This is a genomic window from Alkalibacillus salilacus (assembly GCF_030812915.1).
Classification (GTDB): domain Bacteria; phylum Bacillota; class Bacilli; order Bacillales; family Alkalibacillaceae; genus Alkalibacillus; species Alkalibacillus salilacus.
Window position 1 is genome coordinate 115,343 of the sequence record NZ_JAUSTQ010000005.1, and the last position, 57,671, is coordinate 173,013.

Annotated in this window: 57 protein-coding genes and 1 riboswitch (2 of these 58 running past the window's edge); of the genes, 3 read left to right on the top strand and 54 right to left on the bottom strand. The window is 39.6% G+C overall.

Annotated features, from left to right (window positions below; genetic code table 11):
* The 49 genes from J2S77_RS07930 to J2S77_RS08170 form a co-directional block, all read right to left on the bottom strand.
* On the bottom strand, positions 1-178 hold the 5' end (the start) of the coding sequence (locus tag J2S77_RS07930) for a tetratricopeptide repeat protein (RefSeq protein WP_306976238.1). The gene continues 836 nt to the left of window position 1, outside the view; the window shows 178 of its 1,014 coding nt (coding positions 1-178); its start codon is at positions 176-178; its stop codon lies beyond the left edge, outside the window.
* A 251-nt stretch (positions 179-429) separates the two neighbouring features.
* Positions 430-2,073, bottom strand: coding sequence for a glycerol-3-phosphate dehydrogenase/oxidase (locus tag J2S77_RS07935; protein WP_306976241.1), 1,644 nt, complete (start codon positions 2,071-2,073; stop codon positions 430-432).
* Positions 2,074-2,099: 26 nt separating this feature from the next.
* Complete coding sequence (gene glpK, locus J2S77_RS07940) at positions 2,100-3,593, bottom strand: glycerol kinase GlpK (RefSeq protein ID WP_306976243.1); 1,494 nt, start codon at positions 3,591-3,593, stop codon at positions 2,100-2,102.
* Between the two features lie 131 nt (positions 3,594-3,724).
* Positions 3,725-4,234, bottom strand: a complete 510-nt coding sequence (locus J2S77_RS07945) for an acyltransferase (protein ID WP_306976245.1) — start codon at positions 4,232-4,234, stop codon at positions 3,725-3,727.
* Positions 4,235-4,239: 5 nt separating this feature from the next.
* Positions 4,240-4,878, bottom strand: coding sequence for a pyrophosphatase PpaX (gene ppaX / locus J2S77_RS07950; RefSeq protein WP_306976247.1), 639 nt, complete (start codon positions 4,876-4,878; stop codon positions 4,240-4,242).
* The gene (locus tag J2S77_RS07955) at positions 4,875-5,828 is read right to left on the bottom strand and encodes a nucleoside recognition domain-containing protein (RefSeq protein WP_306976249.1); all 954 of its coding nucleotides are present in this window, start codon (positions 5,826-5,828) and stop codon (positions 4,875-4,877) included. The genes ppaX and J2S77_RS07955 overlap by 4 nt, the downstream gene beginning before the upstream one ends.
* 18 nt (positions 5,829-5,846) lie before the next feature.
* Positions 5,847-6,749, bottom strand: a complete 903-nt coding sequence (gene lgt, locus J2S77_RS07960; RefSeq protein WP_306976250.1) for a prolipoprotein diacylglyceryl transferase — start codon at positions 6,747-6,749, stop codon at positions 5,847-5,849.
* Between the two features lie 13 nt (positions 6,750-6,762).
* On the bottom strand, positions 6,763-7,695 hold the full coding sequence (gene hprK, locus J2S77_RS07965; RefSeq protein ID WP_370871804.1) for an HPr(Ser) kinase/phosphatase: 933 nt from the start codon (positions 7,693-7,695) through the stop codon (positions 6,763-6,765).
* A gap of 256 nt (positions 7,696-7,951) precedes the next feature.
* Positions 7,952-8,308: a phage holin family protein gene (locus J2S77_RS07970; RefSeq protein ID WP_167262629.1), complete on the bottom strand. Its 357-nt coding sequence runs from the start codon at positions 8,306-8,308 to the stop codon at positions 7,952-7,954.
* A gap of 13 nt (positions 8,309-8,321) precedes the next feature.
* The gene (locus J2S77_RS07975) at positions 8,322-9,377 is read right to left on the bottom strand and encodes a DUF4097 family beta strand repeat-containing protein (protein WP_306976253.1); all 1,056 of its coding nucleotides are present in this window, start codon (positions 9,375-9,377) and stop codon (positions 8,322-8,324) included.
* Positions 9,378-9,447: 70 nt separating this feature from the next.
* A complete protein-coding gene (bshB2, locus tag J2S77_RS07980; protein ID WP_306976254.1) occupies positions 9,448-10,140 on the bottom strand; it encodes a bacillithiol biosynthesis deacetylase BshB2 in 693 nt (230 codons plus the stop codon).
* 12 nt (positions 10,141-10,152) lie between these two features.
* Complete coding sequence (locus tag J2S77_RS07985) at positions 10,153-10,503, bottom strand: YojF family protein (protein ID WP_306976257.1); 351 nt, start codon at positions 10,501-10,503, stop codon at positions 10,153-10,155.
* A 12-nt stretch (positions 10,504-10,515) separates the two neighbouring features.
* The gene (gene uvrA, locus J2S77_RS07990; protein WP_306976259.1) at positions 10,516-13,368 is read right to left on the bottom strand and encodes an excinuclease ABC subunit UvrA; all 2,853 of its coding nucleotides are present in this window, start codon (positions 13,366-13,368) and stop codon (positions 10,516-10,518) included.
* 5 nt (positions 13,369-13,373) lie between these two features.
* Positions 13,374-15,356, bottom strand: coding sequence for an excinuclease ABC subunit UvrB (gene uvrB, locus J2S77_RS07995; RefSeq protein ID WP_306976261.1), 1,983 nt, complete (start codon positions 15,354-15,356; stop codon positions 13,374-13,376).
* 412 nt (positions 15,357-15,768) lie between these two features.
* The gene (locus J2S77_RS08000) at positions 15,769-16,980 is read right to left on the bottom strand and encodes a hypothetical protein (RefSeq protein WP_306976264.1); all 1,212 of its coding nucleotides are present in this window, start codon (positions 16,978-16,980) and stop codon (positions 15,769-15,771) included.
* A 143-nt stretch (positions 16,981-17,123) separates the two neighbouring features.
* Positions 17,124-18,635, bottom strand: a complete 1,512-nt coding sequence (locus J2S77_RS08005) for a S41 family peptidase (RefSeq protein ID WP_306976265.1) — start codon at positions 18,633-18,635, stop codon at positions 17,124-17,126.
* 158 nt (positions 18,636-18,793) lie between these two features.
* Positions 18,794-20,185: a murein hydrolase activator EnvC family protein gene (locus J2S77_RS08010; RefSeq protein ID WP_306976266.1), complete on the bottom strand. Its 1,392-nt coding sequence runs from the start codon at positions 20,183-20,185 to the stop codon at positions 18,794-18,796.
* Positions 20,186-20,230: 45 nt separating this feature from the next.
* Positions 20,231-21,124, bottom strand: coding sequence for a permease-like cell division protein FtsX (ftsX, locus tag J2S77_RS08015; RefSeq protein WP_306976269.1), 894 nt, complete (start codon positions 21,122-21,124; stop codon positions 20,231-20,233).
* A complete protein-coding gene (gene ftsE / locus J2S77_RS08020) occupies positions 21,114-21,800 on the bottom strand; it encodes a cell division ATP-binding protein FtsE (protein ID WP_306976270.1) in 687 nt (228 codons plus the stop codon). The genes ftsX and ftsE overlap by 11 nt, the downstream gene beginning before the upstream one ends.
* Positions 21,801-22,296: 496 nt before the next feature.
* On the bottom strand, positions 22,297-22,623 hold the full coding sequence (locus J2S77_RS08025; protein WP_306976271.1) for a c-type cytochrome: 327 nt from the start codon (positions 22,621-22,623) through the stop codon (positions 22,297-22,299).
* A gap of 50 nt (positions 22,624-22,673) precedes the next feature.
* Positions 22,674-23,778, bottom strand: a protein-coding gene (gene prfB, locus J2S77_RS08030) for a peptide chain release factor 2 (protein WP_306976273.1) whose coding sequence is annotated in 2 segments (ribosomal slippage) — positions 22,674-23,705 and positions 23,707-23,778 — 1,104 coding nt in all. Because the reading frame shifts where the segments join, the coding sequence is not laid out codon by codon here.
* 260 nt (positions 23,779-24,038) lie between these two features.
* Positions 24,039-26,549, bottom strand: coding sequence for a preprotein translocase subunit SecA (gene secA / locus J2S77_RS08035; protein WP_306976275.1), 2,511 nt, complete (start codon positions 26,547-26,549; stop codon positions 24,039-24,041).
* A gap of 174 nt (positions 26,550-26,723) precedes the next feature.
* Positions 26,724-26,918 carry a hypothetical protein gene (locus J2S77_RS08040; protein ID WP_167262615.1) on the bottom strand — a complete coding sequence of 65 codons (195 nt, stop codon included), beginning with the start codon at positions 26,916-26,918 and terminating at the stop codon, positions 26,724-26,726.
* 170 nt (positions 26,919-27,088) lie between these two features.
* Positions 27,089-28,513, bottom strand: a complete 1,425-nt coding sequence (locus J2S77_RS08045) for an anti-sigma-I factor RsgI family protein (protein WP_306976279.1) — start codon at positions 28,511-28,513, stop codon at positions 27,089-27,091.
* On the bottom strand, positions 28,482-29,237 hold the full coding sequence (sigI, locus tag J2S77_RS08050) for an RNA polymerase sigma-I factor (protein ID WP_306976280.1): 756 nt from the start codon (positions 29,235-29,237) through the stop codon (positions 28,482-28,484). The genes J2S77_RS08045 and sigI overlap by 32 nt, the downstream gene beginning before the upstream one ends.
* 131 nt (positions 29,238-29,368) lie before the next feature.
* Positions 29,369-30,334 carry a DUF5667 domain-containing protein gene (locus tag J2S77_RS08055; RefSeq protein ID WP_306976282.1) on the bottom strand — a complete coding sequence of 322 codons (966 nt, stop codon included), beginning with the start codon at positions 30,332-30,334 and terminating at the stop codon, positions 29,369-29,371.
* An 18-nt stretch (positions 30,335-30,352) separates the two neighbouring features.
* Positions 30,353-30,874 (bottom strand): hypothetical protein, encoded by a 522-nt coding sequence (locus tag J2S77_RS08060; protein WP_306976284.1) that lies wholly within the window; start codon positions 30,872-30,874, stop codon positions 30,353-30,355.
* A gap of 193 nt (positions 30,875-31,067) precedes the next feature.
* Positions 31,068-31,628: a ribosome hibernation-promoting factor, HPF/YfiA family gene (gene hpf / locus J2S77_RS08065; RefSeq protein ID WP_306976285.1), complete on the bottom strand. Its 561-nt coding sequence runs from the start codon at positions 31,626-31,628 to the stop codon at positions 31,068-31,070.
* Positions 31,629-31,799: 171 nt separating this feature from the next.
* A complete protein-coding gene (gene fliT / locus J2S77_RS08070; protein ID WP_306976286.1) occupies positions 31,800-32,150 on the bottom strand; it encodes a flagellar protein FliT in 351 nt (116 codons plus the stop codon).
* Entirely contained in the window at positions 32,150-32,551 is a 402-nt protein-coding gene (gene fliS / locus J2S77_RS08075; RefSeq protein ID WP_306976288.1) for a flagellar export chaperone FliS, read from the bottom strand. Before fliS ends, fliT begins: the two co-directional genes overlap by 1 nt.
* Positions 32,552-32,569: 18 nt before the next feature.
* A complete protein-coding gene (gene fliD, locus J2S77_RS08080; RefSeq protein ID WP_306976289.1) occupies positions 32,570-34,099 on the bottom strand; it encodes a flagellar filament capping protein FliD in 1,530 nt (509 codons plus the stop codon).
* Positions 34,100-34,114: 15 nt separating this feature from the next.
* The gene (flaG, locus tag J2S77_RS08085) at positions 34,115-34,489 is read right to left on the bottom strand and encodes a flagellar protein FlaG (protein ID WP_306976292.1); all 375 of its coding nucleotides are present in this window, start codon (positions 34,487-34,489) and stop codon (positions 34,115-34,117) included.
* Positions 34,490-34,779: 290 nt separating this feature from the next.
* Positions 34,780-35,373 carry a DUF8042 domain-containing protein gene (locus tag J2S77_RS08090; RefSeq protein WP_306976293.1) on the bottom strand — a complete coding sequence of 198 codons (594 nt, stop codon included), beginning with the start codon at positions 35,371-35,373 and terminating at the stop codon, positions 34,780-34,782.
* On the bottom strand, positions 35,374-36,798 hold the full coding sequence (locus J2S77_RS08095; RefSeq protein WP_306976294.1) for a sugar-transfer associated ATP-grasp domain-containing protein: 1,425 nt from the start codon (positions 36,796-36,798) through the stop codon (positions 35,374-35,376).
* Positions 36,799-36,867: 69 nt separating this feature from the next.
* Positions 36,868-38,019 (bottom strand): flagellin N-terminal helical domain-containing protein, encoded by a 1,152-nt coding sequence (locus J2S77_RS08100; protein WP_306976295.1) that lies wholly within the window; start codon positions 38,017-38,019, stop codon positions 36,868-36,870.
* Between the two features lie 128 nt (positions 38,020-38,147).
* Positions 38,148-38,375: a carbon storage regulator CsrA gene (gene csrA, locus J2S77_RS08105; protein ID WP_306976297.1), complete on the bottom strand. Its 228-nt coding sequence runs from the start codon at positions 38,373-38,375 to the stop codon at positions 38,148-38,150.
* Positions 38,356-38,805: a flagellar assembly protein FliW gene (gene fliW / locus J2S77_RS08110; protein WP_306976298.1), complete on the bottom strand. Its 450-nt coding sequence runs from the start codon at positions 38,803-38,805 to the stop codon at positions 38,356-38,358. Before fliW ends, csrA begins: the two co-directional genes overlap by 20 nt.
* A gap of 21 nt (positions 38,806-38,826) precedes the next feature.
* Positions 38,827-39,420, bottom strand: a complete 594-nt coding sequence (locus J2S77_RS08115; RefSeq protein ID WP_306976299.1) for a DUF6470 family protein — start codon at positions 39,418-39,420, stop codon at positions 38,827-38,829.
* 60 nt (positions 39,421-39,480) lie between these two features.
* Positions 39,481-40,572, bottom strand: a complete 1,092-nt coding sequence (gene flgL / locus J2S77_RS08120) for a flagellar hook-associated protein FlgL (RefSeq protein ID WP_306976301.1) — start codon at positions 40,570-40,572, stop codon at positions 39,481-39,483.
* 10 nt (positions 40,573-40,582) lie between these two features.
* Positions 40,583-42,196, bottom strand: a complete 1,614-nt coding sequence (gene flgK, locus J2S77_RS08125) for a flagellar hook-associated protein FlgK (protein WP_306976302.1) — start codon at positions 42,194-42,196, stop codon at positions 40,583-40,585.
* 19 nt (positions 42,197-42,215) lie between these two features.
* On the bottom strand, positions 42,216-42,707 hold the full coding sequence (locus J2S77_RS08130) for a flagellar protein FlgN (protein ID WP_306976304.1): 492 nt from the start codon (positions 42,705-42,707) through the stop codon (positions 42,216-42,218).
* 12 nt (positions 42,708-42,719) lie between these two features.
* Entirely contained in the window at positions 42,720-42,974 is a 255-nt protein-coding gene (gene flgM, locus J2S77_RS08135) for a flagellar biosynthesis anti-sigma factor FlgM (protein WP_306976306.1), read from the bottom strand.
* Positions 42,975-43,083: 109 nt separating this feature from the next.
* Entirely contained in the window at positions 43,084-43,512 is a 429-nt protein-coding gene (locus tag J2S77_RS08140; protein ID WP_306976308.1) for a TIGR03826 family flagellar region protein, read from the bottom strand.
* 66 nt (positions 43,513-43,578) lie between these two features.
* Positions 43,579-44,115 carry a ComF family protein gene (locus J2S77_RS08145; protein ID WP_306976310.1) on the bottom strand — a complete coding sequence of 179 codons (537 nt, stop codon included), beginning with the start codon at positions 44,113-44,115 and terminating at the stop codon, positions 43,579-43,581.
* Positions 44,116-44,249: 134 nt separating this feature from the next.
* Positions 44,250-45,608: an ATP-dependent helicase ComFA gene (locus tag J2S77_RS08150; protein ID WP_306976311.1), complete on the bottom strand. Its 1,359-nt coding sequence runs from the start codon at positions 45,606-45,608 to the stop codon at positions 44,250-44,252.
* A 179-nt stretch (positions 45,609-45,787) separates the two neighbouring features.
* Positions 45,788-46,726, bottom strand: a complete 939-nt coding sequence (locus tag J2S77_RS08155) for a nuclease-related domain-containing protein (RefSeq protein WP_306976312.1) — start codon at positions 46,724-46,726, stop codon at positions 45,788-45,790.
* Positions 46,727-47,012: 286 nt separating this feature from the next.
* Positions 47,013-47,858, bottom strand: coding sequence for a DegV family protein (locus tag J2S77_RS08160; RefSeq protein ID WP_306976314.1), 846 nt, complete (start codon positions 47,856-47,858; stop codon positions 47,013-47,015).
* Positions 47,859-48,183: 325 nt separating this feature from the next.
* Positions 48,184-48,870: a response regulator gene (locus J2S77_RS08165; RefSeq protein ID WP_306976315.1), complete on the bottom strand. Its 687-nt coding sequence runs from the start codon at positions 48,868-48,870 to the stop codon at positions 48,184-48,186.
* Positions 48,871-49,040: 170 nt separating this feature from the next.
* Positions 49,041-50,192 (bottom strand): sensor histidine kinase, encoded by a 1,152-nt coding sequence (locus tag J2S77_RS08170; RefSeq protein WP_306976317.1) that lies wholly within the window; start codon positions 50,190-50,192, stop codon positions 49,041-49,043.
* Between the two features lie 210 nt (positions 50,193-50,402).
* On the opposite strand from J2S77_RS08170, the gene J2S77_RS08175 reads away from it, so the two are divergent.
* Entirely contained in the window at positions 50,403-51,041 is a 639-nt protein-coding gene (locus J2S77_RS08175) for a YigZ family protein (protein WP_306976318.1), read from the top strand.
* A gap of 463 nt (positions 51,042-51,504) precedes the next feature.
* Here J2S77_RS08175 and J2S77_RS08180 read toward each other — a convergent pair whose 3' ends face one another.
* The 4 genes from J2S77_RS08180 to J2S77_RS08195 all read right to left on the bottom strand — a co-directional run bounded on the left by J2S77_RS08180 (position 51,505) and on the right by J2S77_RS08195 (position 56,425).
* Positions 51,505-51,984 (bottom strand): GtrA family protein, encoded by a 480-nt coding sequence (locus tag J2S77_RS08180; protein ID WP_306976320.1) that lies wholly within the window; start codon positions 51,982-51,984, stop codon positions 51,505-51,507.
* On the bottom strand, positions 51,981-53,105 hold the full coding sequence (locus J2S77_RS08185) for a glycosyltransferase family 4 protein (RefSeq protein ID WP_306976322.1): 1,125 nt from the start codon (positions 53,103-53,105) through the stop codon (positions 51,981-51,983). The genes J2S77_RS08180 and J2S77_RS08185 overlap by 4 nt, the downstream gene beginning before the upstream one ends.
* Before the next feature lie 30 nt (positions 53,106-53,135).
* A complete protein-coding gene (locus tag J2S77_RS08190) occupies positions 53,136-54,284 on the bottom strand; it encodes an NAD-dependent epimerase/dehydratase family protein (RefSeq protein ID WP_306976324.1) in 1,149 nt (382 codons plus the stop codon).
* Positions 54,285-54,928: 644 nt separating this feature from the next.
* Entirely contained in the window at positions 54,929-56,425 is a 1,497-nt protein-coding gene (locus J2S77_RS08195; protein WP_306976325.1) for an APC family permease, read from the bottom strand.
* Positions 56,426-56,667: 242 nt separating this feature from the next.
* On the opposite strand from J2S77_RS08195, the gene J2S77_RS08200 reads away from it, so the two are divergent.
* Positions 56,668-57,207 carry a hypothetical protein gene (locus tag J2S77_RS08200; protein ID WP_306976327.1) on the top strand — a complete coding sequence of 180 codons (540 nt, stop codon included), beginning with the start codon at positions 56,668-56,670 and terminating at the stop codon, positions 57,205-57,207.
* A 111-nt stretch (positions 57,208-57,318) separates the two neighbouring features.
* Positions 57,319-57,401, top strand: a riboswitch (cyclic di-GMP riboswitch).
* 20 nt (positions 57,402-57,421) lie between these two features.
* Positions 57,422-57,550 (top strand): anti-repressor SinI family protein, encoded by a 129-nt coding sequence (locus tag J2S77_RS08205; RefSeq protein ID WP_306976329.1) that lies wholly within the window; start codon positions 57,422-57,424, stop codon positions 57,548-57,550.
* A 29-nt stretch (positions 57,551-57,579) separates the two neighbouring features.
* On the opposite strand, the gene J2S77_RS08210 is transcribed toward J2S77_RS08205, so the two are convergent.
* On the bottom strand, positions 57,580-57,671 hold the end of the coding sequence (locus J2S77_RS08210; RefSeq protein ID WP_306976331.1) for an IDEAL domain-containing protein. It continues 343 nt past the right edge of the window; the window shows 92 of its 435 coding nt (coding positions 344-435); its start codon lies off the right edge, out of view; the stop codon is at positions 57,580-57,582.

The window sequence follows — 57,671 nt, forward strand, 5'->3', positions numbered from 1 at the left end:
GGCACAAGTACAGTGGATTCGTTGGATCTGTTTCCAATGCTTTTTGAAACCATTTTTCCGCTTTAGTAAAATCTTTTCGTTTGAATGCTTTAACGCCATATGAAAAATAAAAATCGCCATCATGTCGAAACGTTGCGACCTTATTTGGTATATCCGTCTTCCGAAACATCGTTTGCATAAAGGCCTCCTAGTCATGCTTGTCCATACCAAAGTATAACATAACACCCTTCGACAAGCGATGACTTCTGGAAAATAAATAACAGCGCGCGCTGATATATATCAGCGAACGCCGTTATTTTTGGGATGGCGCCGTTATTTTTGGGATGGCGCCGTTATTTTTGGGATGGCGCCGTTATTTTTGGGATGGCGCCGTTATTTTTGGGATGGCGAAAAAGATCCCTGGCTTTATCGCCAAGGATCTTTTTCACCTCACCTATTTAGTTCTGCTTCAGCGATCATTTGATCGAGACTTTCGATATAAGTCTGATATTCTTTTTCAGTCCAATCTAATAAGGCATTCATCTCATCAATAACCGCTTGCTTATAAGCTTTCACTGTATCGATATTAAAAAATAAGTCGCCTGTTCTCCGGATAAAGAAATCTTCTGGTTTGTAGATCGCCTCATTTTCGATCGTATAATGCAATTCAGCTAATAATGCATGAAGTAATTCATCATCTTCCTCTAATTCTAAATAATGATTAAGCACCTCCCCGGCATTGGAGCCATAACGATTGAGCCAAGTGAGCATTGTCTTTTTATCGATATTTTGTTGATCAGCAGTATGGATCATTTGTTGTGTCCATTCGGCGAACCCTTTTGAGCCGCCAATGTCTCCACCTGCAATCGGTTGGTGTTTAGTCTTAGATGTGACATATGGACGGCCGTCGATTTTCTTCAGTTTCGAACTGACCTGGTCAACAATTTCTTCGGCCATTTTACGGTAACCTGTTAATTTGCCGCCTGCAATTGATAGTAATCCAGAATCTGATTCGAGCACTTCATCTTTACGAGAAATTTCAGAAGGGTCTTTCCCTTCTTCATGAATAAGTGGTCGAATACCAGCCCATGTGGATTCGATATCATTTTCAATCAGATGAACATCAGGGAACATTTGATGAATGGCATCCAGTATATAATTCTGATCTGATTCTTTTACATCAGGGTGTGTTAAATCTGATTCATAATGAGTATCGGTCGTCCCGACATACGTTTTGCCCTCTCGTGGTATCGCAAAAATCATTCGACCATCAGGTGCATCAAAGTATATCGCTTGTTGTAACGGGAAGTTGTCCTGATCAAAGACTAGATGAACACCTTTCGTATGATAAAGGTGTTTCCCTTTATTGGATTGATCCATTTTGCGGATTTCATCAACCCATGGGCCCGTCGCATTAACGACGTAATGACTATAAACATCATGAATCGAATCATCCGTGCGGTCACGTACTTGAACGCCAATAACTTTCCCATCATTATATAGAAGTTGCTCGACTTGCATGTAATTAAATGATTGCGCCCCAAACTCAACTGCTTTCTTCATGACTTCCACGGTTAGTCGTGCATCATCTGTTTTGTATTCTACATAATAACCACTACCTTTGAGACCATCATGCTTTAATAAAGGTTCACGTTTCAAAGTCTCATCAACAGACAACATTTTTCGACGTTCACTACGTTTGACGCCTGCTAGAAAATCATAAACACGCAGGCCAATATTGCTTGAAAACGGACCGAAATTACCCCCTTTGTAAAACGGGAGCATCATCCATTCAGGTGTTGTAATATGTGGGCCATTTTCATAAACGATTTCTCGTTCTCTACCAACTTCGGCAACGAGTTTAATTTCGAAGTTTTTTAAGTAACGTAAACCACCATGAACGAGTTTCGTCGAGCGACTCGAAGTACCAGCAGCGAAATCTTGCATTTCTAAAACAGCGACATCCATCCCGCGAGTAACGGCATCTAAAGCAATCCCTGCTCCAGTAATGCCGCCACCAATGACGATTAAATCGAATGAATGATTTAATGATTGCTTATTATATGATCGATTTTGATTAGTAAATGTCGTCACTTCATCTCATCCTTTCTGACTGACTGTTACGATGTAAAGACTTGAGTCGCTTTTACAGCCCGTTTCCATCCTTCATATTTTGCTTCTCTGACGTCATCATCCATTTTCGGTTCAAAAATTTGATCGACATTCCATTGCTGCGCGATTTCATCTTGGCTCTTCCAGAAACCAACGGCTAAACCAGCTAGATAAGCCGAACCTAGTGCGGTCGTTTCATTCACAACTGGACGTTCGACTTCGACGTTTAACATGTCACTTTGAAATTGCATGAGGAAATCATTTTTGACTGCACCGCCGTCTACACGCAAAGATTTAAGCTGTAAAGATGCATCTTCAATCATGGCATTCACGACATCTTTCGTTTGATAAGCTAACGATTCAAGTGTCGCTCGGACGACGTGTTCTTTTTCAGAACCCCGAGTTAGGCCAAACATTGCACCGCGGGCTTTACTGTCCCAATACGGCGTTCCTAAACCAACGAATGCAGGGACAACATAGACACCTTCCGTTGAATCTACACGCTGCGCATAATCTTCACTCTTTGGTGTTGAGTCGATTAAACGTAAGCCATCACGTAGCCATTGCAGTGCGGACCCTGCAACAAAAATGCTCCCTTCCAAAGCATAATCGACTTGCCCATCAATGCCCCAGGCAAGTGTCGTCAGTAATCCGTGATCAGATGAGACAGCTTCATGACCTGTGTTCATCAACATAAAACAGCCTGTGCCATACGTATTTTTCGCCATGCCTTTATCGAAACAAGCTTGCCCAAATAACGCCGCTTGTTGATCACCACATGCTCCAGCAATCGGGACAGATTCACCTTGGAACTGATACCCGACTGTATAGCCGTAAATTTCCGAGGAATTCGTTACAGTTGGTAACATATTTTTCGGCACATTTAAGTAATTTAACAATTCCTCATCCCACTGAAGTTTATGAATATTAAACATCAATGTCCGTGAGGCATTAGAATAGTCTGTGACGTGAACTTCGCCACCTGTTAATTTATAAATCAACCACGTATCAATTGTTCCAAACATTAAATCACCTTGTTCAGCCCGTTCGCGAGCACCATCCACATGATCTAAGATCCATTTCACTTTCGTACCTGAGAAATACGGATCTAATAACAAGCCTGTTTTGGAACGGAAAGTCTCTTCTAAACCTTGTTCTCGTAATTCCGTGCAGATATCTTCGGTTTGACGGGATTGCCAGACAATTGCTTTATGAATCGGCTTACCTGTATGACGATCCCAAACAACTGTCGTTTCACGTTGATTCGTGATTCCTATGCTTACAATTTGTGATGCATCGACATCTGCCTTCCGCAAGACTTCGGACATGCAGTGTTGTGTGGATGTCCATATTTCGTTTGCATCGTGCTCAACCCATCCTGGCTTAGGGAAATACTGTTCAAATTCCTGTTGAGCGAGTTCAACGATTTGACCAGCATGATTAAATAAAATGGCTCTTGAACTAGTGGTTCCTTGGTCAATCGACATAACGTATTGATTCATATGTAATCCTCCTCTATGCAACTGTATCACTAGTCTATTCTACTTTATTCCTGTCTGGTAACATTTTCAAACATAAAAAACGCTACATGAATATGACGTGTTGGTCTCATTCATGTAGCAGTAGGATTAACTTATTCTTGTTGTTTAGCGTCACGTTCTTCCTTGGTATAAATGATTTGCATCGGGTTGCCCCCAACAAATGCACCAGCTGGTACATCTTCATGCACAAGCGTCGCAGCAGAAACAATCGCACCATCCCCGATTGTCACACCTGGCAAGATTGTCGTGTTTGCTCCAATCATCACATCATCACCAATGTTAACGTTACCTAGACGATATTCATCGATGAGGTACTCATGCGCTAAAATCGTCGTATTATAACCAATCACACAGTTTCGTCCAATCGATATTTTTTCAGGAAACATGAGATCAGGCATGACCATTAAGGCCAGCGCTGATTCATCCCCAATCGACATTCGCAGAAATGTGCGGTAAAGCCAATTTTTCACACCTAACCAAGGAGTGTAACGCCCAATCTGAATGGCGATGAAGTTCTTACACACTTTTAGAAATGAAACGGTTTTATACATCTGCCATAGTGAGTTTGATTTCTTAACTGGATAGCGCGTTGTCTTGCGCATGGGCTTCACCCCTTTACGATATCGAGTAAATCGCTCATATCATCTAAAATGTAGTCAGGATTGAACGATTGAACATAATCGTGTCCTTTAGCAGCCCAGCCAACAGCGGCCGTCTTGACACCAGCATTTTGGCCCGCTTCAATATCATGTGAATTATCACCGATCATGATCGTTGATGCTGCCTCGCCGTTCAACGCACGCATCCCTCGAAGTACTGGATCAGCTGATGGCTTCGCTTCCTCTACATTATCGAGACCAATAATGACATCAAAAAATTCATCCAATCCTGTTAACTCGAGTCCTTTTTGAGCAGAACTTTGAATTTTCGTAGTGACAATGGCCATTGGATAGCCATCTTCATGTAATTCACGAATCGCTTCATAAACACCATCATACATTTTAATATAGGCGTCATGATTCGATAGATTATGTTCACGATATGTCGTCATTAACTCATCGACCTGGTTCGGATCAATTTTCTCCATCGTGTCACGTAATGGTGGCCCAATGAACGGTAAGATTTCATCACGTGAATAGTCGCGGTCCGTGTGTTTTTTTAACGTATAGCGAAAAGACTCGACGATTAGATCATTCGAATCAATTAGTGTTCCATCTAGATCAAATAATAAGGTTTTGATCGTCATGTCGGGACATCCTCTCTAACTGTATCTACTTCTTTATTTTTCTCAAGTCGGTTCCAAATATAAGCGACGAGCGCTGTTAAAACGATCGCTGATGTCAGGCGAATGAGCAACAATGGCCAAACGGGAATACCTAGAGGGATAAAGACGAGTGTATCCTCAACGACGGCGTGACATGTAACCAGAAATATTAAGACGAGATACATATCTTTTTTCGAGACGCCATCTTCTTTGACCGCTTGAATCATCATACCAGCGCCATAGGCTAGACCGATCGTAAGTCCTGCCACTAGAGTCATGGATGCATTTTTTTGAACGCCGATTAGGCGAGTTGCTGGCGCTATTTTATTCGACATCCAGTCAAGCCATTTATTTTCGCGCAACCACTGGATTCCAACCATAAGCGGAATGACAATAGCTGCCAACTGCACAATACTAAGTGCCGCGGTTTGAAAGGCTGTTAACGTAATATCGACCCACCCTGTCGGTTCAGGTCCCTCATTTGATATAAGGCCATATTGCGCTTGCTCGCCGCCACCTTGCCAAAATAAGCTGATTACAATAGCTGAAATGGTCGCTAAAAAGACGCGAACACTCACAATAATCCAAAAATTAACCCCTACTTTAGATGCAACAGCTGATTCAATAATTAAGTTGTGGGAAAAGGATAGCATGATAGCTAAAATAAAGACTTCTTTTACTGTAAAATCAAAGCTAACGATCGCCCCGATTCCCGCATATAAATTAAGTAAATTTCCTAACACAATGGGCACAGCCGCTTCGCCTGGTAACCCTAAAAATTTCATAACAGGTTCCAGCCAACTCATGAATAGTGGGAAAAGCGGCGTGTAACGTAAAATCATAACAATAACCGTGATTGGAAAGATGATTTTACTTAAAGCCCACGTGACAGAAAAGCCACTTTTAAAGCCGTTTTTTAATGTTGCTCCCAAGATGGAAAACTCCCTTTTTTATTTCTTCTTTTTCTTATTCGTGTTCTTCTTTGATTTTTGTTTATTTTGTGGTTTTGGATTGCCGTGTTGGTCCAATGGCGTCCCGTCGTATAAGACATTGTCATAACCATGTTTCCGACGGTAATATAAAACATAAAGACAACCTAAGATTAGTAGAATCGAAATTAATTGAGCGACACGTAAATCGCCAACTAAGTATAAACTATCTGTTCGCATACCTTCAATAAAGAAACGTCCAACTGAATACCACATGACATATGTTAAGAAAATCACTGCGCGACGAGGATTTACTTTATAGCGTAAGACAAGTAATAAAACGATGCCAAGTAAGCTCCACATCGATTCATATAAAAACGTCGGATGATGATAAAGTCCATCCACACACATATTATTCATAATCCAGTCCGGAATATATTGATGAAAGTTTTTATAAGCTGATTGAGAAATCGGACCGCCATATGCTTCTTGGTTCATGAAATTACCCCAGCGACCAAGCATTTGTCCGAACAATATACTCGGAGCCGCAATATCAGTAACTTTCCAGAAAGATACATTTTTAATTTTCGTATAGAAATAAGCAACTAATACAGAGGCGATTAAGGCCCCGTGAATCGCCAATCCTCCTTGACGAATATCAATGACTTCGATTAGCGAATTATAGCTCTCAAATTCAAAAGCTACATAATATAGTCGCGCGCCAACAATGGCTGCTGGAATCGCATAAACTAGTAAATCAACGAAGAAATCCTTATGTAGATTCAGTCGTTTACCTTCTCGTGTCGCCATGATTAAACCAATAAGCGCGCCTAACATGATTAAGACGCCATACCAATAAATTGGGAACGGCCCTAATTCAAGAAAGACACGATCATAGGGTTGTTGCGTACAAGCCTCGTACATAGATTAACGCTCCTTACTCTATTTCATTGTGATCTACATCAATAACGGAATTCAGGCGTTGCGAGAATTCCTCTGCTGTATTGACGCCCATGCGTTTAAGTCGGAAATTCATTGCTGCCACTTCAATAATAACGGATAAGTTACGACCTGGTCTTACTGGAATAACCGACTTTGGTAAATCAACATCCATAATCTTCATCGTTTCTTCATCGAGTCCAAGTCGATCGTATTGCTTCTCTTCATCCCATAATTCTAGATGAGCAACCAATGAAATTCGTTTAAAATTGCGAACAGCACCAGCACCGAAGAGCGTCATGACATTAATAATACCTAGCCCGCGAATCTCAAGTAAATGCTCGATTAAATTCGGGGGATTCCCAATTAGTGTATCATAATCTTCTTGGCGAATCTCAACGTTGTCATCTGCGACGAGTCGATGTCCTCGTTTGACCAATTCAAGCGCTGTTTCGCTTTTACCAATCCCACTATTACCTGTGATTAACACACCTACACCGTATATATCGACTAAGACACCATGGACAGCTGTTGTCGGGGCAAATTTTGTTTCCAAGTAATTAGTTAATCGACTAATGACCTGTGTTGTTTTATGTAATGAACGCATAACAGGTACACCCGCTGCATCAGCTGCCTCAATTAAAGTCGGAGGTACATCCATCGCCCGAGTGATGACAATGCCTGGTGTCACATCTGTGCACATTTTTTCCATACGATCTTGAACTTCTGGTTCTGTTAAGTCATATAGAAATGACAGTTCCGTGCGCCCCATCAATTGTAGGCGTTCTTTCGGATAATGGGTAAAATAACCCGCCATTTCCATACCTGGTCGTGATATATCACTTGTCACGATTTCTCGGTGAATCCCGTCCTTTCCAGCAACGAGTTCCAACTCAAACCGTTCAATTAAATCTTGTGTTCGGACCTTCACAAACGTCAATCCTCCTCAAAAAACACTCTTCTATACAGTTTACCATATCGCTCGTTTTGAGAAATCCATTTTTGCTTGAAGATTTTATGATTGTTTACCGAGATTGTTAAACAATCTCGAACCATTGTCTAACAGTTCGGCATAATTATGAAACATTTCAAGTAGATTATCGAACAAAGAAGCGCGATTGTTTAACAATCGCGCCTCTTTGTTTAATAAACCCCTATATGAAAAAATCACGGCAGCGGCCGTGATTTTATTTAAACATCTGCTTAAGTAGATTTTGCAGTAAGGCATTTAAGATCGAAATAATAATCGCTGCTAGGATTGCCCAACCGAAGCCATCAATGACGAATCCATCACCAATTAGCCACTGGGTTAGCATTAACGTCAACGCATTAATCACAAATAAAAACAATCCGAGCGTGACAAACGTAATCGGTAATGTGAAAAATACAAGAATTGGTCGAACGATCACATTCAAAATCGATAAGATTAGTCCCGCTAATAACGCCATTTCAAATCCATCAACTTGAAAGGCATCAATTAATTCAGATACGGCCAAAATCGCGACCGCATTGACGATAATTGCTATAAGCCAATTTTTTAACATCATGAAAACTCCCTTATGATTGCTTTACCTTAATTTGCCCCGTCTTCGTTGACAATTGCACATCACAACGAGGCTTCTCGCTTTCTGAATGGAAAAATTGTGTCTGGCGTTTCGCTTTTTGCTCGCCCAGTTCTTGTACGGTCACATTATTTAAGCCGATATCAACGCTATTCCAACTTGTATAAGCTCGACCATTCACACGTAAATCATCAGGGACATGTAATAAAATCGTACCTGTTGTCACGTTAATATCTACTCGCTTAGCATTCTCCTCATCTATTAACACTTTAGCAGTTCCTGTTACGACATCGACATCCAGTTCATTTGCTTCACCATCAAAGTGAACGGAGCCAACGACGGTTTCAAGTTTTGCGGTTTCACAAGAGACATCATCACATTTAACGGAACCGTGTCGTGTGCCTGATTTCAGTTGATCTGCTTCATAGCCTTGTAATTTAACGCTACCATTTACTGTTTGCACATTGACTTCTTGGCTCTTGTGATCAAACAATTTCACTGATCCGCTAACTGTTTCAATCTGCATCTGTTCATACGTTGTCTCTGGTAAGTATATGGTTGCGTTCACGTACATATCTTTACGACTTTGTTCAAGTGACAATTGATCGTCTTGGACCATGACATTGACCGCTTCATCAAAAACATTCTGTGCTTCATTCGCATCAGTTTGATTAAACACTTTTCCAGCCAGTTTCACTTTAATCACATGATCTTCAGAAGGTTGGACATTAATCGCACCATTCTGCCAACCGACCGATACATTTTTTACAGCGTGATCGTCGAAATGAAATAAACGATTCACTTCTTTTGGATTCACCCGCTGAACAGCATCGCCAACAAATTGGCCTAAGCCCTCTGCTAATTGTTTCATATCACGTTTAAAACGTTTGCCGAAATTCGACGACCCTGACTCTGATTGACCTTCAGTCGTTTGTTGATTAGCTTTCTTCTGTTCACTATTTTCAAGCTCATTCAACATCTCGTCTGCTTCTTCAGATGTTATATGACCTTCTTCTAATAGTTCTAATATTTTACGGCGTGATGCACTCATCAGTTGAACCTCCTTTAAATCGATCATTTATAATATGCTCGTTCCCACTGATGAGCGACCTGAAACCTGTTTATGAATCAACCTGATCGACATCGACCTTGTAAAATGTCTCATAACGCAAGCGTTGTAGGGCGCTTTCATATTCACCAGTGAAATTCGAGCTCTCTTGCATTTTACGAAGCATACCTTCAGCTTGTGATTTATGTGATTTAATCGCCGCTAGCTTCCGGTCAAAAACAGATTCTGTGTCTAATACAATGTCTGGCTCACCTAAGTTAGCTTCACGATCATTGGATATCGCTGTTGCCCATACTTCTGGTCGCTTATCTTGATCCATTTGACGCACTGCTTCGAATGCAGCAGCCCCCATGGCATTATGATCGGGATGCACTGCATATGGTGGATAAAACGTAATGACAAGCGTCGCATCAGCAGCTTCAATTCGCTGTTTCAAATCTTCTGCTACTTCATATTTTGATTCAAATTCTAATGTTTTATCACGATAACCGAGCATCACCAAATCCATATCAAGGACGTTGCAGGCATCTATTAGTTCTTGTTTACGAATCTCTGGCAATGTTTCACGGTTTGCGAAAAAGGGTGTTCCCATATTACGTCCCATTTCACCTAATGTTCCGCATAAATATTTAACAGGCACGCCTGCGTCACGAAAATTTAATATCGTTCCTGAAGTACCAAATGATTCATCATCAGGGTGTGGGTATATAATGACTACTTGTTCGTGTTTTGCAAAATCGACCATCGTTTCTCCCTCCTACATCTTAAATGGTGTTCGACTGATTTCTAATGCGACCATTAGGCGACCTTCACCGTCATGACCGGCCATTAAAAGTTGATCGTTTTCGTTCATTTCATAGTCTGTGATTCCTTCTGCGTAGATCCAACCGTTTGTTTTTAAGCCAACACGGTAGGTACCATCTGATTCGACAATCGTACCGCGTTCGTATGTGATTTCGGCATTGCGAATATAAGCGCCAACATTGTGGGCATTCGAGTCAAAGTGTTTCGCATAAGCGCCGTTAGTTGTTTCTAAATGGATATATACAGGTTCATTCGCAAATTGATCAAGAAGTGTTTGGACGTTTTCCATGTCAATAGCTTTCATGTTTAGCCTCCCTTATGTCGTTAACTGTTCTTTCTTTAATTCACGGTCGCGTTCTAGTACTGTCTTTAAATAACGACCTGTATGTGATGCTTCGATTTCAGCGACATCTTCTGGTGTTCCAGTGGCAATAATCTCACCACCGCCGTCACCGCCTTCTGGTCCTAAATCGATGATATGATCGGCTGTTTTAATAACGTTTAAATCGTGTTCGATGATAATCACGCTATCCCCATTTTCAACAAGGCGTTGTAAGACCATCAGTAATCGTCTAATATCATCGGTATGCAAACCAGTCGTTGGTTCATCTAAAATATAGAGCGACTTGCCATTTGTCCGGCGATGTAATTCACTGGCAAGCTTCACACGTTGCGCCTCGCCACCTGATAACGTCGTCGCTTGTTGACCAAGTTTTACATAACCCAGGCCGACATCATAAATCGTTTGTAATTTGCGTTTGATTTTCGGGATATTTTCAAAGAATTCAAGTGCTTCTTCTACGCGCATTTCGAGTACGTCAGCAATGTTTTTACCTTTATATTTCACTTCTAACGTCTCACGATTATAGCGTTTACCGTGACAAACCTCACAAGGCACATACACATCTGGTAAAAAGTGCATCTCGATTTTTATGATCCCGTCACCTTTACAAGCCTCACAGCGTCCGCCTTTGACGTTAAAACTGAAACGCCCTTTCTTATAACCACGCATTTTTGCTTCACTTGTTTGCGCGAATACATCACGAATATCATCAAACACACCGATATACGTCGCTGGGTTCGAACGCGGTGTCCGACCAATAGGCGATTGATCAATATCAATCACTTTCTCTAAATGATCCAATCCATCAATCGTTTTGTGCTCTCCAGGTTTCGTTTTACCGCGGTGGAGTGTTTTCGATAATGTTTTATATAAAATATCGTTAATTAACGTACTCTTACCTGACCCTGAAACGCCTGTTACCACGGTCATTAAGCCAAGTGGAATCGACGTATCAATCGTTTTAAGATTATTTTCCGTTGCTTCACGAATCGTCAGCTGACGGTCAGGATTGATCGGACGACGTTCACTCGGTAGAGGTATAAATTCTTTTCCGCTTAAATACTGACCCGTAAGCGATTCAGGCTGATCCATCACCTCAGTAGGTGTGCCGCTCGCCACGATTTCGCCACCTTGTGCACCAGCTCCGGGGCCTACATCAATTAAATAATCAGCTGCTAACATCGTATCTTCATCGTGTTCAACGACAATTAATGTATTATCAAGGTCGCGCATCTGTTTAAGCGTTTCGATCAAGCGATCATTGTCTCGTTGATGCAACCCAATTGATGGCTCATCCAACACATAAAGGACGCCGTTTAAGGCCGAGCCGATTTGTGTCGCCAAACGAATACGCTGGGCTTCTCCTCCTGATAATGTGCCAGCTGAACGGGAAAGGTTTAAGTACTCTAAACCAACATTAATTAAGAACGACAGGCGATCTTGAATCTCACGCACGATCATGTCGGCAATTTTTCGGTCTTTGTCACTTAAAGATAAATCTTTAACCCACGCTAAACTTTGGGTCACACTTAATTCCGTCACTTCGCCAATATGGTTCTGAGACAGTTTAACGGCAAGAGCTTCCTCATTTAGGCGATAACCATTACAAGTCGGGCACGGAGACTGGGCCATGTATTTCTCCATTTGTTCACGAATAAAGCTCGAACTCGATTCTTTATAACGACGCGCGACATTATTTAATACACCTTCAAAGAAAATCCAATTTTCTCGCACTTGTCCGCGTTCGTTTTCATAATGGAAATAAATCTTCTCATCGCCACTTCCGTTCAAGACTTTATCTAATTGCTCTTCAGGTAAGTCTTTAACTGGTGTATCCATATTAATCCCATAATGCTCACATACAGATTGCAGAAGTTGCGGGTAATATTGCGTCGAAATCGGTTGCCACGGAGCAATCGCGTGTTGGTTGAGTGATAAATCCCGGTCTGGAATGACTAGTTCTAAGTCGACCTCAAGTTTTTGGCCAATGCCATCACATGTTTTACAAGCACCCAACGGATTATTAAATGAAAATAGGCGTGGTTCTAATTCAGTGATCGTAAAACCACATTCTGGACAAGCATGATTTTCATTAAATAATAGGTCTTCTCCATCAATTAAATCCATGATGACTTGACCTTCACTAATCGACAGTGCCGTTTCAATTGAATCACTCAAACGGCCTTCAATGCCTTCTTTTATGACAATTCGATCAACAACGACTTCAATCGTATGCTTTTTATTCTTCTCAAGTTCTATTTCCTCGGAAATCTCGCGCATTTCACCATCAACACGTAAACGAACATAGCCTTCTTTTTTCAAGTTTTCCATCAAGCGCTTGTGTTCACCTTTTCGATCTGAAACAACAGGCGCTAACACTTGCATCTTCGTTCGTTCTTCAAGTGCCATCACTTGATCAACCATCTGTTCAACCGTTTGTGCCGAAATCTCTATGCCGTGAATTGGACAGATCGGCTGACCGACACGCGCGAACAATAAACGTAAATAATCATATATTTCGGTCACCGTTCCGACAGTCGAACGCGGGTTATGGCTCGTCGTTTTTTGGTCGATCGAAATGGCTGGTGATAACCCTTCAATCGCATCGACGTCAGGTTTGTCCATTTGTCCTAGGAATTGTCGAGCATAGGCTGATAACGACTCCACATAACGACGCTGCCCTTCCGCATAAATCGTATCAAACGCCAAAGACGACTTGCCTGAGCCAGACAAGCCAGTCATGACGATGAATTGATTTTTTGGAATGGTTACGTCAATATCTTTTAAATTGTGTGCTCTCGCGCCTTTTACCGTAATAGATTTCATCTCGTTCACCCTTCCGCTTTTAGCTCAAGCATGGCATCCCGTAATTCCATCGCACGCTCGAAATCAAGATCTTTAGCTGCTTGCTTCATTTCTGTTTCAAGCTGATCGATCATTTCGGCTTTTTCGTCTTTCGATAAATTCTTGTATTGTTCAGCAACGCTTGTACTTTCACCTTCATCTTCACTATCATACGTCGCCTTAATCACATCACGGATTTCCTTCTTGATCGTCGTTGGCGTAATACCATGTTCCTCATTATAAGCAATCTGTTTTTCACGACGTCGGTACGTTTCATCGATCGCCACTTGCATAGAATCCGTCATTTTATCCGCATACATAATCACTCGTCCGTCTGCATTACGCGCTGCACGGCCCGTTGTCTGAATAAGTGATCTTTCTGAACGGAGGAAACCTTCTTTATCTGCATCTAAAATCGCGACTAATGACACTTCTGGTAAATCGAGTCCTTCACGTAATAAGTTAATCCCGACTAAGACGTCATATTTACCGAGCCGGAGATCACGAATAATTTCAATACGTTCTAGCGTTTTAATTTCGGAGTGTAAGTAAGCGACTTTTATCCCCATTTCTTGAAGATAATTCGTTAAATCCTCCGACATTTTGATCGTCAGTGTCGTCACAAGTACCCGCTCATCCCGCTCGGTTCGTTTGTTAATTTCACCGATTAAGTCATCAATCTGACCTTTAATCGGTCTAACTTCGATTTCAGGGTCAAGCAAGCCTGTCGGACGAATAATCTGTTCGACCATTTCAGGTGAATGTTCACGTTCATAAGGACCAGGCGTTGCAGAAACATAGATACCGTGATTAATATGTTTTTCAAATTCCTGAAATGTTAGTGGACGGTTATCCATCGCAGACGGCAAACGGAAACCATGATCGACTAGCGTCTGCTTACGCGCTTGGTCACCATTAAACATCCCACGAACTTGTGGCAATGTAACGTGAGACTCGTCCACCACAATCAGTGAATCATCTGGAAAATAATCAAGTAACGTATATGGGGTCGAACCAGGCTCACGGAACGATAAATGCCGTGAATAGTTTTCAATACCTGAGCAGAATCCCATCTCGCGCATCATTTCCAAGTCATAATTCGTGCGTTGTTCCAGGCGCTGTGCTTCAAGTAATTGATCATTCGCCTTGAAACGCGCCAGCTGTTCTTGAAGTTCTTGTTCAATGTTTTTAATCGCACGTTTCATCTTCTCTTCACGTGTGACGAAGTGTGACGCAGGGAAAATCGCGACATGATCACGATCACCGAGAATTTCACCTGTTAACGCATCCACTTCGCGAATCCGATCGATTTCATCACCGAAAAATTCGATTCGGATACAATGTTCTTCCCGTGATGCTGGGATAATCTCGACTGAATCGCCTCTCACGCGAAACGTCCCGCGCTGAAAGTCAATATCATTACGTGCATACTGGATATCAACCAAGTCACGTAATACTTGATCACGCTCCTTTTCCATCCCTGTCCGTAAAGACAAGACGAGCTCACGGTATTCCGTCGGCGAACCTAAACCGTATATACACGACACACTTGCTACGATTAAGACATCATTTCGTTCGAATAAAGCTGATGTCGCCGAGTGCCGTAACTTATCAATTTCGTCATTAATGCTCGCATCCTTTTCAATATATGTATCAGAATGCGGCACATAAGCTTCCGGCTGATAATAGTCATAATAACTGACGAAATACTCGACAGCATTATTCGGGAAAAACTCTTTAAACTCACTATATAATTGACCAGCAAGCGTCTTATTGTGTGCAATGACGAGGGTTGGTCGATTGATTTCTGTAACCACATTGGATACAGTAAATGTTTTACCTGTCCCCGTTGCTCCGAGCAATGTCTGGTGCTGCTTACCTTCACGCACACCATTCACAAGTTCCTTAATCGCTTGCGGTTGATCACCTTGAGGTTCAAATTGCGACTCTAATTGAAATGCTTCCGCCACATCATCAACTCCAGTTTAAGAAAAGTTTCTATTTATATATTGCATCATAATTTATTGTTATTGCTTCCAGACTCTGTGCGTGTTGCGTCAAATTCTTGATTGCTTGCGTCAAAAAGCATTGTTGTTGCATCAAATTTTAAGTGACTTGCGCCAAATTTTGCTAGGCTTGTTTCAAAATCGCGTTGGCTTGCACCAGATTATCTTGGTGTTGCGCCAAAAACTCAACTCTCTATAATCATTTCCAGTATAACATAGACGAACACCCGTTTGTATAGATACCAAAAAACAGAGTCATATCATAAGCATATTTTGTCACTGGATTGATTGCAAAGAATATGATTGTGTATGGGGTTTGTCCAAATAAAAAAGAAAATCTCATTCTGCATTAAGCAAAATGAGATCCTATTAACTATTACATTGTTAAGGTTTCTGTCGTTTGTAGTGTGAATCTTGGGCGTTCTTTTACAAAGATGAAACCAAGTTGATGATCTTCACCTTCATGAATGGGGCGCTGGACAAATTTCGTTTCACCGTTAAGATCTTGAACGTTTAGTTTACAATATGAACGATTTTCACTCATGACATCGTAAAATTCGTGTTCATTTTGCACTGGCACATCATGTACACGTTCAATTTTCTCACCAACGACAACGTCCAATTCATCTGCAGGTGAACCAGGTATAATACCAGCAATCGTAATGCCATCTGGTTCAGGGCGAAAGATCGGTAAACGTTCGCGGTCAAAGAAGCGAATCATTAGACTGATGAAAGCACGTGCCACTACAGCAAAGCCGACAACTGAAATCAATACGTAAGGAACTGACATCAGTGGAATGAACACACCAGCTAATAGAATTGTTAATAACAAGACACTCAAGCCAATTCGTTTAGCTCCTTGTTCACTGAACACGCCCCGGAACACTTGTGAAAATCCGATGATATATGGAAACAGCACGAACTGTATATTGACTGTATCCATCGCAAACATGGGCCACCAAGCAAATGCATCATTCAGCGCTAATGTCCCACCTGGAAGCGGGAATAATAACGGAACTAGCATTAACCGACTCGCTCGATGGGCTATAACATTTTTTCCCCGGTCACCTACCTGTAATAGCGGGAAAGTTAATGCACGTTTCGTCGTCATGACTAAGACGACTTCAGCCAATAATAATGCTAACAAGACGTAGATCATCCCATCTAAGGGGACTTGATACAAGCCTTCGCTAATCGCTTCATTCCACACGATTACATCAAATTGTTGTAACAACCATACTGTCACAATTGTTAATCCGAGTGTATATGCAGGGGATAAAAGAGCTAATTGACCCGTTAACATCATAATGAACGTTATGATCGTTAACAACAACAGCCACTCCCATGTCACAACAACTCCAACTAAAACGAGTCCAATTGATACCAACAAACCTAATCCAAGTCCGATCAACCACGTTCCACGCCATTCAGCGTGTAGTGGAAAAATACGATGTCCAAACTGCCTACGATCACGTTTAATCCGTAATGTTCCTATTAAAAACGACAACACAATTGCTATATATAATAGTGGCTGTGCAATAAACCAAGCTATACCAAGTCCGATTTCAGTTAACCATGTTTGCCACATCTAAATCCCCCCTTATACGACATCTTCTAACGTATATTTTTCGTTATCTTAACGAGAATTCCTGCTTGATGATCTTAAACAGCCTAAACGACTTAACTAATCTAGGTAAAAAAGATGACCCACTCTGGAGTCATCTTTAACTTTTACTCATATAATGCTTCAATCGCTCGTTGCAGCTGAACATCATTGTCAGGATTTGAGACGGCATCTAAAATTTGTTCTTCGAGTACGCGCTCTGTTTCATCATTAAGAGCACCCGTAACATCTAAGCTATTTTCCTCTTGGAAGTTCTCTACAGCTGATTCAGTACTACGGTCGAAATAGCCATCTGTCCGAGATACGTCATAATCTAAACCATCAAGCATTTGTTGAAGTTTTTCAACTTCACTACCTGTCATATCATATTCAAGTGTATCTTCCGCTTGAACTAAAGTCGAATAGAAATATTCAGGTTGACGTTGTTCAATCGTTGGATCAACGCCTTGATCTTGAATACGATTACCATCTGGTGTGATCCAATCGTAAACCGTTAGCTTCAACATACCATCACCTAATGGCATCGTTTGTTGGACCGTACCTTTACCAAATGTCGTTTCACCGATTAGTTCATAACCGTTCACTTCATTTAATGCCGCCGCTAGAATCTCAGAAGCGCTTGCACTACCACGATTAATTACAACAGAGATTGGGTAATCCTTCTTCTCACCACTATCAACGAAATACGGATCTCTTTCACTATCGTGACGTTTTGTATAAACAAACGGATCATCACCAGTCATGAAATGCGATAACATTTGTTGAACGGCATCAAATAAACCACCTGGATTCCCTCTTACGTCTAAGACTAATCCATCAATGTTTTCGTCTTCTTCTAAGTAAGTTAATTCTTCTTCAAATTCTTCTGCTGTTCCTTCACCGAATGAGGTAACTTCTAAAACGCCAACCGTTTTGCCTTCATATTCTTGAACACTTGAGGTAACTGTTTCTAATGGAATTTCATCGCGAGTGATTGTAACATCAAACGTCTCTTCTTCACCAGGACGTTGAATGGTTAAAACTACATCAGTCCCTTTTTCACCACGAATAATCTGAACAGCTTCATTCACTGATTGATCTTCAACTGATTCACCATCTACAGCTAAGATTCGATCATTCGGTCTGATCCCAGCTTCTTCTGCGGGTGAGTCAGCGATTGGAGAAACAACTGTAATGTAACCATCACGTTCAGTCACTTCTGCACCAATTCCCTCAAATGAAGATTCAAGCGATTGATTAAACTGCTCCGTCATGTCTTCATTCATATACTCACTAAACGGGTCGTCTAAAGCACTCACAACCCCTTGTAATGCTCCTTCATATAAGGTCTCCTCATCGACTTCATTGAGGTAATATTCTTCAATTGACTGCACTAAATCATCAATTTGTGATAATTCTTGTGGCGTGTCACCATTTTGTTCTGATTCGCTGTTATCTTCACCAGAAGATTCTTCCTCATCGGATTCACCGTTAGATGATTGATCGTCTTCATTCGAAGCGCTCTGCTCCTCAGTTGTGTCGCCATCAGCTACAACCGAAACAACTGTTGCTGAAATAGCGCCCCCGACCAAAAAGGCTACCAAGATTACTAGTATTAAAAACTTTCTACTTATGTTCAATTCATTCACCACTTTTCGTTAAATCGATCACTTAAATCACGGCCATCGTCAGTATCGACGGACTATTATTTCATTATAACATAAAAGCATCACACGTAAGGTGCGATGCTTTTAAAATTAAAAAGTGTCTTAATAGTTATAGTGTATAGTCGTTATCTTTAAAAACCAAAGTATTGAAGTGGATCGATTGCATTCGTTTTATTAACATTCCAACTGCCACGGTGCAATTCAAAGTGTAAATGCGGTCCAGTTGAACGACCTGTAGATCCCATATTACCAATTTGTTGGCCTCGTTCTACTGTCTGCCCATTACTTACGTGAACTCTAGACATATGAGCATAAACCGTATCATATGTGACACCATCAATATTGTGTGTGATAAATACGACTTTTCCATAAGAGCTACTGTGGTAAGATTTATACACAGTACCACTAGCTGCTGCGTAGATTGGAGTCGTTTTATTGTTACTACCAGCATCAATGCCATTATGTGTTCCACCACGAGTACCGAAACTATCTGTTAAATAACCGTTCAATGGGCGCATGAACTTACTACCCGTATCTGCTGGTGGAGTTCCACCACCTGAATTACTTGAAGCACTTGAATTCCCCGAGTTTCCAGAATTCTGCTCTGCTTTCCGTTGTTTGGCTCTTTCTTTCTCCTGAGCTAAAGCCGCTTCACGACTGCTTAGTACTTCTTGTTCTTCAGCAAGCGACATTTTATGATCGTGCATTTCTTCGTGTTTTTCTTCTAAGTTCGCTAAAATGACTTCTTGTTCTTCTTTTTGTTCATCCAAGTTAGCCACTAGTTGATCAAGCTCGTCTTTTTGCTTCACAAGTGTAGCACGTTTTGATTCCATTTCTTGCTTATTCTCTTCAACGGTATTTTTGTTTTCTTCAACCTGTGCTTTTGATTCCTCAACTTCTGTCATGGTTTCTTCTAGCTTCTTCTTATCTGCAAAATGCTCGTCTAAGATGTTTTGGTCTTGATCCATCACCTTGTTTACAGCTGATGACCGACTAATTAAATCACCGAAATCACTAGCCCCCATTAGGACTTCTATGTAACGAACCGATCCGCCATTTTTTTGTAATGTACGAAGTCGGTCCTTTAAGACAATTTCGCGTTCTTCAATACGTTTTTTAGTTGCTTCAATTTCATCTTCTAACTGTTTGATTTCAGCTTCTAGCTCTTTGATTTCATTCTCTAGTTTCTCAATCTCTGCTTCTAACTGACGAATCTCAGTTTCTGTTTCCTCAATACTTAACTCTTTTTCACGGATTTCGAGTTCAGCTTTCTCAATTTCATTATTGATTTGAGCTAATTCATCTTCAGTTTCAGATTTCTCAGATTCTAACTCTTCTAACTGACCTTGTAAATCTTCTAATTCACTATTAATTTCTTTCTTATTTTCTTTAACTTCTTTTAAATCTTCTTCAATTTCCTCTACTGAATCATCTGCTTCAGCCGTAGTTGTTCCTGACCAAATCATCACGCCAGCAATTACGACTGTTAACGTCAAAAAAGCCAACCACTTTTTCGTCAACATTGTTTCTCCCCTTTTTATTGTTTGGATTGGTAGAATAATAAGCTATTAAATCCGTAAGAATTTACGAACACTCATGACACTTCCCCAAATGCCGATGAACGCGCCAATACCAAGTAACATTAATGATAACTGCCATGCAAATGGATTCCATGGTAGTAACTCTATAAATTGAAAGTTTAAGCGGTCATTTAAATTCACATATAAGAAATGATAACCCACTAAAACAGCAGTTACTGGAATAATAGATCCGATCACACCTGTTAATAGTCCTTCGACGAAGAACGGACCACGGATAAAACTATTTTTCGCGCCTACTAAACGCATAATGCCGATTTCTTCACTACGTGCATTAATCGTCATCTTAATCGTATTCGAAATAAGGAATATCGCCGTTAATAACAAAGCAGCAATGAAACCTATTCCAATATAACGAGCATATTGATTGAACTGTAGTAAACGGTCAACCGTTTCACTACCGTATTCGACACTTTCTACTTTATCAATCTGTCCAATTTGATCTGCGACTGGTGATAAGTCTTCAGCCTCTTCTGTTTGGATCACATAAACGTGATTGAGTGGGTTATCCTGTTCAAAGAGCTCCCAAGATTCACCCTCTTCGCCTAGATCATCAATTAAATTTTCCAGCTCTTCTTCTTTAGAAGAGAATTGATAATTTGTAACTTGAGAGATTCCCTCGATTTCATTACCAACTGATTCAACTTCTTCATCACTTGTATTCAACTCTAAAAACGCTCGAATTTCAGCGTCAGATTCAATATTTTCAGCAATTTGGTTTAAGTTTAGAATTAAAATTAAAAAGGCTGCAACTAACACTAATGTTGTTGTTACGGCACCAACAGCTGCGACCGTCATCCAACTATTACGTATTAGATTCTTTGCTCCTTCTCTTACGTGTCTTTTAAGTGTACTAATCTTCATAGCCGTATTCTCCTCGATGCTCATCTCTGACAACTTGTCCATTTTCCATCGCAATCACACGCTTGCGGATCGTATTCACAATCTCACGGCTGTGCGTTGCCATAATGACCGTTGTTCCCGTGTCGTTAACTTCTTCAAAAATACGCATAATTTCCCATGATGTATCCGGGTCTAAGTTACCAGTTGGCTCGTCCGCGATCACAATTTTAGGATTATTTACAATTGCTCTCGCGATCGCGACACGCTGTTGTTCACCACCTGACAATTGCGCTGGAATAAATCGAGCTTTATGCTTTAACCCAACTTTATCTAAAACTTCCATCACGCGACGACGAATCTTGCGCGGATTTTCTTCAATCACTTCAAGCGCAAAAGCAACATTTTCGTAGGCTGTCATTTTAGGTAAAAGCTTAAAGTCTTGATAAATAACGCCAATACTTCGACGTAAATACGGAACTTGTCGCTTTTTGATGTTACCTACATCGACATGATTTATTTGAACTTTTCCGTCAGAAGGCACTTCTTCATGATACATTAATTTAATAAATGACGACTTACCAGCACCACTTTGTCCTACGACGTAAACAAACTCTCCGTCTTCAACCTTAGTCGTAACACCACTTAAAGCTGTTACGCCATTATCGTAAACTTTATGTACATTCTCCATTTCAATCATATTGTTTCACCATGTTCCCCCCGTTGCTTTAATAAGCAACTCTAATAATTTTTATATCGAATAAAACGTTTACCAATTGTCTGAATCGACCAGGGTCTTATTGGTAAACCTATCTAATTTCACGATTTATAAAATATTATAACATGTTTAAGTCGAATTTTCTGCGGGTATTATATTACATTTTCTTTTCAATTGCGATATCTTTTGTAAAAATACTGGTTATCATTAGCTAAAAAACGTAAAATTACTCGGAAGGTGCTCATTTAATATGTCTTATTATTATATATTTAAGTGTTTTATCTGGAAATGGTGAAATAGTAGGAAAGGTAGCGTGAGCAATCTAAAAGGGTTGTTCTATTTAATATCGGATGATTTTATAATTTGTTGAATTTGCTCATGATCTATTAATAATCAATCACAAATAAATTCATCTTCCATGAATTTGAACACAAAAAATCCCTAACAATTATTGTTAGGGATTCGATCATTCAATACTTTATTGACTTAGTACATAGTCTGCAATTTGTGAAGCTTCGTCTTCACTCACATCTTGTGCAGGCATGCTTCCTTTACCTTCAGTAATGATCGTGACAATTTCACTTTGATCATAACTGTCACTCGCATTTGTTAAGTCTGGGCCTGTGCCACCAGATAAATCACCGCCATGACAAGATGCACAGTTTTGTTGGAATAGTTCTTCACCTTGAGCTGTTTCGTTTGCGTTACCTTCTTCATTACCACCATCAGCTCCACCATTGTCTCCGCCACAAGCGGCTAAGATCATCATGAAACTGATAAATCCAATTAACAACCATTTTTTCATGTTATGCCCTCCTTATGCTTTACTATATATCTTCCCAAAACGCTCAAAAATTAACCATCAATTTTCGAGCGTAAATAGGCATTAATAAATGGATCAAGATTCCCGTTCATCACAGCTTCAGTATTACCGATTTCAACATTCGTGCGGTGATCTTTGACCATATTGTAAGGATGGAAAACATAAGATCGGATTTGACTTCCCCAACCAATTTCCTTCAATTCACCACGAATGTCATCTATTTCTTGCTGCTGACGTTCAATCTCTCGTTGATACAACTTCGATTTCAACATCTTCATCGCTTGTTCACGGTTCTTAATTTGTGACCGTTCAGCTTGCGATGTCACGATGATATTGGTTGGCAAGTGGGTTATGCGGACAGCTGAATCAGTCGTATTGACGTGCTGACCACCTGCACCACTAGCTCGGTACGTATCAATTTTTAAGTCATCTTGATTCACTTCAATTTCAACTTCATCATTAAATTCCGGCATGACATCCAACGACGCAAATGATGTGTGACGACGGCCCGATGAATCAAATGGCGAAATACGAACGAGGCGGTGCACACCTTTTTCTGCTTTCAAATAGCCGTAAGCATTATGCCCACTAACCTGCAATGTGACGCTTTTCACCCCTGCTTCATCACCAGGTAAATAGTCGAGCGTGTCCACTTTAAAACCTCTACGCTCAGCATAACGAGTATACATGCGTAGTAACATTTCCGCCCAATCCTGTGATTCCGTGCCACCAGCGCCTGGGTGAATTTCAATAATCGCATTATTTTGATCGTAAGGCTCGCTTAATAAAATATTAAGTTCAAATTGATCAATCGCTTGTCGTGTTTTTTGGACTTGCTCTTTCAAGTCCTCGAACAATTCCTCATCTTGCTCTTCTTTAACGAGCTCATAAGATACTTCTAAGTTTTCAACACTTTCGACTAAGTGATCATAACCTTGCACGAGTTCTTTTAACCCGTTCGTTTCGTTAATCACCTTTTGTGCTGCGCTCGGATCATCCCAAAAAGACGGATCTGTCATTTGGTTTTCTAATTCAGCAATCCGATCGCGATAACTCGTAAAGTCAAAGAGACCCCCTGAAATTGTCGAGTCGCTCTTCCATTTGGTTTAATTCATTGCGAATATCTGCTAAATCCATAACGTAATTTGTCACCTCTAATAATAAATGCTAACCATATTGTACCATTAAAAGCGCGAAATAACAGCCGTTAGCTAGCCTCATAACCAAATTGTCATAATTTTTATAAGGCGAATGGTAAGATGTCGAATAAAGTCGAATTTGAAGTATGGCCATATTTTATTAACTCATTAATAGTATAACCAACTTCATCTCTCACGTCTGTGCGCTAAATCACATATAAAAACCCGTTCTGATTAATCAGAACGGGTTTAGCATTATTATGCGCCATGGCAATGTTTATATTTTTTACCGCTACCGCATGGGCATGGTTCATTCCGGCCAACTTCTTTCTTCTTCACAATCGGTTGGCGTTTTTGTTCTTCTTGAGGACGGCCACCAGAGACAGCTTTAGCATCTTTAGCTACCTCTTCACGCTGTAAGTTTTCACGAATTTGAGCTTTCATCGCATAACGCGCAACTTCCTGCTCGATTGAAGCAATCATGTCTTCAAACATTGAGAAACCTTCCATTTGATATTCTTGCAGTGGATTGTTTTGACCATAAGCACGCAAATGAATACCTTGGCGAAGCTGATCCATTTGGTCGATGTGGTCCATCCACTTCGAGTCTACCGTGCGCAGTAAAATGACTTTTTCGAATTCGCGCATTTGTTCATCTGTTAATTCTTCTTCACGTTCATCATATTTCTTCTTCACAACGTCCATAATCGTTTCAACAATCTCATCCGGTTGTTTACCTTTTAGATCGTCTGCTGAAATCTCCTCAGGCTCTAATACGTTGGCCTCTAGGAATTGAACGAGACTTTCAAGATCCCAGTTCTCTTCGTCTTCTTCTTGTGTGTATACGTCAACATTACGTTTCACTGTTGATTCAATCATGCCAATAATAATGTCACGTAAGTTGTCCGATTCGAGAACTTCATTACGTTGTTCGTAAATAATATCACGCTGCTCACGTAAGACATCGTCATAAGACAAGATTTGCTTACGAGCATCGAAGTTATTACCTTCAACCCGTTTTTGAGCAGATTCAACGGCACGGGATACCATTTTACTTTCGATAGGTTGATCATCATTTAAACCAAAACGGTCCATCATCGCATGCATACGCTCTGAACCAAAACGGCGCATTAGCTCATCTTCCATAGAAAGGTAAAACTGGGATACACCTGGGTCACCTTGACGACCAGAACGACCACGTAACTGGTTATCAATACGACGTGATTCATGACGCTCAGTTCCGACTACCGCTAAGCCACCAAGTTCTGTAACACCGTCACCTAATTTAATATCCGTACCACGGCCGGCCATGTTCGTCGCAATCGTCACGGCACCTTTTTGGCCAGCCTCTTGAATAATTTCCGCTTCTTTAAAGTGGTTCTTCGCGTTTAAGACATTGTGTTTCACGCCAGCTTTCTTAAGTTGCTGAGAAATCAATTCTGATGATTCGACTGATACCGTACCGACTAAAATTGGCTGACCCATTTCGTGACGTTCTTTGATGTCTTGAACCATCGCTTTGTACTTGCCGTCCATTGATTTATAAATTAAATCTGGACGGTCATCACGAATAATCGGTTCGTTCGTCGGAATCGAAACAACATTCATATTATAAATATCACGGAATTCTTCTTCTTCCGTTTTAGCTGTACCAGTCATACCAGCTAACTTATTGTACATCCGGAAAAAGTTCTGGAACGTGATGGTCGCAAGTGTCATGCTTTCTTTTTGGATCTGTAAGTCTTCTTTCGCTTCGATCGCTTGGTGAAGACCATCACTATAACGACGTCCCTTCATTAGACGTCCTGTAAATTGGTCGACAATGACAACTTGATCTTCTTCAACCACATAATCCGTATCACGCTGCATGACGACACGCGCTTTTAACGCTTGGTTAATATGGTGCGTGAGAGATACGTTATTCAAGTCATATAAGTTTTCAATATTGAAGTAATATTCCGCTTTCGTAATACCAGACTCAGTTAACTGAACGTTACGTGATTTTTCATCAAACGTATAATCCTCTTCAGGTTTTAACGTTGAAACAAAGGCGTCAGCTTGTACATAATTGGTCTGAGATTTCTTTTGTGAGCCTGAAATAATTAATGGTGTACGCGCTTCGTCGATTAAAATCGAGTCGACCTCGTCCACAATCGCAAAGTTTAGCTCACGCTGAACGCGACGCTCTTTGTAAAGCACCATATTATCACGTAAATAATCGAAACCGAACTCATTATTCGTACCATACGTAATATCTGCGTTGTAAGCTTCACGCTTCTCTTCTTTACCAAGCTCATTCGTATTTAAACCAACTGTTAAACCGAGCCAGTTATATAATTCACCCATATCTTCGGCGTCACGCGATGCCAAGTAATCGTTCACAGTAATAATATGAACACCTTTACCACTGATTGCATTTAAATAAGCAGGCATAGTTGACGCTAATGTCTTACCTTCACCTGTTTTCATTTCAGCGATATCACCATGATGGATCGCAATCGCACCAATTAATTGCACGTAGAACGGGCGCATGCCTAGCACACGATTAGCCGATTCACGTACCACCGCATATGCCTCAGGTAATAAAGCATCTAGCGATTCACCTGCTTCATAACGATTTTTAAATTCTGTTGTTTTTGCTTGTAATTCTGTATCTGACAATAATTTCGTATTCGATTCTAACGCTTCAATCTGATCTGCTGTTTTCCGCAGTTTTTTCAACTGTTTCTCATTCAAATCCCCAAATACCTTGGTTAGTAATTGCTTCATATCGTTGCACCTCGTATCCTTTTGTTTACAATACTCCATTATCAATCATAACACTACCTTTTTAATCATGACAACTAACGGAATAGAGGTGTTTTTGTCGATTTGACTCATAATAAAAAGAAACCAGCTTGCGGGTGAGGTAAGCTGGTCAAAAAGACAAGACCATAAAGGTGACTATTTGACTTGGGATGAAGAATAATTGGGAAAGGAAACATTAACATCGGAATGGGAGGTTACACGTTCTTCTAAAGCAATCACACGCTCATTCGTGGTTGCGACAATGCGAACGAGTTGGGAAATCATTTCACTTTGACGATTGAGTTGATTTTGAAGCTTAGAACATTCGAGGCAGTTAAACTGATGAGTCATCTCGTATTCCCCCTTTATGATCTTGCTAAGTTAGTTATACCACGGTTTAAGTAGGCTGGGTAGCCCCATGGAAATTAAATAAAAATACGATACGTAATAATTTAGTAGTTATTTTTGTTTAATCATTAAATAATATAGGGGGAAATCGAGACTTTCTCTTAAAAAATTTATTAATTGTTTTTATCAGATTGTTTATTACCTTTGCTTTCATCCGAAACATTATTTTTCTTATTCTCATCAACTTCGCTACTCTCAAATGGTGTATCATCACTTTCACTGGAAGGCTGTTGAATCTCGTCGTTATCATCTGTATGACGTTGCTCATTTGCTTCATTCGATTTTTCGTTTTCTTCAGCTAACGATTCTTGGGTATCATTTGATTCTTTTTCTTCATTAGTTGATTTGTCATTGGTGTTATTATCTTCATTTGCAGATTCTGATTGATTTTGCGAGTCATCTTTTCTTTCATTACTTTCATTTAGTTCACGCTTATCATCTTGTTCCCCATTTTCATTGGCTTTAGAACGTTCACCATTAGAGTTCGGGGCATCTTCTTGTGATTGTCCATTTTCATTACGATTATCTTCTTTTTCTTCTCGACGATTCTGATTAGAGGAACTATCATTCTTTTTCTTTTTTTGATTAACTTCAGACTGAGTCGAATCTTGATTTTGATGATCTAGTTCTTCTGACTTGTTCTTCTCCTTCTGATGCTCACCACTGCTATTAAGATTAGTTTTTGTTTTATTAGATTGTCCAGGACTCTGAGGTGTATCATTTTTTTGTTCCTGAATATCATTTTGTATTTTGAATTCATTTATCTTTTTATTCGGTTTAGTCATCTCATGTGTCTGCTTTGACTGTTGCCCTTGATTAGCTTTGTACTTCTCCATTAATTGATCAATAGGTTGATCAGCTGCATCTTGAACGCGATCAACTTCACCACTAACTTCTAATTCTTTTCCTATAATATATTCGTTGACTGACATATTTAATTGTTTTGCCTCATCATAATCGTCCTTTGATCCACTCATAATGGTCAGTTGATCTGATCCGTTTGTCATTTCAGATTGAATTTCTTGTTCAATAACTTTCGTTTGCAATTCTTGATCAGAATTCATTAATATTACAGTTGAAACTAACGTCATATTTTCCTCTTCATTTATATAACCTAATTCTTGAAGGGATATATTGAGTTCACGAACCACTTCACTAAACAACTGGTCTTCCGATATTTCCTCAATAATTTTTTCACCGTCACTATTATTAGCTGTCATATCAAGAACATTAAAGTCTTCATCAAGTTCAATTTCAATGCTTGGATTAATATCCATTGCTACTAAATATACACTACCTTTATCTTGCTCCATGACGAGTTGATAAACTATAACACTTATGAGTAAAACTGCAGCTACAGAAGCGTATTGTAACCATGTGAATGTTGGACCACTAGAGATTGTAGTAGTATATGTCTCTCCTATTAGAGGGAACTCATGTTCAAGTCGCTTGATATTTTTAAGCCTTGCATCATCAGTTAACAGAACAATTTCCTCATCAGTCACTTTAACGACTTTGCCAGATATGACTGTTTTCATTGAGCCCCCCCCTTTCATTATTTTCAATCACAAACTCTTTTAATTGTGTCCAACTAGGATTGCAGTGTATTAAAATTATTGCAATTAAATATTTACGATGCTTTTCAATAGTTTTGTATTTAAACTTCGTATCCCTTGTAATGCTCGAAATTGGTAGACGTTTTAATCGCATTAATTCATCCACATATGATTTTGTTTGAGCAATCAATTTTCCTAATTCATGCAATTTATGTATTGTTTTTTTATGCTTTGGCGCAAATTGTTCTAACTCATCAAAAGAAACCCCGTATTGACTCAATTGATAGTCAAATTCGATAATTTCATCAACTAACTGATGATTAGTCATTGATTTAAAATATTCATCTATCGCATATTGTTGATCAACTCGATTTTCTTTACTTTCAATATCGAGCGACAATGTTTGATTGGAGTGCGCTTCTCGTTTAAAGAAATCAACTAAATCACGTTTTATGATTAAATAAACATAACTGTGAAATGTTCGTCCTTTATTTTCATCAAATGATTCTATTGCTTTATTAAATGCAATTAAACCCACACTAGATTCTTCATCACTCCAAGATATGTAACGCTTACAAATATGACCTACTATATTCAGAATATACGGGCTATAGTACTGGATTAATCGTTCCCGCGTCAGTTCATCACCGTGTCTAATTGATTGAATTGATTGAATTGATTGCTCTAATTTTTTATCCTCTACCAAAGCTATCGCCTTCCCAACTATTCTCTGTTCTTATATAGGATATACTATCAATTCATCACGGTAAATAACGAATAACAAAAGTTTGGAGGAGATAACAAATGATTACCTCCTCCAAATAGTGATTTTCTCATTTAAGGTCTGTTACCATTACCTTGACCTTCTCCATTATTAGAACCAGATGCCCCTCTTTCTTCATCAGCATCTTCTGATTCTTGTTCATCTTTATTTGATTCTGGTTTATTTCCTGCTTCTTCTTTTGCAGATTCTTCTTGGTTATTACTATTATTGTCTACATTTTCATCATTATTTAGGGTTTGCTCTGCCTTATCCTGGGCTTCTTCTGCTTGTTCTTGGCCTTGCTCTGCGTTTTCTTGGGCCTCTTCTGCTTGGCCTTGTCCTTGCTCTGCGTTCTCTTGAGCCTTTTCTGCTTGGCTTTGCCCTTGCTCTGCTTTATCTTGAGCCTCTTCTGCCCGGTCTTGACCTTGTTCTGCTTTATCTTGAGCTTCTTCTGCTCGGTCTTGACCTTGTTCTGAGTTACCTTGAGCTTCTTCTGCCCGGTCTTGACCTTGCTCGGCATTTTCTTGAGCTTCTTCTGCTTTATTCTGCGCTTCTAGATAATTTTGCTTCGCTTGTTCTTGGTTTTCAATCGCCTGTGAAATTCCTTCTTTAGCTTCTTCTGGTAATTCTTCTTTGTTTAAGACTTCTTCTAGTTTCTCAGTACGGCTTTCCATCTTTTCAACTACTTGTTCTTTAGCTTCTGAAGTTTCTTCTTCATTTTCATCTGCTTGCTTTAAGTCTTCATCAACTTGATCTTGAAGGTCATTATACTCTTCTAAAAGTTGATCAGCAGACTCTACATCGCCTTCTTGTATTAAAGATTCTGCTTCTTCAAGACGTTCATCAGAAAAATCATCTTGTAACATCGCTTTTTCTGTAAAGCTTTCTGTTAACTCATACTCTGCTTCTTCCATTATACGACTTAAATCATATAGTTCTGAATCTGGTTTGATATAACCTTGTTCGTCTTCCTCATCCGCATTCACAGTAATACCTACCATCATGACAACAGCAGTAGCTAACAACATTTTCTTTAACATTTTAAAACTCCCTTTCTGTTAATAATTTAATTGACTTCTAAATGATGTGATATCTTTTTCAACCGATTCATACTTATCTTTTGCAGTAACAAAAGACAACATGACGGTTTTTTCCTTATCATCCATAAAATAAACTTCTGTTCGCATACTCTCTTCACGATCCGTTTCATAAGCGATAAAACGGTCACTTTCGTCAACAACGGACGCCTTGTTCGCACCTTGTAATAATTCATCTTTTAATGTTTGCACTTCTTTGTTACCAGAAAGAACAGTTAAAACTGATAGTATATGATCATGTTGAAATGTCACGTTAACAGGATCTTTTGATTCTTCTATCATTTCCCATCCTTTTTCATAGCCTACAGATAATCCCATATCTTCATGATCATATAACAACTCATCTGAGGTTGAAGCTTGTTCACCAGACTTATCATCACCAACACTCTCTTGAGATTGTGCAGAATTTTCGTTATTTGAACAACCTGTTAATAAAACTATAATAAAAACTATAAATACTAAAAACACTTGTCGACGCTTCACCTTTCCCCCTCCCTTCTCTATTAATGTAAATCTCTCTGTAATATCCCATACGATATATTCATTATTTTTTAGAGGGAGAATACAATTTTTTTATGTAATTTAACGATTATTATTACTTTCAATAAAATTCTTACACTATAATTAAACGCATAAGAAAAGCGTCCAGCTATGCTGGACGCTTTTAAGTCACATATTATGCATTTGGCTCGATCAAGCCGTATTTTCCATCTTTACGTTTGTAAACCACATTTGTTTCACCTGTTTCAGAGTTCTCGAAGACGTAAAACGCATGGCCGAGCATATCCATTTGTAGGACTGCTTCTTCCTCGTCCATCGGTTTCAAATCAAATTGTTTCTTCTTCACAATATCAATTGTATCATCTTCAGTTTCTTGAACTTGTTCTGTGATTGCTTCTTTCTCTAACTCAGCAAACACGTGTTTTGGAGCACCTTGTTGACGGAACTTGCGGTTAATTTTAGTTTTATACTTACGAATTTGTCGTTCTAATTTATCAACCACCAAGTCAACTGCTGCATACATATCCGTATGCCCTTCCTCTGCACGTAACAATAAGTTCGGCATAGGAATCGTCACCTCAATGCGTTGCTCCTGGTTATGGACACTCAAATTCACATGCACATCAGAAGACGGTGGTGTATCAAAATAACGCTCCAACTTCGAAATCTTCTTCTCCACGTATTCGCGGATCGGATCAGTAACCTCGATGTTTTCGCCTCTTACGTTGTAAATCATATGCAAGTCCTCCTTTCATCTATGTAGGTTACATTCAACAATACCCCAAATAACTCCTGCTTAAACCTCTTAAAAATTTAGAATATTTTGTCGATAATGTGACGAATGCCTTCATGGCAAGGACTTCACATATAAAAAAAGATGAAAGGATCACATTCATCCTTCCACCTGTTAATTTCGCGTATCGATAAAGCCACCGTCTTTACCACGCAAATTCTGATATGGATTAATATATTTTCTGTTTCCAATTTGTTGCTTTTTAAATTTGCCGATATCTTGTTGAAACGAACTCATATAGTGGTCCGCTTGTTGGCGTAATGATTCATCCAATTTAAGTAGTTCTTGTGCTAGTTCACGCTCTTCATCCGTATAGTTACCATCAAGTTGACCGATGAGTTGACCACGTTTTTCAACAAACTGATTAAATTCATAAATCAACTCTTCTCGGTCGATCACATCAGCTTTCTCAAATCGATCATGCATCTGTTTTGTCAAAGTGTATAATGCTTTAACAGCTGACATTAGGCTTGCGCTCCTGATGCATACTTATTCTGACGATCGATTTTGATCACTTCTTTCCATGTGTCACGTAACTCTCGCACCATTTTCTCAGCTTCGTCTAATTGCGAAACATCATTCTGAATATTCGCTTGGCGCAAACAGTAATTTATATAATCATACAGCGGCATGAGTTGTCCAGACACTTCATAATCTGGTTTCAATGTCACCATAAATTCTGTAATAATATTTTGCGCCTTTTGTAAGTTTTCATTTTTAGCTTTAACATCTTTATTTTCCATGGCTTCTCGACCAAGTTTAATGAACTTCAAACAGCCGTTATAAAGTTGTAACGTTAGTTCGCCTGGTGAGGCAGTTGAAACTGAATTTTGTTGATACGCTTGAAAGGCTTGTCCATAAGACATGAGTCAACACTCCTTTGATTACATCATTCCACCAAGTTGTTGTTGCATTTGTTGCGACTGGCTGTTCATCTCCTGCACCGCTTGTTCCATACGAGTGAACTGATCCCAATATCGCTGTTCAGTTTGTTGCATACGACGTTCAAAATTAGACATACGTTCAGCCATATCCACAAGTTCTCGACCTAACGTATACTGTTGTGGTTGTTGAAACTCGTTCCCGGCTCGGTCGGTAATTTGATTCATCATCGAATCAAGAGAATCCTCTACGCGCTGTGTAATGCCACGCTCTTCACCTTCCGAACTGTTATGAAATAGGTTCATCACGGCTTCAGGGTCCTCTTGAAGCTTCTGTCTTAGTTCAGCTTCATCTACTTCTAATTTACCATTATCGCGCCAATTAGATGATGTCGTAATCCCCACATCTAAAACGCTTTTAATATCTTCATTTCCTGTGCCCTCAACGGATTCGTACCAAGACGAACGCATCGAGCTAACACCCATCTCAATCGTCGAATCACTACGTAACAGACCACTTTGTGATTTCTCTTGCCATAATTCAATTTCACGTTCAGACATTTCTTCCGTTTGTCTTTCTGTTAACGGCGGATAATCACGATTTTTTTCTTCACTCGTCTTCCCGTTCATGTAATCAATCGTTTCATTGTACTTGTCAATGAAACCCGTGATTTGTTCCATCGCAGCGTCGACATCATTTCCGACTGTAATATTGGTCGGATTGCCACCTGTAACAGCATGAAATTCAAAATTGACCCCGTTCAATTCATAGTTATTATTTTGGGAAGTCATTTCAATACCATTATAATTGAAACGAGCTTCATTCCCACCTTCTTCAGCTACACCATTCATATTCAATACATCATCAAAAAAACTTGAATTAAACTCTATTTCATCACCGTTCTCATTAAAACTACCTTCTTCCGTCCGTTCGATAATGACACGGTCAGAATTTTGGTCATACATACCTCTTAAATTACCATCTGACTGATTCGATATTTTTGAAAAAACATCACTTAATGAATCACCTTCATCTAATGTGAAGGAAACATCCTGTGCTCCTTCTTCATTATGATAAGTTAAGGAGATCTCTTCACCGACATAGCCACCATCAGCTCCTTGCTCATTCAATGATTCTAGTGGATCAAAATCAGGATTGTCATTTTGAAAGGCACCTTTATCACCAGCCTTAATCGCTGCAGTCGCTAATTGTTCAACATCAATCGAATAATTACCCGTCTCAGAATCTTGGCCAGCTGTAGCTGTAATAGCTTCTTCATTAGAAGATTCAGTAGATTTCGATAAATACGTCGATGATTGCTGCATATTCGAAATTTCACCATCTAATTCAGACAGTTTCGTATTTGCTTCGCGGTATGCATCTCGCTGCAATTCAACCCATTTTTGGTCTTGCTCCATTTTTTGAAGCGGCTGACGCTCAGCTTCCATCAGCTGATTAACCATACTTTCAACATCCATGCCTGATGCAAATCCCGTCATACGCATAGAATTATCCATGTTATTTGAAACCATATTGACTCACCTACCTTAAATTCGTTCGTCGACTATAAATCCCATAAATTCAGCCATCGCTGCATAAACATCAAGCAACTTCTCAGGCGGAATTTCTTTAACTACTTCATCTGTTTCCTGATCCACAATTGAAATATAATACCGATCTAACTTATCATGCATCTCATAGCGAATCGACGTTTCAGCCGGTTCGAGAAATTCATTCATGCCCTCGACTAATTCCTCGGCACGATCACGCGTCATGTCTTCACCTGAACCATCACGCTTTGAACTCGCCTCATCATTCATCGCCTGCAATTTCGGTTTCGTTTTGTCTAATTGTGATAAAGCCTCCGATGTCCCCGACCGCTGCAGGAGTTGAGGGTTTGATAAAACTTGATCAACCTTCATCAAAAACAACTCCTTCCCTATGCTCTATTGGTTATATCGGATTTTTAGAGAAAATGTTTAGTAGTCTATAAAAATAAAACCCGTTTTTGACGGGTATATTTAAGATAATTGTATCGGCTAATTAAAGATCTAAGAATTATATACTTAATATTATCGATGATATATTTATTAAGTTGAAATATTTTAAAAGTGATTATCCAAACTAACTTTTTCAATGATCCCTTTATTCTCTGTTAATAAACTTGTTACAAATTTATTAAGTACATTTTGTTAATTATCAACTAGCATATTTACACATTCTCATGGTTCATCATATCTTGTAGTTTTTCTTCAATCACTTCTAAAACAGGAGAAACTTCATATTGCAATATATCAGCAAATAAAACAGGATCTCTCTTTTCTAAAACTTCTACAATCTCTTGTAAAATTGGTTTTAAATCGGTGGCATATTGTACTATTGTATCCCAATCAGTTGGTTTTTGAGGTATAGAGTCAATAGTAATAACTGATTGGATAATCCAATCTAATGCTTGAGTTAATTGAACCGTTTTATTAGAACCGATTTCTTCACTACCATCATATAAATGCTCTGTGAATTCATCGATAGCAGGCAGTGCTTGTTTTAAATATTGTTGAACAGTATCAATCACATTCTGAATGAATTGTTCCATGGTTAGTACCACGGCTTCAACCGTTTCAATTCGTTCTATATTTTTATTGAAAAATTCCGCTTGGTTCTCGAATACCTCTATACCATCGACAACATAATGACTGAAATGAAGTTTTTGGTTGTGGATGTAGGTATTAATCTTAGATTCCATTTCAGCAAGTACCGAAGTATTATTATTTAATTCAAATATTTGATCATTGACTATAAGTTTCATTTAATCATCCTTAACTGAAGTTGAGTTGTTTTTCTTATTTTGAATCTTTCGCGCAGCATGTTCTAATACTTCCTCAGTCAAATCGCCAAATAGAGATTGCTCATTTGCTAATTGATACTTCCAAACAGGGCCCCTAAAGTTCATCTCAATAAAAATTGGTTCACCTTTTTTGCCGATTGCTATATCCCACGATACATAATTATGATGTAATATTCGGTCGTGTAATTGTTTCACAAATGCAACACATTTATCAAAGTTAGGCACTTTACCTAAATTCGAGAAGTCATACCCTGTCGAGGGATGTGTATATATCACTTGTCCTTTATGACCTATTCCAAATGATTTAAAATAACCCTCTGGCGATACTCCGACACAAATGCCTCCTTCTCCCCCATTATCTTTGGCTGATCCATCAGAGCCAAATCGCGCATAGGTGAGTAAATAATGAATCTTATCTCCCCAACGTAAGGTAACCATGCGTAATGTATTAACCGAATCTTTATGAGGTGCAGCCATAATATCATGCTGTTTTATAACCTTTTGCAGAATAAAATCTTCACCCCAATGTTCCTCAAGATAATTTAAATTAGCTAAGTTATTATTATGGTAGAAGACGTTGTCAATGTATTTCAACTTATCAACTGAATGACCATCATTGGCATAGCTTTTTTTTGCGATAATATCTTCTTTAGTTAAGTTATAGAGATGAAGAGCTTCTTCACGAGAAATAGTGTTACTCTCTTCGTTAAAGTACTGCCCATTCACTCTTTTCAAAACATTCTCTGGGTGGTGTTCACTTGTAATCAATAAATCATAAACATTTTTATCAGAATAAAAACCATTAAAATATAGAGGAGTTAACTCTGGTAATACAAGTTCATTGAACTCATATTGATGAATTAATCGTGGATTTGTGTCTCCATACACATTAGCATAGGCAATATGTAAAGATGGATCTATATTTTTATAGAAATATTTCCGCCAATATTTTTGCACTTTTTTAATGTCTAAGTTTTCTCTTATATTATGATAGTAACCTAATTCATCGAAGTACTCAAAGTACTTAGAAAATGTATTCACTTTATATTTTATGTATAAATCTTTATGGTCAACAAATTGTATTAAATCAGTAAACTGAATATACAATTGATTAATTAGTTTTGGTGCTGCAGACCAATTCTGGTTTTCTATTATATTCAAAATTTCTTTATCCTTTTGTTCGACAACTGCTATTTTGGTTCCAAATGGTGTTTCGGGCTTATTTATGTTAGCATTTGATTTTTTAAATGATTTAATACCTCTGTGTACTGAGTGATAATACTTCTCTATTTCTTCATAATATTCATTATTTAAATCGTTATATATTTTTTTTAGTAAAACAATGGACTGTTCTAATATATCTTTTTCTAATGCATTATTCGCCATAATACTGTCCCCTATATTTTAGTTAAAAGGACTCCAGAATAACTGGAGTCCTTTTCATTAAGAATTGAATTAGCCAAGCAGTTGTAATACTGATTGTGGCTGTTGGTTCGCTTGTGCTAACATTGATTGAGCAGCTTGAGATTTGACACTTGCTTGTGTCTGTTCCATCATTTGTGCTGCCATATCAGCATCACGAATACGAGATTCTGCAGCTGATAGGTTTTCAGATGAGTTGTCTAGATTTGAAATTGTATGTTCTAGACGGTTTTGAACCGCACCTAACTCTGAACGTTGTGAAGATACTGATTCAATTGCACCATCCAAAGTAGCAAGTGCATCATTTGCGCTTTCTTGAGTGTTAATATCTATCCCTCTTGAGGCAGTTACTTCATCCCCATCTGCACCAACTTCAACAGTACCATGAGTGTAAGTCCCATCAAAATCTAAAGCTCCATTTTCATCATAATCTTGTCCATCTAGATCTTCTACACTTTTAGCTCCGCCTTCAATAGCAAAATAATCTTCTCCATTTTCACTTACTGCTACAAGCTCTCCATCTGAATTCTCTAATCCATATGAAGCCTCAATACCATTTGCATCAGTCGTATCGTCCATATCAACAGCATCAAATGATGTTACATTTAACGATTCGCCTTCTAACCCAGATAAACTATCGTCCAAATCAACATCTGCACCTGAAATAGTTTCAGAAGTACCAGCCTCTAATCCTTCAGCACTCATGTCACCAATCTGAACATCTAGATTTTGCCCTTCGTTAGCACCGATTTGGAATGTTCCTTCCATACTACCATCTAAAAGATTTTGAGTGTTAAATTCAGTATTATCAGAAATGCGGTTTAACTCTTCAGATAATTGGTCCATTTCATTCTGAAGCTCTTCACGGTCCGCATCAACGTTCGTGTCGTTGGCAGATTGTACAGATAGTTCACGCATACGCTGTAGGATACTATGTGACTCATCTAGTGCACCTTCAGCTGTTTGGATCATTGAGATGCCGTCTTGCGCGTTACGGCTTGCTTGGTCTAAACCGTTGATTTGACCGCGCATTTTCTCAGAGATCGCAAGACCTGCTGCGTCGTCTCCTGCTTTGTTAATGCGAAGACCTGAAGATAGTTTCTCCATTGCTGATTGTTGCTGGTCTTGGTTGATTCCCATTTGGCGGTGCGTATTCATCGCCGCCGTATTAGTGTTAATAATCATTTTAAAATTCCTCCCTGAATGTTTGTATAGGCCACGTCCTTGTGGCGATTTAAGTTAACAGTCTGTTTGTCGGCCGACGTTTGACTGATGTCCTTATGTCTATAATATCGACAAGGGATGTCCATTCTTTAGTCTTTTTGTTGATTTTTTAATAAATTTATAGAATCAGTTGTGAGCTGGCTTGCAAGTTGGTTTTCTTGCAAGATTTGTTGGTAGATTTCTTGGCGATGGATGTCGACGTGTTTGGGAGCATCGATGCCGAGTTTGATTTGATCCCCTTCTACGCTTACGACTTTGATGGAAATGTCGTCGTTGATTTGGATGGCTTCGCCTTCTTTACGTGTTAACACGAGCATGATGCTCTCCTCCTTTGATGGGATGTTTAGTATGATAGTCGGTTCCAACGAGTGAGATTTGTTTGGCTTGTTGATTAGCTCGATTAATGACAACTGGGGCACTTAAATTCATCGTTGATTGGTCGAATGGTTCCTGAACGGTAACGATTGCCCAGACAACGACATCTTCACCCTTTTCGATCTTTAATTGTTCAACCGTTGCGTCATCAAGTTTGAATTCGTAATTTGGATAAATTAGAAATGGATTAGTTAAGACGAAAGCCAGTTCAGTCGTTTTAGTCGATTGCATAATTTTAAAGGCTTGATTTCCTTCTAAGTCGAATAAAGCGAACTCTGTTTCTGTTTGAAAGCCTGGTATGCCGTTTTCAAATGTGATTAGTTGTTCATCTTTGACGTCGATTTCGCCAAAATAAACGGATTCAATGTTCATGCGTGACTCTCCTTTGGTTGATTAGATTTTATAATCATATTGGCTTTGTCGCCAGCTTTCCATGTCCACGTTAATATCAAAATGTGGTTCTTGAGCTAGACTTGTATTCACATCACCACGTTGATAATTGAGTTGTGGTTTATTCGGTGTTGCATTAATGATAGGTTCGTTCGGTGTTGCTTCAATGTTTACTTCCGCTGGTTGATAATTGATATCGACTGCAAAATGGGATGACGGAATCCAGCCGATATTAAAGTCTTGGCGGGGGTTCGGAATATTTCGTTCAACAATGTTTTGAATCGCATCCGTTCCGTTTTCAATCTTCATCATCTCGTCACCTTCACTGGCACGGCGAGCAATGCCTTCTTGGGCTGTTTGTCGGCCTTCTTGAGCATTCTGGCGCGCTGATTCTTCGGCACTAATAATGCCCATATCTCGCAATGCTTCAGTTTGGTCAATCGTGAGTTTTGATGGCGTTGTTTCGATATTTAGGTCTGCTTCAGGTTGTGAAATTTGGAGATCGGCATCTTGTTGCGTGATATCAAGTTGTGCATCTTGTGTATCGATTCCAATTTGGCCACGCTGAATGGTATAAGATATTGGAGGTAATTGCATCGTTAACACCTCGTTTCTATGTAGAAAAAGCTATCTGCCGGGAACAGATAGCTACTGTGATTATCGTAAAAAGTCCATTAACGTCGGTTGGATAATGCGTGAACCTGCGCTTAATGAAGCGCGGTGAACATTTTCCTGCATGCGCAAGTTTGTAATAACTTCCGTTAAATCTGCGTCTTCATTTTGCGTCATTAAATCTGTAGTTGTCACTTCTTGTTGCGATAGGCGCGTTTCGATTAATTCAGCTCGGTTCATGCGCGCACCTAGGTCTGCCCGTTCGTTCACAAGATCTTGTGAGAACTGATCTAAGGTTGTGAGATGCTCATCGAAATCATCACCATTTAGTGGTGGATCATCTTGAGTTAATTTGTTAACAATATTGTTTAACTCATCGAACATCTCGGCTGGAAACGCATTGGAAGGATTAGTGTTAGCTTTAAGATCAACGCCATCTGATACTTCGATGTTGACATCGTTGTTGTTGGGTTCAGGCATGTTGTTATTCATATAATCCTCAGCTTCATCTACTGTCGTGATATCGAGATTATCATGATTTCTCATTTGATCAATACTGCGTTCAATTTCAGGATCATCAATGTTCAAATCAGCTAAATCACCGTTTTCACCAGCAATTTCATTCAATACATCATCTGCGTTATTAATAACGGGAACAAGGTCACCATTTTCGTTGTGAGCTTCAACAAAACCATCTTCGTTAAAACGAGCATTCTCTGTATTCGTGCCGTTAAAAATGTATTTATTATTAGCCTTCGTGTTCGCAATTTCGCGTAAGTGATTTTTGATTTCATCGACTTCACTTGCCATATTGCCACGCTGATTTTCCTCATAAGAATCGTTACTTGCCTGAAGGACAAGTTCACGCACACGCGTTAGCGCTTGTCCCGCTTCATTCATTGCTTCGTCTGAAGAGTCCATCCACGTGTTAACCTCAGACATATTCCGTTCGAACTGTTCGACTTTCGACAACTCTGAACGGTAATCAACACCTTTCATTGCAACGACGGGGTCATCGGATGGGCGGTTAATCTTCTTACCCGTCGACATTTGTTCCATATACTTTTGCATTTCGGAGTTATTTTTCTGGATGTTATTCATCATATTGTTACTTAGCATACTTTGTGTGACGCGCATTACGATTCACCTACCTTCCGACGATTCCCATTTGGTTAATGATGCGATCGAGCGTTTCGTCCACGACCGTCATGCTACGTGCAGCCGCGTTATAAGCGTGTTGGAACTGGATCATATTTGACATTTCTTCATCCAATGATACACCACTTACCGATTCACGATTTTGGTCGACTGATTCACGTAAACTTCCGGTATTTTCAGCCATCCTATTGGCTTCTTGCGCTTTAACACCTAGGTCGCCGATTTGCGCTTCATAAAATGACTTAATTGTCTGGTCATCACCCATTGATTCGTTACGTACATCAGATAAAGCTAAGGCATTATCACCGTTTCCGGATTCATTTGGTTCGCTGGAAGCTGCGATTAAGTCTTCGTCTTCTTGAATCGCTTCTGCAACACCAATGTTCGCTGCTGCTCCTTCAACGTCATCGAGATCTGCGAAAAAGTTTTGGCCATTATCATTTTGATTAAGTCCATAACCTTCTCGATGTTGCTCATTAAATGCATTAGTAAAAGAATGAGCGAGTTGATCCATACTATCGATCATGTCGACATAATCACCTGAATAAACAGGTTCATTATCTCCATTCGTTTCGCCTGTATAATAGCCGTTTGATTCCATTAAGCCTTTTAATGAACCTGATGATTCGAAGTTACTAGCTGCGATCTCAACGTCTTCACCAACATTAACGGAATTCACAATGGCATCGTTATTCAAATCAATTTCATTGCCATTTTCATCTTCTGCTGTCCCACCGAAATTGAAACCTAGTTCGTTAATCTCGTTTTGACCATCTTCTCCGCTTTGTTCCTGAGAAGTCAAAAGTTCGACAGGATCGCCATTACTATCTGTCACTTGATTTCCATCTTCATTAAGTAACGTGATTGATGCTGTTCCTTGAGCATTGGCCTTCGAATTGCCCCCTGTATCTTCGTAGTTAACTTCAACATTAACATACTCCGATAGTTCATCAACTGCTAAATCACGCTTATCATAGAGGTCATTAGGCAAATCACCATTCGGTTCAACACGTTCAATTTGACTATTTAAGTCTTGAATTTGAGTTAATAGATTATTAACTTGGTCTGCACCTGTGTTCATTTGGTTTTGTAATTCACCTTGAACGTCTTTTAATTTGCCATCTAAATATTGAAAGGATTCCGATACAGCTTCAGCACGCTGCACCATAACACGACGTGCGCCCCCGTCTTCAGGGTTTGTCGCGACATCTTGTGTGGCTTCCCAAAATTGATCCATCGTTTTAGCTAAACCTGAATCACTTGGTTCATTCATGATTTCTTCCATTCGACCCAGTGCGTCAGCTTTAGCTTCGTATTGTCCGGCTTGGTTATTTTCAGCACGGTATTGAAAATCAAGAAATTGATCCCGCACACGCTGAATCTGACCCGCTTCAACACCTGTTCCAAGTTGACCGGCAATTTCAGGGCGATTACGTCCTGGCGCTGGGAATGGACTGGATTGTTCAAAGTTCACACGCTGGCGTGAATAACCTTCTGTATTAGCATTCGAGATATTATGACTTGTTGTATGTAACGCGGATTGCTGGGTAGCTAATGCGCGTTGTGCGACTTCAAGCCCATGAAATGTCGATGTTGCTCCCATCGTTTATGCTCCTCTCAAACTAAGCCTTTGAATCAAAAATCGAGCGATCAGTAGACTGATTCGATTGCTGCTGTTTATGGTAGTTCAAGTCTTTTTGATGCTTCGGCTGTAACATGTCTAGGGTTAATTCAACATACTGTAATGATTGCTCAGTTAAATCACGATTCAGCTGTTCTTGTTGCTTTAAATCAGCTAATGTGTAGACGAGTTTTTCGTATAGTGCTTCAAGATGTTCCTTTTTCTCTGGGTCGTCTACGGTCTGAATAAGGTTTGAAATCGTGCGCTCGTCACTGATTCCTTTTTCTTGAAACCATGCTTCAGTTTCTTCAACTCGTTTCGTCTCGAGTTGGTCAAGTGCTTGCGCATGTTTTCGTTCTTTAATCAGCATTTGATTAAACGTTTCGAGGTCATTTTGTTTTAGTCGTTCTGTTTTATCTTTGGACAGCTGAAGTAAGCTTTCATTAAGTTGTTGAATTTTTCCAAGCTTTTCGATTATCGCATCAATTGACATGTGATGCCTCCTTTAAGGCCGGAAGAATGAGGCCAGTTTTTCAGCGGTCTTGTTTAAATCAACGTCGTAATTGCCATCTTGGACCTGTTGCTTGACGTTTTGCACGTGTTCATCGCGCGCTTTCTGAATATGATTATCTTGCATCGCTTTAGCGCGATTGGAAATTTCCACTTTATCTGACTGTGCATTCGGCTGTTTCGCCGGTTGTTGTTGGATTTGTTTTTGATAGGGATTTAAATGCGTTTGATTCGTTGGATTGACTTTCATCCTCTTTCACCCTTTCTAAACGAAACTGGCTAATATATCGTTCAGCTCAGTTTGTATTTAAAAACGAACCTTCCGTCTATTTATAATATCGGAAGGTTCATACGGATGTTTAGTCTCGCCATTTATTTTCTTGTTGGACATTATAATAAACTTTCGCGTCACGTTTTTCTTGTTCTTGTTCAGCGATCGTTTTCGCGCCCGCTTCTTCTTTAAGGTCATTTTGCAAATCGCCAGCACAGTTTAGGCATAAACGACCTTCGTAAATTTGCGTGCCACAACGTTCGCAATCGTAAGTTAAGTTCGGAAATTCACCTGGGTGAATGCGCCGTTGAATTAACCACTTTTGAATGAGGTGCTTATCAACTCCTGTTGTTTCAGCTACTTCATTCATCGTCGACATGCGATTTTTCTTTTTACGCATAAATTCATAAACTGTCTGGAAATCCTCTTCCTCTTTTTTAAAACAATCTGCGCAAACATCCTGATTTTGTTTGACGAATAGGTTTCCACAGCGTGGGCAATTGGCTAAATCTGCCATGGTGTTTCTCCCCCTCGATTATGTATTATCTACTATTATAATGGTTAAGGTTTCGAAAACAAAGACTTAACTGCGAATTAATGTGAATGATTCGACAGATTTTGCTCCATGTTTAATGAGGAGATCGGCGGCTTGGCGGAGGGTTGTACCTGTTGTGTAGATATCGTCTATCAGGAGGATTTTTTCTGGTGGTTGTTTGGTGACTGTAAACGGATTAAGCGATGTGATGCGTTCGTAGCGTGACTTTTTCGACTGTTTGGTGTTGTCTTGGCGGGTTAGGATATTCGTGTGATAAGGTTGGATTAATTTTTGGGCAATGGCTTCGGCTTGGTTGAATAGGCGTTGTTGCTGGCGTACTGGATGAAGTGGGATCGGGATGGTGGTCGGTTGGTCGTTGAAATGGGTTTTGTAAGTGGATTGGATGGCGGTTTCGAACGCGTGAATGATTTCGTAGTCGCCCCGATATTTAAAACGACTTATGATGGCTTTCATTTCTGGGGTGTAACGATATAACGAGATGTTTCGTTTTAATGGGTCGACGGTGAAATGTTCTGACCATTTGTGGCAGTCAGGGCATTTTTTTGCTTGGGGGCTTGGTCTCATACAAATAGGACATGATGGCCCTGATATCGTTGGAAGTAGTTGCTCACAGTCTTCGCAAATCGGGCGAGTTTTCGTGACCAAGAGAGTCGCCCAAGTGGTGTCAGGTTCGGTTGAGTTTTGGCAAATATAACAGTTCATGATGATTGGCCTTTCGCTTCAAGATTTTTACGGATCGCGTAAGTCGTCGCTCGATTGATAGCCTCAGTGGTTTGTTCATAAAAAAATGTCACGTCACCTGTCGGATCTTGAGCGCTCCTTCCTGCACGTCCAGCGATTTGGATAAGTGCTGCTTCATCGAACACGTGATGGTCAGCTTGAATAACCGCGACGTCAATCGAAGGAAACGTGACGCCCCGCTCGAGAATGGTTGTGGTGATCAGGGCTGAGGTTGACTGAGTGCGAAATTGTTGAATGAGGTGATGACGATCAGGGCTTTCGGCGTGAACGTAGGGTAGGTCGAGTTTTGTTGCAAGTTGTTCGGCTAGTGCGATTGTGGGGACGAATAGGAGAAAACGGCGATTGGTTTGTTGTTTGGAACTGATCCATTGCGTGATTTTGGGTGGAAGTTGTTCGTCTTCGAGTTGTTTGGTGAGACGGAAGAGCATTTGTTTTGAGGGGATTGGTAAGGGGTGACCGTGATAACGCGCTGGGATTGAGACGGTCGGCAGTTGATTCGTGTTGATCAGCCATTTTTGTTTGAATCGCGGAGTGGCGGTAAGATAAATCGTCGCGCTATCTGGTTTCATCGCACGCCGGACGGCTTTTGGGAGCATTTTGTCATGATGATATGGGAATGCGTCGACTTCATCAACGATCATGACGTCGAAGGAGTTTTGATAACGTAATAATTGGTGCGTCGTCGCGATCACGAGGTGGCTATTGAGATCCTGTTCGGGACTGCCACCGTAAAGAGCAGCTAAGTGAATCGTTGGGAAGTCGTGTTTTAAGCGAGGGGCCAATTCTTTGACGACGTCTGAGCGTGGAGTCGCGAGACAGATTCGTTTGTGGTTTTGAAGAGCGTGCGTAATACCTTCATAAAGCATTTCAGTTTTCCCAGCACCACAGACGGCGTCGATTAATAATTGGTCGTTTTGTTGGATTGTTTTGACGAGTTGGATAGAAGCTCGTTGTTGGAGGTGGGTGAGATTGCCTCGCCATTTAAGTGGATTTTTCGGGTAGTGACGTGTCGGCTTTGGCCCTGTCCATTGGTATAGTGGCTCGAGCGTACTTGTGCGCCCCATTTGAATACATTGTTTGCAGTAGATGATAGGTTTCGGTTGGTGCGGGATTTTACCGAATAGGGATTGTTTCATATTGAAGCATCTAAAGCATTTGTGGAGAGTGAATTTTGTCTGGATAGATGGGATTCCAAGTATGTAGCCGTGTTTGGCCAGGTAATTCAGGCGCTGTTCGGAGATGTTTAATTCAGATTTGAGAAGTAATTTACCGGAAAATTTTCGTGCCATGTCTTCGATTAACGGGGGTACATGCATGATTGAGTTGAAACCTCCTTGGGTTGGATTGTTAAATAATCTGGGGACTTTGTTAAACAATTAATGGGGATTGTGAGACAGTAACCTGAGATTGTTAAACATTCTATTCAGTTTGTGAAATAACTTCCGGAGATTGTTAGACAATGTTATAACATTGTTTAACAATCATGGAACGCAGATTACATGAGTATATAAGAGGTCCCTCGTTTTTCGCCAATCTGTTTAGCTGTTCTTTTTAGTAATCTGCGAGCAGTATGCGGAGGTATGGCTAAAAACTTGGCAACTAATTGGCAAGTCACATTGTCTCCAAAAATTAGTCGACACGCTCGTAAAGCAGGGATATGAGCTGATCGATCTCGGTGATGACAGGTTTGGCAAACCCAAGTACTGTAGGTTCGCTCCATAAATACATCGCCGCATCCTGTGCATAGAACGCCTGACTTAATATGCGCTAAAATACTAGGATAATCGTTTAATAGTTGAGACTGCCTATTTTCATGATGACTTACTATAAATTGAGCTAGATTTTCGAGATAGTCCTTCTGGTTATGTGTTTCAGCATAAGTCATTAAAACCTCATCTATCCGTTGAAGCAATCTTTGGCTAATGATCATGTTGGGTTCATTTCCTTCAATTGTAGGGATGGCTTCATCATGGGTAAGGACAACTAGTGGTTGAATCGGCGGAAGAGGATAAGGACTACTCTCAATCAATGTGGTTAATTTATGACGTTGCATTTCAGCTTGTGCTATAGGATCACGCCGTCGTACTGAGCGGTTACCAACTTTTTGTTCAAAAACACCTGTCTGGGACTCGTAACGAAGCTCACCTTTATAGTGCTTCGTTTCTAAAATGAGGATACAATGCGGGAAGATTAAGAGATGGTCAATTTGACATTTTGAGCGATGGGCTTGGAAATACAAACCATGCAAATGGAAAAAATCTGATTGAATTTGGTTAATATAATAATAGATTGATTGCTCTCCTTCGTATCCCGCACTTTCAATCAGGTAACGTTCTTTTAATTCTTTAAAGTAAGGACTAGAAGCATCAAGTCGTGGCATGACCACCTCCAGCAATTCTAAATCTGGTGATTTCTCTCGCAAAATGGTCGTCATCAAAAGCTCTCCTTTTTAACTACCATTATAGTGCGATCACCAAAGGTTGCATAGTCTATGAAAAAACGCTAAGTAATAGGATTATTAAGCTTTTTATATCTTAAATGACCTATTTAAATAAATTAGAGACTTTAGCGATTTTTTCGCTCAAAAAATTATTTTTTACAAACTAGCCAGATTGTTTAACAATTTCTTAGGATTGTTTAACAATTGATAGAGATTATCTGACAATCTTAAATAAATTAAAAACAGCTGAGCGCGCTCAGCTGTTTCCTGATCTTAAGCGTTAATTCACTCGGTACCATCCAAGTCCAATGCCGCCTTCTCCTAAGTGCGTACCGATCACGGGACCGAAGTAGCTTAATGAAAATTCAACATTAGGGAATTTCGAATCTAGTTCGTCCATCCAGTTTTGGGCAAGCTCTTCACGTTCAGCGTGAATCACGACTGCTCGTAGTTGCTCAGCGTTTTTTGCATCTTCAGCGAGTAAATTTTCCATCCGTTTATACGCTTTTTTGCTTGTCCGAATTTTTTCAAACGGAACAATTTTCGTATCTTCAAAATGCAGGAGTGGCTTCACTTGCAGTAAACTACCAACCATAGCCTGAGCGCCAGTTAATCGACCACCTCGTGCTAGATGACTTAAATCATCAACCATAAAATACGCCCGCGAACTATTTTTCATTTCATGCAAACGTTCCATAATCGCATCGACAGGAGCACCTTCATGCGTCATTTTTGCCGCTTCCAACGCGTAAAACCCTTGAACCATACAGCTAATTTCCGAATCAAAGGGATAAACTTCCAAATTATCTACCATATCACCAGCTGACATGGCCGCTTGGTAAGTCCCGCTAATTCCACTTGATAAATGTACCGAAATCACCGCATCGTAATCTTGTGCGATTTCCTCAAATATCGAAACAAAATCCCCCACTGCAGGCTGACTCGTTTTCGGCAACTCTTTAGCTTCTCTTACTTTGTTATAAAATTCGCTTGTCGTTATATCTATTAATTCACGATAAGTTTCCTGTTCAAATGTCACACTAAGTGGCACCATAAATATATTCCATTTGTCACGTTCTTCTTGAGGTATGTATGATGTACTATCAGTTAAAACTGCAATCTTCATGCCAACGACCTCCCTCTATCATCCATTCTACAACACTATTCTTCCTTTTGCACCGATAATTTGAATGAACATTCATTTTGATTTTAGATTTTTGATCGAGATTGTTAAACAATGTTCTCACATTGTTTAACAATCCACAGCCTATATTTAACATTCTAATCCTTTTGTTAAACAATATCGATATATTGTTTAACAATCGCTCCGCTTTATTAAACAATCCCTCCGAAATATTAAACAATCCCCTCTAAATGTTTAACAATCTAAAAGCCGCATAACGCATAAAACCCCTTACGCCTGGTAGCGTAAGGGGTTACATTTAATCATATTATCTAACTTGTACCCAGCCTTCTTTAATTGCTGTAACAACTGCTTGGGTACGGTCGTTCACGTTCATTTTTTGTAAAATGTTCGAGACGTGGTTTTTAACTGTCTTTTCACTAATAAATAAGTCTTCTGATATCCCGCGGTTACTACGGCCATCGGTCATCAGTTGTAAGACTTCACATTCACGGCGAGTAAGTAAATGAAGAGGTTTTCGGTATTCGATATATTCGAATGCAACATCTGAATTATCAGTCGGTTCACCTGATAAACGGCGATATTCACGCAATAAATTATGCGTTACTTTCGGGTGAATATAGGATCCACCTTCACTTACAATCTTAATCGCATTCACTAATTCTTCTGTATCCATTTCTTTCAGCATATAACCTAAAGCGCCAGATTTAAGCGCATGAGTCACATACGACTCGTCGTCATGAATCGACAAAATAATGACTTTCAAATCATCAAATTGGTCGACTAACTGACGCGTCGCTTCGACACCATTTACTTCTGGCATATTAATATCCATTAACACAATATCTGGTTCGTGTTGTTTAATCGTATCAACGGCCTCTGATCCATCGCTAGCCTCTGCTACGACTTCGAAGCCTTCTTCAAATTCTAAAATTCGCTTGATTCCTTCACGGAAAAGTTTGTGATCGTCAATTAAAACGATACGGGTTGCCATGGTACTCCTCCTTCGACTGATACCTTTACTCAAGCCGTAAAATCTCCCTAGAAATGTACAACCTATTATACTACAATTATCGGCTTATGGGTAATCTTTCATACAAAAAAGTTAAAAATTTATTAAATATAATGAAATTTAGCTAATGATGGAAAGCCTATTTCATAACATTACCCTTCGCCTTCACCTTGTACAGGCAATTGCATCAATACTTTTGTTCCTTGTCCTTGTTCCGATTTCAACTCAATCGTACCACCAAGCATATCGACACGTTCTCTCATACCTGTTAGACCAAATGATGATTCCTTTTCTGTTTCGATATCAAACCCTTTACCATGATCAATCACTTGGACGTTTACTTGTTGAACAGTTTCTTCAAAAATCACTTCAATCAAGCTCGTATCAGCATGCTTGATGGCATTTTGTACGGATTCTTGAACTAAACGAAACACAGCCGCTTCAAATTTCTGATTATAACGCTTGTTACTTTCTTTCGCTTTAAATTCAACCTTAATTTCATGATAGTCCTCAACCGTCTTCAAATATTTACGAAGCGTCGGCACTAAGCCAAGATCATCGAGTGCCATTGGACGAAGGTCATAAATAATTTTGCGCACTTCATATAATGCGTTACGCACGAGCTCTTTCACTTCTTTAATTTCCTTCGTCGCCTCATCAATGCCTCGCTCACGAAGCGTCTTCGTCACAATGTCCGAGCGAATCATGACATTCGCTAGCATTTGGGCAGGTCCATCGTGTATATCTCTCGACAGTTTTCGACGCTCTTCTTCTTGAGCATCGATAATTTTAAGGCCAAAATTATACTTCTGATTAGCCTGGGTGAGCGCATCATTGACTTCTCGAAAATCCTCAGTTAGATAATGCAACATGACGTTAATCTTACTCATCACATTTTCCGTGCGGGCAATATTCTCATCAAGTGCTCTTATCCGATTTTCCAATTCATCACGGCGCTTAACAAGTTCTTCTTCTTGTTGGCGTTGAACGACAAGTTTCGTATGCAGCTCATATGTCGTATTATACGTTTCCTGGACTTGTTCCTCACTATACTGCGAGAAGTTTTTGCTAACATCACTTAAACGCTGGCGCGATAATTTAAGCCTACGTTCGAGCTGATCATTATCCGCAATCATTTGATCAACTTGGTTACGAATTTCCTTCACTTCTTCCGCGAGTTTCTCTTGTTCCTGCCTAGAATGCTCACTTAAGTTAAAAATCTCTTCCTTACTATTTGAGACGACATTAACCATTTCATCGATGATTTTATTTAACATTTGATCTTGGTCTAAAATATTGGACATCGAAACTCCTCCATCATTCATACTATATCTTTCGGCTTGTTTTATAAATTCTTTGAGGGTCTTGATCAAATTTTTTATTCATATTTTATAAAAATTCATGACAAAAGTCTTAAACTTAAAAGGAATTATGCATTTTTCAGAAATCATCCCCGCAAAATTTGCCTGGCTAACCTTGTTTTTATATAATAGTTGGTTAGGAGGATGACTGACATGCTAGAAAATTATTTAACTGTAAAACAACAAAGTGAACACGAAATCATCATACAAAAGTCTCGATTTATCGGACATATTAAGCGTACCGAAACTGAAGATGAAGCACAAGCATTTATTAATCAAATAAAAAAAGAACATGCCAGTGCGACGCATAACTGCTCGGCCTATATGATTGGTGAGCAAAACTTAATCCAAAAAGCTCATGATGATGGCGAACCAAGTGGTACAGCAGGTGTACCCATGCTGGAAGTGTTAAAACAAATGGATATGAAAGATACGACCGTTGTGGTGACACGTTATTTTGGTGGGATTAAATTAGGTGCAGGAGGACTCATTCGCGCATACTCAAATGCGACAAGCGAAGCTATTCGAGCGGTTGGCGCTGTTAAACGTTCATTGATGCAAAATGTCATGATTCAGGCTGACTACGGCATGCTAGGCAAACTAGAAAATGAACTACGTACACATGATTATTTAATCGACACGATCGATTACGCAGAAGATGTTACTTTTCACGTCCTCGTTCCTATATCCGATGCAGAAGACTTTAAAAGCTGGATTGTCAATTTAACCAGCGATCAAGTAACAATCAAAGACGACGAAACCCAATATATAGAACGAGATGTGGAAGTTTGATTCAAGTCCGTTGTTGAATTGTGATTCGCTATTGGTGAACAGTTTCACATGGACATTCTATATAGATGCGATAATAGCTATTTACTTCTCGTGTTTCAATAACGTGAAAGCTTTCCCTCCTGGTAATGTCATGTTATGATACATATGCACGCAGCTCCTTTGTTTTGTTTTAGTGGTATAAAACAAGGATAACAAATAAGGAGTTTGCGTGCTTTTTTGTCTCATCAAACCGCTCAGTTGGTGTCAGGTGAGGAGCGCAGGTGGTGACGCCTGCGGGAACAGCACGCGTCTCGAGACCCCGCAGGCCATGCTTTTTGGCCGAGGAGGCTCGAGCCGTGCCCGCGGCAAGCATCCACCGAAAGCGGATCGCCTGACGCCAACGGCCGACATCAAACCCTCATGCTGAATTGTGTATCTACCCCAACAAATATATTAGAGCCAACAAAAAAACCACCAACATTGCTTAGCGCAATTTGGTGGCTTTGTTTTGTTTACGTAACGATATTTGATAATCTTTGAACACATAATATTTAATCATGAAGAAGCTAGCGAGTGATGATGACGCCATGGCACTCCCTTTAGCAATGTTATACGCCAACCACGCTGGAATCGCGAATAGGCCGAACAAGGCATTAACCGCAACGAAAATTAAGTTATTAACGCCCAGACTGATAATAGCCTGAATAATAAACCCTACGCGTTGGCGATTAGCACCATTAGAAGTACGGTTAAACGTAATAGTCGCATTCCATAAATAACTATTTAACACAGATAACGAGTAAGCTGTTGTGTTAAATAGAATCAGCGTTAACGTATCGGTAGTCGGAAAAAAGATCAAAAGTAGATTCAGTACGCCAATATCGATTGCAGCGTTTGAACTACCAATCACGCTGAATTGGAAAAATTGCTTAATACCACTTTTTCGTTTCTTTTCTTCTGTCATGAGGATCCCTTCTTCTGTTCAGCAACGCGGTGGTATATATCAAGGGCTTGTTGTGATTGACGATCCCAACCCATTTGTTGGATATTCGCATAAGCTGTCTCACTTAAGCGTTGTCGTAATGACTCATCTTCTAATTTCCTGACCGTTTTCACAAAGTCATCATTACTTGATGGGTCATACAACAAACCTTGTTTCTCATCAGTAATTTGTTCTTCTGTTGGACCACTTTTGGCTGCGACAACAGGTAAACCTGCTGCCATCGCCTCGGAAAGCACCAATCCTAGCGTTTCTGTTGTCGATGGGAAGACGAATACATCAGCTGATGCATAGGCACTAGCCAGTTCCTCACCATGCAAAAAGCCAGTAAAGACTGTATTCGTACCAGCAAAATATTTTTCTAATTCGCCACGGTGCGGACCATCACCAACGATTCCCAACACAAATTGATCTGAATAATCGAGTACGTGACGAATTTTTTCAATTTCCTTCTCTGGCGCTAGTCGGCCGACAAACAGTAATAGGGTCTTGTCGGTTTGGCCGCCTGATAACCTGTCACGCATGTCATGACTTTTGTATTCAGGATTGAAAAATTCTGTATCGACACCGCGTTCCCAAACTTCAACATTATGGAAATCATGCGCATCAAGTTCCTGTTTCACGACATTCGATGTACATAAATTGAGATCGGCTTTGTTATGCAGTTTCCTAAAATACCACCATAAGAGTGGCTTAAATATCGAGACATTATAATAATCCGCATAACGTGGTACTTGTGTATGGTATGACGCAACTAATGGATAGTTCAACTTATTTGCATAGTGTACCCCAGAAGCACCAACAAATGCAGGATTAACGACATGAACAATATCAGGATCTTGCTCTTCAATAATCGTGCGCACTTGTTTGGAAGGAAACGCAAATAATTTTGACCGATAAAACAAGAATTTCCGTGCTGGCAGACCAATAATTTGCGCTCCTTCAAATTCCTTAACACCTAAATCTGGGGCTACAACGGTAACATCATGACCTTGTTTCATAAAATAACGTATACTATGCGTTAATCGGGTCACAACGCCATCTGTTGCTGGTAGAAATGTTTCTGTGATGATGAGTATATGCATAACAAGTCCGTCCTTTATCCTATGCGCCTATTATTTCCACGTTACAGTTGGCAAAATATTATCTTTAATAACGCGATCTTTATGGGCAACAACTGCGTGTAAGATTTCTCGAATGACATCTTCGTCTAATAAATAAGGCTCTAACCCTAAATCTTGTAATTTCGTATTAACAGCATGGTAGAAATGATCTTCTGCTTCAACACGAGGATTGTCTAAATGAGCGATATTCGTATCGAACCCTTCTTCTTTCGCAACTTTTTGGACTTTTTCAGCTAAGTCCTGTACCGAGAAGTATTCCGTGAATTGGTTAAAGACACGGAATTCGCCACGATCAGCTGGATTCTCCGCTGCAATTTCGATACAACGTACCGTATCACGAATGTTTAAGAATGCACGTGTCTGACCACCTGAACCATAAACCGTGATATCTTCGCCAACAGTTGCTTGAATAATAAAACGGTTAAGGGCTGTACCATATACACCGTCGTAATCAAGGCGGTTCGTTAAAATAGGGTCCATTAATGTTTCATCTGTTTCTAAACCATACACAATGCCTTGGTTAAGGTCTGTCGCGCGAATGCCCCAAATTTTACAAGCAAACGTAATGTTATGGCTATCGTGTACTTTCGATAAGTGGTAGAAAGAACCTGGTTGCTTCGGATACGGCAGTGTATCTTTGCGACCTTTGTGTTCAACTTCAATATACCCTTCTTCGATTGGAATATTCGGCGTACCATATTCACCCATTGTACCTAATTTAATTAGGTGACAGTCCGGAACGATTTCGCGAATACCGTAAAGCACGTTCAACGTACCTGTCACGTTGTTTTCTTGCGTATACACAGCATGCTCACGATCGATCATCGAATATGGAGCTGAGCGCTGTTCGGCAAAGTGTACGAATGCATCTGGCTCTTCAGTCTTAAGCACTTGCTTTAGAAAATCATAATGTGTCAGATCCCCTTCGTAAACGCGGATCTCCTTACCTGTTAACTCTTTCCACTTCGCCACACGCTCGTCCAACGACGCAATAGGTGTTAACGAATTCGAATGAAGTTCTTGGTCAATATCTCGTCTTACATAGTTGTCGATAATTGATACATCATGGCCTTGTTTGGATAAATATAATGCGGTTGGCCACCCACAAAAACCATCTGCACCAGCAACAATAATATTCATATTTCTTTCCGCCTTTCGTATTTAAATAACTTTTTAATTAGATAAAACATATTTCACAATCATTATCATAACATTCATAAGTAAGATTTCAATTAGTATCTAGTAATAAAGAACGAATGAGACAAATTTGTCAAATATTTTGGAAAAAACAAGGGGATTGAAGCAATCAAACCCCTTTAACCTATCAACCTAAATATGATTTGAACATCCAAATTCTTGACCATTTTGTCTTATTATAACTAATTAATTTCAATTTGGATTAGTTTAACCAGAATCTTAAAAAAATCTTTACGTTATGAAATAAAACAAAACCTTCAATAACATGACGTTTTATTAGCCTAATGTTTAAGATCATTTTTTAATCGAGTAAAATCAAACCTCATATTAAACGAATAAAATTTATAAATCACTTCGGTTTACATAAGATGATACAGTTCATTGTTCACAAAAAAACCGCCCATCTCTATGAGATGAGCGGCAACAATAAGATAGCGTCTTAATAACCTTATGATCGAGGTTACCTTCATTTTATTATAGACCTATAATATTTACAATGTCACATTCATTGAAAAATAAATCAAAAATCCCATGTTTAGTGACCTAAAAATTGTCGACATTGTTCAAGTTTTTATAATTATTCTAATCTAGAATTCTTGGTCTTCTTCTTTTTTCAATTTATATTGGTCTTCTCCTAAGATTAGATAAGCCAATTCATCTCGTGTATATTTTGATAACTCTCGGCGGCGTCCAATGTAGAAAATCGCACCTAGTACAACCCATACAATTAACGCAATAAAGGACTCTTGTCCAAGCGCAGCTGGTGAAGCTGGGTATAGCAATAATATTAAGAATACAATACTTGATACCATACCGATGATTGTCACGACTTTTCGCCACGGAGAAATAATATGCAATTCTGGATTATAATCACGTGCTTGATCATTCCATCTTAATAACCTATAAGCTGTGTACGTTGTATAGAAATAAGCAATGGATACACCAACTGAAGACATATCAACGATCCAACTTAGCACATCACGACCAAACCACGGTGCAATAATCGAAATTAGGGCCGCAAATAAAATCGCATAAAACGGTGTGTTATGTTGCTTGTGTAAACGCGCAAACATATCAGGAAGGACTTTTCCACGCGCCATAGCAAATAAAACTCGGCTTGCTGATATTAAAAAGCCGTTTAAACCAGTGAAAATACCCATTGATAAGGCTGTTGCTAAAACAATTAAACCAGCTGTTCCCATCACTTCTTCAACAACAACACCTGTGCCCCATGAATGGTTCGCACCTGAAAGCTCCTGCCATGGCATAGCGACACCTGTAGACACAATCATCATCGAATAAATTGCTGCTGCAAATAAAATCGCTAATACGATTAATGTTAAAGCTTTTTTCGATGAGAACTTAAATTCTTCCGCTGCTTGTGGGACGTTATCGAAACCAACATAAGCAAATGGTGCAATGGCCACCATGGTCAGAATTGCTGATAACGCCGTCATGTCTGGCCTAAAGACAGGTGATAAATTACTAAATGATGTGTCACCACTTGAAGTCATACCAATCGTAATCGTTAGAACACCTAATATTAAAATAGCTACAAATATAAACTGCATACGACCTGAGATCGTCGAACCACGAATATTTAAAAATGCAAAAATACCAATTAATAATGTCGTGATAATAATTTCTGTTAAATAAACTTCCCATCCTGCTATTTCATATAGCTTGGCCTGTTCGATGAAATCCGGGAAGATGAATTTCAACATTAAAGAGAAAGCTGTCGCATTTAACGCTACGATACATATGTAACCAAGCGTTAAAAACCAACCACTAATGTATGCGTGCGTCCTGTTCAATCCTAAGAAAGCGTAGGCAAATTCCCCACCTGATACAGGATAACCTCGAATGAGCACACCATAGCTGATCGCAATCACGATCATGAGAAGCGCACCGATTGTTAAACCTAAAATGACGCCTAATGGTCCAGCATCACCCATCCAGTTTGCTGGCATTACGAATGATGCCCAACCAATAGATGACCCGAGCGCAATGGCCCAAACCCAATGTGGCTTTAATGTTCTGTCTAATTTCTGACGTGTTAGTGATTTGTCTGACCTTCCACTCACGACTAAAAACTCCTTTTCGTATTAGAATGTTAAAGTATTACGCAAGTCATTGTCGCACACTCATTTAACAATAGGAAATCTCCGATGACCTTGTCTGTGCTAGTATGAACAAGCATGAATGACCTGTGTGCATTATTTTTTGAAAATGTCGTAAAATATCAAAAAATGCACGCAAAAATACCATAAGTATAAAAGTATTAATCAAGGGTAATGATGGAAGTAAAAAAGTTAGGTGACTCATGATGCGCTGGATTAGCTTACTCTTGTTTTCAATCATTATCTTCCCTTTTTATCTTCTTACTACACATGTTTTTGATAACTTTTCATTAAATAACCCAGAACATATTGAAGAACCTTCATCTGAATCCATATCCACAACGACAGAACGCACTCTAAATGCTGCAACACACAAACCTGCCACAACCGCCAGTTCTTCTGGCAATATTAAAACAGAATACATAAACAAACTCAATCAATTAGAAGAATCTGTTTGGGAAGAAATTAATCAATTAGAGAAGCAAGTGGAATCTGATCTTACCAGTACAAACAATGCGATCAAAAGAGGGGCAGTTCTTTTAAAATATGAACGAAAAGCACGGGAGATTGAAGAAAAAACTGACGAACAATTCACTGAACTTATGCAAGAATTAGAGAGCAATGTCCAATCAGATCAGACTGGTCAGCACCTTTCACAAGAATTAAAGACGGAATACGAAGACCGTAAATCAAAATTAAAGTCTTCCATATACGAGGAAGTGAATGCTTTTCTTAGTGAATCGTGATGAAGGTACGCAGATTACTGCGAACCCTCAGAAAACATGTTGAAACTTTTGGATGGATTAGGGGTAGCCAGTCTGAATATCAAAGGGTAGACTATACTTAATATATCAAGAACGTGCAAAAGGCAAACCTTCTGAAAGGTTGGGACGCAAAGCTTTTGGTCTACGGGGAAACCTATGATTGCAAGGCTGCCACCATGTGGATGGGGGAACGAAAATGAAGCAAGCAGCACCAACTTCGTTACGTTATCTTGATCAAGAATGGGTTGAGCTGATCAAAATGGCTAAAGCACTCGGCATTGAAAAACAAGACATTCAGCAATTTTTAAAACATAAGTCAATATAATGGGATGGCGAAGTCGCCATCCCATTTCGTTACTTGTAATACGCCGTTAACGTGTTAAACATCGCTTGATCTCGGTTTTCTAAGGCTTGATTAATTAGTCGCATGAAATTCTCATGCTCAA

Excerpts from the sequence above, each read along its gene's own strand:
- glpK (WP_306976243.1), bottom strand. The coding sequence starts at position 3,593 with ATGAATCAATACGTTATGTCGATTGACCAAGGAACCACTAGTTCAAGA.
- J2S77_RS07945 (WP_306976245.1), bottom strand. The coding sequence starts at position 4,234 with ATGCGCAAGACAACGCGCTATCCAGTTAAGAAATCAAACTCACTATGG.
- ppaX (WP_306976247.1), bottom strand. The coding sequence starts at position 4,878 with ATGACGATCAAAACCTTATTATTTGATCTAGATGGAACACTAATTGAT.
- lgt (WP_306976250.1), bottom strand. The coding sequence starts at position 6,749 with ATGTACGAGGCTTGTACGCAACAACCCTATGATCGTGTCTTTCTTGAA.
- J2S77_RS07970 (WP_167262629.1), bottom strand. The coding sequence starts at position 8,308 with ATGTTAAAAAATTGGCTTATAGCAATTATCGTCAATGCGGTCGCGATT.
- J2S77_RS07975 (WP_306976253.1), bottom strand. The coding sequence starts at position 9,377 with ATGAGTGCATCACGCCGTAAAATATTAGAACTATTAGAAGAAGGTCAT.
- bshB2 (WP_306976254.1), bottom strand. The coding sequence starts at position 10,140 with ATGGTCGATTTTGCAAAACACGAACAAGTAGTCATTATATACCCACAC.
- J2S77_RS07985 (WP_306976257.1), bottom strand. The coding sequence starts at position 10,503 with ATGAAAGCTATTGACATGGAAAACGTCCAAACACTTCTTGATCAATTT.
- uvrA (WP_306976259.1), bottom strand. The coding sequence starts at position 13,368 with ATGAAATCTATTACGGTAAAAGGCGCGAGAGCACACAATTTAAAAGAT.
- J2S77_RS08000 (WP_306976264.1), bottom strand. The coding sequence starts at position 16,980 with ATGTGGCAAACATGGTTAACTGAAATCGGACTTGGTATAGCTTGGTTT.
- J2S77_RS08010 (WP_306976266.1), bottom strand. The coding sequence starts at position 20,185 with ATGTTGACGAAAAAGTGGTTGGCTTTTTTGACGTTAACAGTCGTAATT.
- ftsX (WP_306976269.1), bottom strand. The coding sequence starts at position 21,124 with ATGAAGATTAGTACACTTAAAAGACACGTAAGAGAAGGAGCAAAGAAT.
- ftsE (WP_306976270.1), bottom strand. The coding sequence starts at position 21,800 with ATGATTGAAATGGAGAATGTACATAAAGTTTACGATAATGGCGTAACA.
- J2S77_RS08025 (WP_306976271.1), bottom strand. The coding sequence starts at position 22,623 with ATGAAAAAATGGTTGTTAATTGGATTTATCAGTTTCATGATGATCTTA.
- secA (WP_306976275.1), bottom strand. The coding sequence starts at position 26,549 with ATGAAGCAATTACTAACCAAGGTATTTGGGGATTTGAATGAGAAACAG.
- J2S77_RS08040 (WP_167262615.1), bottom strand. The coding sequence starts at position 26,918 with ATGACTCATCAGTTTAACTGCCTCGAATGTTCTAAGCTTCAAAATCAA.
- J2S77_RS08045 (WP_306976279.1), bottom strand. The coding sequence starts at position 28,513 with ATGAAAACAGTCATATCTGGCAAAGTCGTTAAAGTGACTGATGAGGAA.
- J2S77_RS08055 (WP_306976282.1), bottom strand. The coding sequence starts at position 30,334 with ATGTTAAAGAAAATGTTGTTAGCTACTGCTGTTGTCATGATGGTAGGT.
- hpf (WP_306976285.1), bottom strand. The coding sequence starts at position 31,628 with ATGATTTACAACGTAAGAGGCGAAAACATCGAGGTTACTGATCCGATC.
- fliT (WP_306976286.1), bottom strand. The coding sequence starts at position 32,150 with ATGTCAGCTGTTAAAGCATTATACACTTTGACAAAACAGATGCATGAT.
- fliS (WP_306976288.1), bottom strand. The coding sequence starts at position 32,551 with ATGTCTTATGGACAAGCCTTTCAAGCGTATCAACAAAATTCAGTTTCA.
- fliD (WP_306976289.1), bottom strand. The coding sequence starts at position 34,099 with ATGGTTTCAAATAACATGGATAATTCTATGCGTATGACGGGATTTGCA.
- flaG (WP_306976292.1), bottom strand. The coding sequence starts at position 34,489 with ATGAAGGTTGATCAAGTTTTATCAAACCCTCAACTCCTGCAGCGGTCG.
- J2S77_RS08090 (WP_306976293.1), bottom strand. The coding sequence starts at position 35,373 with ATGAAACTTATAGTCAATGATCAAATATTTGAATTAAATAATAATACT.
- J2S77_RS08095 (WP_306976294.1), bottom strand. The coding sequence starts at position 36,798 with ATGGCGAATAATGCATTAGAAAAAGATATATTAGAACAGTCCATTGTT.
- J2S77_RS08100 (WP_306976295.1), bottom strand. The coding sequence starts at position 38,019 with ATGATTATTAACACTAATACGGCGGCGATGAATACGCACCGCCAAATG.
- csrA (WP_306976297.1), bottom strand. The coding sequence starts at position 38,375 with ATGCTCGTGTTAACACGTAAAGAAGGCGAAGCCATCCAAATCAACGAC.
- fliW (WP_306976298.1), bottom strand. The coding sequence starts at position 38,805 with ATGAACATTGAATCCGTTTATTTTGGCGAAATCGACGTCAAAGATGAA.
- J2S77_RS08115 (WP_306976299.1), bottom strand. The coding sequence starts at position 39,420 with ATGCAATTACCTCCAATATCTTATACCATTCAGCGTGGCCAAATTGGA.
- flgL (WP_306976301.1), bottom strand. The coding sequence starts at position 40,572 with ATGCGCGTCACACAAAGTATGCTAAGTAACAATATGATGAATAACATC.
- flgK (WP_306976302.1), bottom strand. The coding sequence starts at position 42,196 with ATGGGAGCAACATCGACATTTCATGGGCTTGAAGTCGCACAACGCGCA.
- J2S77_RS08130 (WP_306976304.1), bottom strand. The coding sequence starts at position 42,707 with ATGTCAATTGATGCGATAATCGAAAAGCTTGGAAAAATTCAACAACTT.
- flgM (WP_306976306.1), bottom strand. The coding sequence starts at position 42,974 with ATGAAAGTCAATCCAACGAATCAAACGCATTTAAATCCCTATCAAAAA.
- J2S77_RS08140 (WP_306976308.1), bottom strand. The coding sequence starts at position 43,512 with ATGGCAGATTTAGCCAATTGCCCACGCTGTGGAAACCTATTCGTCAAA.
- J2S77_RS08145 (WP_306976310.1), bottom strand. The coding sequence starts at position 44,115 with ATGAGACCAAGCCCCCAAGCAAAAAAATGCCCTGACTGCCACAAATGG.
- J2S77_RS08150 (WP_306976311.1), bottom strand. The coding sequence starts at position 45,608 with ATGCATGTACCCCCGTTAATCGAAGACATGGCACGAAAATTTTCCGGT.
- J2S77_RS08155 (WP_306976312.1), bottom strand. The coding sequence starts at position 46,726 with ATGACGACCATTTTGCGAGAGAAATCACCAGATTTAGAATTGCTGGAG.
- J2S77_RS08160 (WP_306976314.1), bottom strand. The coding sequence starts at position 47,858 with ATGAAGATTGCAGTTTTAACTGATAGTACATCATACATACCTCAAGAA.
- J2S77_RS08165 (WP_306976315.1), bottom strand. The coding sequence starts at position 48,870 with ATGGCAACCCGTATCGTTTTAATTGACGATCACAAACTTTTCCGTGAA.
- J2S77_RS08170 (WP_306976317.1), bottom strand. The coding sequence starts at position 50,192 with ATGTCCAATATTTTAGACCAAGATCAAATGTTAAATAAAATCATCGAT.
- J2S77_RS08175 (WP_306976318.1), top strand. The coding sequence starts at position 50,403 with ATGCTAGAAAATTATTTAACTGTAAAACAACAAAGTGAACACGAAATC.
- J2S77_RS08180 (WP_306976320.1), bottom strand. The coding sequence starts at position 51,984 with ATGACAGAAGAAAAGAAACGAAAAAGTGGTATTAAGCAATTTTTCCAA.
- J2S77_RS08185 (WP_306976322.1), bottom strand. The coding sequence starts at position 53,105 with ATGCATATACTCATCATCACAGAAACATTTCTACCAGCAACAGATGGC.
- J2S77_RS08190 (WP_306976324.1), bottom strand. The coding sequence starts at position 54,284 with ATGAATATTATTGTTGCTGGTGCAGATGGTTTTTGTGGGTGGCCAACC.
- J2S77_RS08200 (WP_306976327.1), top strand. The coding sequence starts at position 56,668 with ATGCGCTGGATTAGCTTACTCTTGTTTTCAATCATTATCTTCCCTTTT.
- J2S77_RS08205 (WP_306976329.1), top strand. The coding sequence starts at position 57,422 with ATGAAGCAAGCAGCACCAACTTCGTTACGTTATCTTGATCAAGAATGG.